The sequence below is a fragment of the Christensenella intestinihominis genome, assembly GCF_001678845.1.
GTDB classification, from domain to species: domain Bacteria; phylum Bacillota; class Clostridia; order Christensenellales; family Christensenellaceae; genus Christensenella; species Christensenella intestinihominis.
This window is the reverse complement of sequence record NZ_MAIQ01000007.1, coordinates 57,672-115,342: the sequence shown is the minus strand read 5'-3', so window position 1 is coordinate 115,342 and position 57,671 is coordinate 57,672. Positions and strand designations below refer to the sequence as shown.

Sequence of the window (57,671 nt, the reverse complement as noted above, 5' to 3'; positions counted from 1 at the left end):
TAGGCACAATTTTTTAAAGGGGTACTGTTATGAGAAATATGATTCTTCAAAATGTGAGTTTATCTACAAATTTAAAACGGCTGCGGGCTGATTCTGGTTTGTCACAAAGCAAAGTAGTAGCACAAATGAATTTATTAGGGAGTCCTCTTGATCGTCCAGCCTATGCAAAAATAGAACTTGGGAAACGCAATATAAAGGTAACGGATTTGGTTGCGCTCCAGCAAGTCTATAATGTGGATTTTGCGGAGTTCTTTAAGGGGATTAAGCCGCACGAGTAATTGCTATTTTGTTTTTTTAAACAATTTCCACAAAAAATAGAAATTTTCATTTTTGATACACTTGTCACTGTAGCTATCTTTGGCTTTGGTAATTATATCTTTAGCTGTAGAGATTCCTCCAACCATCCCCAAAATACCTATAGCATTCGGAGGCATTATACCGCTGAAAAGACCAATGGAAATACTTGCACCCCAAAACGCAAGATCAAATGCCACTGAACCAAGAAGTGCTTTCTTATTATTTTTTAGGACAAGGTTTATTTTATTTATTTCAGGCATAATAATATCACGCCTAATATCCTTTATTTCTTTTTTGTCACGATTTTGGCCTTGAAGAATTTTGTTTATACTATCTCTATATACTTTAAAAGATTCTCCTTCATCTAAACGCAATTTAACTATGTTCTCAATTTTTACTTCATTTAGAAAAGGAACTTCATGTAATAAACCTTGTGATAGATTTTGAGAGTTTTCTAGGTCTGATGGTAAATGGAGATGGTTAATCATATAAATATCAAAATCCCTATCAGTTAAGTAAGAATAATTTCGTCCTACGCAGGACACATTTTTTTCTAACAAATCTCTAAAAGAATTATTTGTAAGGCTTTCAACGATACCCAATTTTTTAATGAGCTTTTGCGGTAACACAATCGGTTCTTTGTTAGACGGGCGATAATATTTTTTTAAAGGAGAAGGCAAATAGTATTTAAACAGCCAATCCGTTGTTTCATGAAAGCCATATTTTTCCGCACCTTCTATTCTTAAAAATGGATAACCATAGTCGTTACAAAGAGAGCAAGTTATAGAAGCTAGACAATCTTTTCTAATATCCGATTGCAAAGACTCGACTTTGATTCTAAAGTTATCTTCTATATCTAAAATTTTTTCAAGACAATCTTGGCATACGCAAATATATTCTGAAGAAAAACCTACAATATCGGCAATTATCAAAGGTCTCAATTTTTCCAAAAGAAGTATATCTACGTATAAATCCTTTGCTAATTCTTCTGGGTTCATTTCCTCTATTTCCAAATATTTATCAAGAGGAGATTTAATGAGAACTTTATCTGCGTAAAGAGATGAAAAACGAGCTAATTTATCAACATTTTTCATTCTACAATTATAGTGCGAACAAGGAAACGGCTCGCCGGAGAAAGTCGAATTTACATAAAAATTAAAAAAAGAAGATTGGTTGTTTTCTTTGCTTTCTGGTTTGATTCGTTGATAAAGTCCTTTAAAGAATTCAAATAATTTATCTTCCTTCCATAACAATAATGGATTATCATTAGGGTCTAAATATTTTATATACTCATCAATATAATCAAATAATTCTAAATTCTTCAATTTATTTTCCTCGCCATTGATAATAAATGACCTTTCCATAAATTATACTACAATATAAAGTAAATTAAAACAGCTTAGACAAGTTGTTTTGTTACTATTTAGAGCACTTTTTAGCCCTTAACCATGCGGGTTTCAGAGGGCAATTTTAGGAAGGTAAGGTGTTTGTACCTAAAACGCCAAAAACAGGGTCTAAATGTCGACGCAGCAAAAAGACCAATGAGTTAGATTCTGCTCATTGGTCTTTTTATGCCAATCCTGTTTTGACAGCTATTCTTTTAATTTTCTGTCTTATGGATAACGCCCTTCCTGCCCTTTTTTATCTTATGCGTCTACTTTTCCCATATAGGAGATAGCGGCGTGATCTTCATCAGGCACATATCGTCTCCTGCCTTAATGCTTTTCAGCAAATCGACCTTGACCCCGCATCCCCAAACATCCTCGAAAAGCTTTTTGCTGTATCCCATTGTGCAATAACACCAGGTCTTCGTATCGAGCCTGGAAACGCCCGACAGCATCGGGCACGGGCAAAAGGGGAAGCTCAGGAACAATTCGCCGTCCTGCGTAAAAAGCCCGGCCTTGCGCGCTTTTTCGCTTCCCGCAAATTCTTCCATACTGTTTGCGGAGGCATACAACTCCTCTACCAGTTCCCTTTTTTCATCCATACCATAACCGCATTGGCATTTCATGCGCAGCCGTACCAGCGTTTCTTTATCATATGCCGCTTCCAGCCTTTGCATGGTTTCCTTTACCCACGCGGCGTCTTCCCTCGGTTCCGTATCGCTGCCGTACACAATTTCTTTTGCGATTTCCCGGCCGCTTATGGCGCTTACATTTTCAAAGATCACTTTTTCCTGTATTTTCCTGATATCAAACATTATTTTACCTCTCTTTTGTGTCCATCCGAACAGGCACGCTGAAAAACACGCAAATAATCCGCGTGGAAAATTCACATGCAGGCTATGCCCGCTTATATTCCATCGTTGCTCAGCAAAAGATCGGGTCCAGCATAAATAATGTCCTTTCCAATAGAATTAGTTTCCAGTTTACCACTCGGGCACGGGACCGTCAAGGAACTGTACCTCATGCCGGAAAAAAATTCCACAATGCCTGCGCGCCTTACGCGCGGCTGCGGATTCATTTTCCTTTCCCTATTGACCGGCGGAAGAGGTCGGCCCTATAATAAAAGTAACCGTTCCTGTCAGCCGTTACCGGGCCAGCTATTTGGAAATGAATGAACCTGTCCGGTAGACTGTTGATCGTTTCCCCGTATAGTTCACAGCAGGGGAATTTAGTCTTGAAACAAGGATGCGTTGAATGAAAAAAGAAATTTTACGCTTTGAGGATATAACCTATAAACGCGGGACCAGCCTGTACCTGAAAAAGGTATCCCTCAGCCTTTATGAGGGTGAACTTTTGAGCATCATGGGGCTGAGCAATTCCGGAATTGATATTTTCCCGGGGATACTTTCAGGGGAAACGGCCCCGGATGAAGGCCGGCTTTATATAGACGGCCAGCCTGCCGTGCCCGGTTCCATAACCCGGTTCCAGCAGGACCACCATATCTATTGCTTGAATTCTTCGTGCACGTTGTTTCCCAAATTTACAATTGCGGAAAATTTTGCCGCGATCAGGAAAACCACCCCTTCCTCTTTTTTCGTAAACAGGAAAAAAGCGGGTCTCCACACGCAGGGCTATTTGGACTTTGCCGGGCTTCCGCTCGACGCATCCGCACCCGCGGCCTGTCTTTCGCAGTCCCAGTCCCATCTTGTCCAAATCATGAAATTTGTTTCATGGGGGGCCCGGGTCATTATCCTCGACCGGATCGCCGCGCTTTACAGCGTTCACGATTTCGTAGCCCTCCTGCAGCTGGTCCGCAAGCTGAAACATATTTCCTTTATTTACATCGGAACCCAGCCCGACCTGATTGCAGAGCTTTCCGACCGCATCCAGGTCCTTCGCGGCGGAAGCACGGCCGGAGTCCTCCACCACGACGTTTACAGCGGGAACCTCCTGCTCTCCATGATGACCAAAAACCAGCCGCATGAAACACCCGGGCATGTGCGCCTGCAGCCGGGCGGGAAAGCCGTGCTCGAGCTCGACCGGGTTCCGGTCGGTGAAGCATTCCTGTCTGCCAAGGTGCACGACGGCGAAATTTTAGGAATCGTTGATTCAAATAATTCCTTTTCCCGGCTGGAACAAATGCTGTTCCCGGCGCGGCGGGCCAATGCCCCCCTGAAAGTGAACGGCCAGCCGGTGTCTTCACTGGAAAAGGCCGTCTCGCACGGGTTGGCGTTTGTCAACGGCGCAGCCGTTTCCTCGAGTTATATCGGCAGCTTTACGTTGCAGGAAAACCTTTCCTTCCAGCTTTTGAACAAATCCTTCCGCAGTGTGAAAAAGCGTATATCGGACCATATTTACGATTCCTGCATCCAGTCCTTTTCCAGCGCGGAGCTTGATTCCCGCGGCCAATCGTTTGACTTGAAAACATTATTGTTCCGCTGCCTGTATGCACGGCCCACGGCCATAATTATCAATCATATCACGGCGTTGCTCGACCCGGTCCAGGCCGGGGAAATCCTTTCCGTCGTACACAAAATTGCCTCCGATGGAATCGGCATTCTCCTTGTCACATCGGATATCTTTAATTGCTATAACCTGTGCAGCCGTATTTTATGCCCCACCCGGCAAATGGAGTTTGTCGAATTCGACACCTCCGTTACTTCCTACCAGGAGCTCCTGCAATTTATTTATCTTCAGGATTCTGCAGAAACGTCTGCTCCCGGGGCTTATCTTTTTTAAAAGGCAGCCTCAGCTCCACATCCGTTCCTTCCCCCAGTGTGCTGAACACGCGGATTCCGTATTCTTCCCCGTAAAGGAGCCGTATCCGGTCGTTTACATTTTTGAGGGCAATCCCCTTTCCCTTCCGGTTTTGGTCCTGGCCCGCGGAAAGGTGTATTGGCTCGTCCATGGAAGCATTGATTTTTTCCACCTGTTCGTCTTCCATCCCGATTCCATTGTCCGTAACGTTAATGAGCATCCGCTCCCCGGTAAGCGTCACGCGGAGGATAATCCGTCCCTTTCCCTCCTTCATTTCAAGGCCGTGGTAGATCGCATTTTCAATGATGGGCTGGACCGTCATCTTGGGCAAATAGCCCTGCAGGGCCTCCTCGCCGTCGGGAATAATTTTTTGGAGCGAAATTTTTTCCCCAAAGCGGAATTGCTGTATGAGCATGTAATTATCCGTATTTTTAAGTTCGTCCGTCAATTGCACAATGCTGCCCTTGCGTCCGATGCTATAGCGAAAAAACGCGGACAGCGCTTCCGTCATTTTTGCTATTTTATCCGCCCTGTCAAGGACCGCCTGTCCCCGGATCGATTCGAGCGTATTATAAAGGAAATGCGGGTTAATCTGGCTTTGCAGGCTGTCGAGCTCCGCCTGTTTTTTATAAATAAGCGCCGCATATTCGCGCTCCGACAGCTCCTTAAGAGAATCCAGCCGCAGCGCCTCGTACGCATAGGAAATATGCTTCGAGCGTTTTACCTCTTCCGTGGAAAGGCCCTTTTTTTCTATATCCCGCAGGGGTAAATAGACATAACGGAACACGAAATAAAGCGCAATTGCCACCGCCGCAAGGACTCCGCCCTTTACCAGCGGCAAGTAAGGCGCCGGCCCAAAATAGGGAATCACAAAAAAAAATGCCACAGCACATACGGTAACCGCCCCGGCAATGCTAAGGTATTTGCTGATACATTTCTTCTTTTTCACGTCTGTATTCATCCTTACCTCCCGTGGAGTTTTTTATACTCCGAGGCCGTAACGCCAACCACCTTTTTAAACAATTTGCTGAAATATTTCTGGTCCCGGTAACCGATCTTTTCGGCCAGCTCGGAAATGTTGCAATTTCTGTCCCGCAGCATCTTTTTCGCAATTTCCATGCGGTATCCAAGCAGGTAATCGACAAACCCGACGCCCTCCTGCTGTTTAAAAACCGTACTGAAATACGTCGGGCTGATGTGCAGGCACCTTGCCACGTCCTCGAGGGAAATGCTGTCGGAATAGTGCTCCTGCACATATTGCTTCGCTTCCCTGATGTACCAGTGCTCCCCCGCCTGTATCATTTCGTTGTAATCCGCCAGGTAGGAAATAACCGTCTCCCTCGTCGTATCATACATCTCCCGCTTTGTTTTCCGGCTGGCCAGCCGCCTTAAAAGGTCTTCCTTTTTGCAGGGCACGTCCTCCTCCCCATACAGGCTGACCAGGCCGGCGTGGAACTGGCCGAGCAGCGCCCTCATTGTCAGGTAAAGCTCCGCCGCCGGTTTTGCCATCGCTTTGCTTTTGATTCCATCCATATATTTTTCAACGCCTTCCACATTTGCAAGCCCCGCCAGATTCAAAAATTCCAGCAGCTGCGCGTTGTTCAGAAATACGGAATATTTCGCGCGCTCCTTCGGATAGATAACCTGGTCGACTCCCTCGTCGATCCGCCGGGCGGCCGAAATTTCCGCTTCGCGTACCATTTCCCCGTCCAGCGAAGCACGGGGGCGCGACATCCCCACCGTTACGTTGACATATACATAGAGGTCTTGCACCAGCTCCAGCCCGGTTATTTCGATCCCCTTCATAACCGCCGCCATATCCGTCCCGGCCGCCAGGCAAAAAAGCGCGCCGCCGTCCTGCTGCACAATGCATTCACAGTCTTCGCCTGCCAGCCGCTCCTTCAGCTTGCTTTCCGCCTGGTGCAGCAAATGGCCCATATGCTCGTCCGTATTCATCAGTTTCCCGTCAAGACGGACAATAAAAAAAAGGAAACGCCCATCGTCCCGCAGCCGAAGCATATATTTCTGGTTCAGCTGGGAAATGGCCATCGCTTGTATTTGTTTTGGATTGGTACGGAATGCATTCAAAAAATCGTCCTGGATTTTTCGTTTGCTCTTTTCCAGTTCCATCTGGATTTGCTTCTGCCGTTCGATCTGCCCGTATTGTTCCGCATATTTATTTTTGATATCCGCAAGTATGCCGTTTAATTCGTCTTCATTGATCGGCTTGACCAAAAAATAATTGACCCCATACTGGATCGCCGAATGCGCGTATTCAAATTCCTTATGGCCGCTGATGGCGACAAATTCACATTTCCTGTTTTCCTTTTGGCAAAGCCGGATCAGTTCAAGCCCGTCCTTCCCGGGCATCCTGATGTCCGTGAGGACAATATCCGGCTCCTGTTCGCATATCATCCGGTATGCCGAATTCCCGTCATAGGCATTACCGATCGAAACCAGGCCAATGCCTTCCCAGTCAATCATATCCTGAATCAACACACAAACGAGCTGCTCGTCATCCGCAACAAGAACCTTCAGCCTTTTGTCCACTCCAAACGCCTCACTTTCTACCGCCTATTCAATTATAACATCCGGGACAATAAACGAATAGAATTTCATGTTTCCGCCACACCCCTGTGCGTGCTGTCCTGGATTTCTTTCAGCCGCGCAAAGGGAGCCTGGGCCATATCGTGCAGATTACAGAAAACGGCATACAGGTCTTCATAGAGCCCCCTGTTTGCCGGGTTGGGCAGGTATTCCCTGTCAACCGCAAACACCTGCCCGAGCGCACGCTCCGGGCTTTCGTAAATTCCGGCGCCCACCCCGCCCATCAGGGCCACGCCTAAAACGCTGCCTTCGTCCGCTTTTAACGTATAAAGGGGCTTCCCGTAAATATCCGCTTTAATCTGGTTCCAAAGCGCTCCCCGCGCGCCGCCCGACACATGGTATATCTTCTTGACCGCGATTCCGCTGTCCTCAAAAATGTCGATCGTGCGCTTCAGGTCGAAAGCAACGCCTTCGAGGAACGCGCGGACCATTTGCCCGACGTCGGAGCCGAGGTGCAGCCCGAAAAACACGCCCCGCGAATCCGGCGTTCCGGCCGACCTCTCCCCCAGGAGGTAAGGAAGGTAGACCAGCCCGTCCGCCCCCGCCGGAACCTTTTCCGCCATGCCGGATAAATAGTCATATGGGTTGACCCCCGTTTTTCCCGCCTGCGCGGCCTCTGCCTTGGCAATTGTATCGCGTACCCAGCGAAATCCGGCCCCGGCGGCGTCCAGCACGCCATAGTGCGTCCATCCGCCGGATACGTTTTTCAGTTCCAGCAGCCGCCTGTGGAACAAAGGGCGGCCGGAGGCGCAGCAAATCGTAGAAGCCGTTGCGGTCGAATCAATCACAAGCCCGCTTTCATTAAGGCCGGATGCAAACATCGACGCCAGAAAATCCCCGCTGCCGCAGACCACCTTCGTCTTCGTGCCAAGGCCGGTTTCGCGCGCCGCCTTTGCGGAAACCGTTCCGATCACCTCGAACGACCCGGCAATTTCGGGCAGCTTGCTTTTTTCAATTCCCATCAGCGCAAGCGCCGCATCAGACCATTCGCCCGTCTGCCAGTCCATCGCATAGGTTCCCGAGGCTTCCGTCGGGTCCGTATAAAATTCCCCGGTCAGGCAGCAGTTAATGTAATCCTTGGGCGCGAGGAACCGGTATGTTTTTTCATAAAGGCCCGGATTGTTTTCCCGGACCCACTTGATCTTAAATCCCATCCATGTCGTGGAGGGAAGGTTCCCGGTAATTGCATAACACTGGTCGGCCGCCGCCGCTTCCATCGCTTCCACAATCCCGGCGGCCCTTTTATCGCAGTAAAGCTGCACGTCTCCCGACAGGAGGTTCCCGTTTTTATCTACGGGCACCGGCCCGTGCATATGGGCGCAACAGCCAACCGATACGATATCGGCTGGCTGCACGCTGCTTTCCCGGATAACGGCCCGGATGCTTTCCGTGACAATCGGCCACCACTTTCCGGCATCCTGGCTGGTCCACGACGGATGGTCGATCCGCACATATTGCTCCGTCGTTTTTGCGCAAATGTTTTTCCCCGTTTCATCAAACAAGCAGGCGCGGATCGATTGTGTCCCAATGTCAATCCCCAGCATGTATTTCATTTCAATTCCCCCCGCCGTTCCGTCCTTTTACGAGGAATGGCTTACGTTCAAAATTACCTTTTGTACGTCGTTTTTATGATCGTCAATATATTGGTACGCTTCCGCCGTTTCCAGAAGGTCGAATTGCTTTGAAATCAGCGCGTCGAGGTTGACCTTTTTCTCCCCGGCCAGGCGGAGCGCGTCGGCGTAGTCCTCATGCAGGTACATAAGCGTGCCCACAAGCGAATATTCCCGGTCCTGCACGTTGGCCATTTCCACGTTCGCTTTTCCGCCGTAAACCGCCACGATAACAATGGTAATCCCCTTGCGTGCAATATCGAGCACCTCGTTCAGCGCGTTTTCATTCGCGCTGCATTCAAACACCACGTCCGCGCCGTCCGGCCCGAATTTTTGAAGCATTTCTTCCCTGAGGTTTTTTTCGCCCACATTAACAGGATAATCGATTCCGCACTCTTTTGCCATATTAAGTTTATATTCGGAAACATCGGTAATCATTACCGCCGCCGCGCCCATCCCCTTCGCGCTTTGCGCAACAAGGTTCCCGATGGTGCCCGCGCCGATCACCAGCACTTTTTTCCCGGATACGTCGGCGCACCCGCGCTTCACGGCGTGAACGCCCACCGCCAGCGGCTCTACCAGCGTTCCCGCCGCATAGCCGAGGTTATCCGGCAGGCGGTATAAAAGGCCCGCGTCCACCGCGTAATATTCCGAACTCGCACCCGTATCCTGGCATCCCAGCACTTCAAGGTGGTTGCAAATATTGTATTTCCCCGTCCTGCACTGCAGGCATTCCCCGCAAATTTTTTGCGGCCTGTAAATCACCCTGTCGCCGACGGCAACGCCGGAAACATCCTTTCCGGTTTCAACTACCTCTCCCGTGGCTTCGTGGCCCAGCACGATGGGAAAGGACATAAACGGATGCTTCCCGTGCACCGCATGGATATCGGAGCCGCATATCCCGACCGCCTCCACCCGGATCAACGCCTCATGGGCGGCTGGCATGGGCTTTTCAACTTTCTTTTCCCGAAACTCTTTGATTCCTGTCAATTCAACTTGCTTCATTCTTTTTTCCTCCGTGGTATATCCCGGGTCTCCCGCCGCAAGGCAGGAAATCCCCCGCTGTTTATATTCTTTATTTTCCGCGTCCCGTCAAACGCCCTGTTCCTTCCTGCCTGCCGTAAACGCCTGCAGGAGGACGGAGCCTATGATAATCAGGCCTTTAATTACATCCTGCGGGTAAGAGGGAACGGCCAGCAGGTTCATAATGTTGCTGATTAAGGCGAGCACGAGAACGCCGACAACCGTCTTGATGCAGGAGCCTTCGCCGCCGGAAAGGCTCGCGCCGCCGATCACGCAGGCCGCAATCGCGTCAAGCTCCAGTCCTTCGCCAATGATCGGCGTGCCGATCGCCGTCCTCGACGCCGCAATGATTCCGCTCAGCGCCGCGCACAGCCCCGACAGCGCATAAACCGCCGTTTTGTGCTTTTTCACGGAAATTCCCGCGAGCCTTACCGCCGTTTCGTTGCTGCCGATTGCGATTACGATTCGCCCAAACGAGGTATACCGCTGCAAAAGTGCAAAAATGACGACGACGATAATTGTAAGCACAACCAGGATCGGGAAGGTCCCGCCGATTGTTCCCACGCCGAGGAGGCCGATGGAATTTTCGGGGGTTTTAACGGGCTGCCCGTTCGATATCATAAACGCAAGGCCGCGCGCAATGGTCATCATGGCGAGCGAGGCGATGAACGGGGCCATTTTTGCATATGCCGTCAAAATTCCGGTAATCGCCCCGAGCCCCAGCCCGAACAGCAGCGGGATAAGGATTGCAAGCGGCATATCCCACCCCTGCGTGGTCAGCACCCAGCCCACCATTACGCTCCCCAGCGCCTGGATAGAGCCTACCGAAAGGTCGATCCCGCCGGTCAGGATAACAAGCAGCATGCCCATGCATACGATAATCGTCCCGGAATACTGGCGGCCGATGTTAATCCAGTTGTCCACCGTGAAAAAGTCGGTTGAAATGCTCGTGCAGATGATAATCAGTACGAGCAGCATAATGTAAGTATTATATTTAATCAGGAAATTGCCAAATCCCGATTTGCCTTTTACTGGTATTGAAGTCTCTTTCATTGTTTAGCCTCCCATTGCAAAATGAATCAAATTGTTTTCCGTAATTTCTTCCTTCTCCAACTCGCCGACAATCTTTCCCTGCCTCATAACGATAACGCGGTCGCACATCCCGATAATTTCTTCCATTTCCGAGGAAATAATGATGACCGCGATTCCCTGCGCCGCAAGGTCGTTGATATTCTTATAAATTTCAACCTTTGCGCCAACGTCCACGCCGCGCGTCGGTTCGTCGAGGATAATGCATTCGCAGTCTGCCGCCAGCCATTTCGCGAGGGAGACTTTCTGCTGGTTCCCGCCGGAAAGCGAGGAAACCGGGTCTTCAAGCGAATCATATTTTGTCTGCAGCTGTTCCAGTATTTCGCCTGCCTTTTTCTTGTCCTTTGCATCGCTGATCCAGCCCGGGAACTGCTCGATCTTTTTCAGGGAAGACATCGTCGTGTTAATGCGGATCGACTGGCTTAAAATCACGCCCTGCTGCTTCCTGTCCTCGGGCAGCAGGCCAAGCTTGCTGTGAACGGCCTGCTTCGGGTTTTTAAACGTTTTCTTTTTCCCGCTTAAAACGATGCTTCCCGCCTCCATTTTTTCCGCCCCGAAAATAGCGCGCATGGTTTCGGTCCTTCCCGCCCCGACAAGTCCGCTGAAGCCGAGCACCTCGCCCTTGCGCACCGCAAACGATACGTCCTGCACCATCGGCCCCGAGGTCAGGTGGGAAACCTCCATAACGACCTCCCCTATCTTCGCGTTCCGCTTGGGGAACAACGTCGACAACTCCCGTCCGACCATTGAACTGATCAGCGCCTGTTTGTCTATCTGATCGGCGTCCACGGTCTGCACAACCGCGCCGTCCTTCATTACCGTAATTTTGTCGCACAGCTCGAACACCTCGTCCAGGCGGTGCGAAATGTAAATGATGCTGACTCCTTCGTCCTTCAGCCTGCGTACAAGCTCGAAAAGCTTTTCAATTTCACTGAACGTTAATACGGCGGTCGGCTCGTCCAGCACCAAAACCTTGGTATTATCGTTCATCAGGTTTTTACTGATTTCCACAATCTGCTGGTAGGCGACGGGCAGCTCGGAAACCCGCACGTTGGGGTCGATATTATCAAACCCAAGCCGTTTGAGGATTTCGTGCGCTTTATCCCGCAGGTTTTTCCATTTGATAAATTTTCCGCCCTGCGTTAATTTATCGATAAAAATATTTTCAGCAACCGTCAAATGCGGTGCCAGCATAAATTCCTGGTAAATTGTGGAAATCCCGCATTTCTTTCCCTCATGCGGCGAATTGATATTTTCTTCTTTTCCACTGATTTTTATAATTCCGTTATCCTTTTGGACCGCCCCCGAGAGCACCTTCATCAGGGTCGATTTTCCCGCCCCGTTTTCCCCGACAAGCGCGTGTATGGTTCCTTTTCCTACCCGGAAATCAATGTTTTTCAGCGCGTGCACGCCTCCGAAGTGTTTATCGATATTCAGCATTTCAATCTGGTATACTTCATCCATCTTCATTCTCTCCTTGCATTCTTTGCAAACAACTGCAATTATGGGGAGCGGCCGTTCCTGCAGCGACCGCTCCCACAGCTGTCCCTTAGAATAACGAATCCGGATTATAAATTTCCTTCACGTTTTCCTTAGTGACCGCCAACGCTTCTGTCGGCGTAATTACATCGTAGGAGGCTACGTCTGTCTGGCCAGATAAGAGAGAATCGATAATTTCCACTGCCTTGGTTCCAACCTTGTACGGGTTGTTTTCACCCGACGCCAAATAGCGGGAACCGTCCTTCATAATTTCTTCATAGGCTTCTTTTTGCCCGTCTGCCGCCGCCGCAAGCCAAACCTTATCCGTCAGGCCGGCATTGTCGATCGCCGTTTTTGCCCCTAAGAGCATATTGTCGTTCTCGGAAATAACAAGGTTAATATTTTTGTTCGCCACAAGCAGGTCTTCCATGGCCGGCAGGCCTTCGTCCGCCGTCCAGTTTCCCCAGCCCTGGCCGTTGATCTGGAATTTTGCGTCTTCATTCACAGCCTTGCCGTTATCCGTCAATTCCTGTTCCATTTTTTCCGCCGCCGCTTTCGCATCGTCGGCCGTGGCTCCTGTGCGGGCCGCAATGATTCCCGCCATCACGCCGGTGCGGCGCTGCTGGCCTGTCAGGTTGCCCTTCGTTCCGCTCAGCAGTACGGAAATAATTTCCTCGTCCGCCGGGAAAATTTCTTCGCTGCCGACGTATTGACCCACCATGTAGCCGTTTTCATAGTTGTTCGACATAACCGTCGTTACGGGATTGGCCTCTTCCGAAACCTGCGTATCGACGCACACAACGGGAATTCCGGCATCCATCGCGGCCTTGATCGACGGAACGCACGCCTCGGGGTCAACCGCGTTCATGATGATGGCGTCAACCTTCTGCGATACGGCCGTTTCAAGGTTTTCCTGTTCCTTGGCAATATCTTCCTTCGCGTCAAGGCTCGTATACTGCCAGCCCCTTTTCTCCACTTCTTCCTTGATCTGCGCTTCCAGCGCTACAAAAAACGGATTGTTGAGCGTCTTATTCACATAAGCAACCTTAAACGTCTTTCCCTCCGCGGGCGTGTTTTCCTGCGCCGCGCTGCTTCCCGCTTCAACGGATGCCTGGGCGTCCCCGCCTGTTTCCGCAGACGCCTCTGCCGAGGGTGTCGCCGTGCCTCCGCAGCCCGCAAAGACTGATACCGCAAGCGCGACGGCCAGAATCAATACTACGATTTTTTTCATTTTTCCTTCTCCTGTTTCATAATTTTATGTTCTTTCGCCCGTTTTAGGGCAAATCAAATACACCGGCAAAAATGCAATACCAAATGAAAGGCTATGTCCGTTTTCCCTGTGCGAACGGCCTGCCCGCTTCCTGAAAACTATTTTTGGTTTTTGGTGAAAAATTTCTTTGTTAATCTTTTCTTAGTCCGGTCAATGATCCAAATCCCTGCGGCCCGGTTTGTAAAAACAATATTTCGGCCCATATTTATTTGAATATTTTGTACGGCGGATAATTGACTGGCTTTTCGTTATGTCTAAGTATAGATGGGATAGAGGAGGATAGCAATACGACAATCTTTCACTTTGGTGCAATATTTTTTGAACAATTCCCCTTTTCCTGCGCGCGCCAAAGCATGGTTCCGCCGTCAGCGGTCCTTTTTCTCTTTTTCTTTCTTTTTTTGTTTTTTCCTGTCTTTTATCTTTTGCCTCATGCGAAAAATCAAATCCAGCAGCGCCTGGTTGGCATACATTCCCATATTGAAATCCCTCCGGTTTTATGTAAATCAAACAATAATATACCACATTTCCGCGGCCTGCGCCACCGCTCCGCCCTGTGCGGCGCACAATGGTAAAATTAATTTCCTTGACAAGCTAGCAAACGCTAGCTATACTAAAGCTAGTAATCACTAGCCACCGGGAGGACGGAATGGAAAAACGCGATACCAAGCAAAAAATATTGGGGGCGGCGCTCGACCTCTTTTCGGTGCGCGGCTACGACGGCGTTTCCGTAAAGGATATCGCCGCCGCCGTGGGCATCAAAGACAGCTCCCTCTATAAGCACTACAAAAGCAAGCGGGAAATTTTTGCGACCCTGTTGGAGGGAATGAACCGGCGCTTTGAAGAAACCGTAACTTTTTACAGGCTGCCCCAGGGCGAAATCAGCCAGGTTACCCGGCAGTATGGGGAAAACGACCTCGAGTGGCTGAAAAAAGCGGTGGATGCAATTTTCCTGTTTTTTGTAAACGACCCGTACGCCGTCAAGTTTATGCATCTTTTGATGATCGAGCAGTTCAGGAACAACGAGGCGGCGGAGCTTTTCGGCGAATGGTTCATCGGGGGCGCGCTGTCCTTCCAGACCTCGCTTTTCGGTGAAATGATGAAAGAGGGATATTTCCGGGAGGCGGACCCGCGCGCCGTGGCGACGCAGTTTTACGGCCCCATCCTGCTGCTCGTGCTGATGTATGATTCCAAGCCGGAAAAACAGGAGGAAGCGCTCCGCCTGCTGCACGCCCATATTGAAGAATTTGCGAAAAATTACCACATCTCACACGGAGAAAACAAATGAAGTTAAATGAATACATGAACCAGGGAATTTCCCTGCTGGTAAAGACGGTGGGAAGATATTACCTGAACAATCCAAAAGGAATTGCCTTCCTTGCAAGGCTTGCCCCCGAAATCAAAAAAAGCGCCAAACGCAGGCAGCGGCAGGAAGCGGGCGGGCTTCACGTGCCGCCCTTCCTCATCGCCAGCATCACCTCGCGGTGCAACCTGCACTGCGCGGGCTGTTACGCGCGCGCGGCGGGGGCCTGCACGGACGGCGGCGCGGGCGATATGACCGCCGCGGAATGGAAAAAAATACTGTCCGAAGCCTCTGGCCTCGGCGTATCGTTCGTACTGCTTGCGGGCGGCGAGCCCCTTGTGCGGAAGGACGTGCTGGAAACGGCAGTCTCTTTCCCGAATATGGTTTTTCCCGTTTTTACAAACGGGACCATGATGGACGGCGAATACCTCGAATTGTTTGACCGGAACCGCAACCTGATCCCCGTTTTCAGCATCGAAGGGGACGAAGGCGCGACTGATGCGCGGCGGGGCGCGGGCTCCTACCGGACCGCTGTGGATGCAATGGCGCACTTCCGCAAACGGAAAATACTGTTCGGCGCGTCGATTACCGTAACAAAAGCAAACATGGCAGGCGTAACACAGGATGCTTTTATCGACGGCCTGCGCGAAAAGGGCTGCGGCCTGGTTTTCTTTGTGGAATATGTCCCGGTGGAGCCCGGAACGGAGCACCTTGTCCTCGACGGCTGCGATATTAAAAAGCTGCAGGAAGCCGTGGACGGCCTCAGGGACCGCTTCCCCGACACCATCATGGTTTCTTTCCCCGGCGATGAAGAAGCGACGGGCGGGTGCCTTGCCTCGGGGCGCGGGTTTTTCCATATCAATTCAAACGGCGGGGCGGAGCCGTGCCCCTTTTCTCCCCATTCGCAAATGAACCTGCGGGAGGGCACCATAGAGGAGGCCCTGCGTTCCGGCTTCTTCCTGCGGCTGCGCGAAATTGCCGCCGGCGCTGGGCATCATGGGGGATGCACCCTGTTTGAACATAAAAAGGAGGTCGAAGCCCTTTCGGGCGGCGGCGCTCCGTGATATCTTTATTTAATTAAATTTAAAACCGCCTTGTATTTCGGGCTTTCATCCTTTTCAAGGCAATACAGGATATCGCCCATGGCTTTGATTCCTTCGTTAATATACCGGTTGATCCGCGCGGTTATGGCGGCGGTGGAAAAGCTGTCGCTCTGCCCGCATTCGGTTTCCCGGATGCGGAAATTGCAGTTCACCGTCACCTTCGCGGCGGACGGGCCCATGCGCTCGAAAACATATTCCCCGGGCTTCATAACGCCGTAACGGTCGCAACAGACGCCAATCATGTTTTTACAGCCCGTAAAATCATAGGTCCCGGGCATGGCCGCCGTCACAACGCACCCGCTTTCTCCCAGTTCCCGGACTATTTCGCCGAGCAGGGCAGGCTCGGTGAATAGGCTGGTTCCAAAGCTCACTTCCACAATGTCCGCGCCGAGCTCCCCGCAGAGGCCAAGCGCTTTTTGCAGGCAGTCGGTTTCCTCCATTTCCTTGGAAACCGCAATGCTGAAAAGTTCGTAATCGTCCGTCATTTTCTCCAGGATCAACGCGCACGCCGACGCATGCGTAAACCGCTGCGGACGCGCCTCCGCATCCGCCTGCCTGGCGCCCCGCCAGTCGATTACCATGCTGTTTTTGACACGTTCCGGGTATTTCAGGTAAGAATGGTTAATAATATCGTCTATGATTGCGATTTTGGCCATAATGACACTCCCGCTTTTCTGAATTCAGATTTCTCCTATTTTATAAGAGGAGAATGTATTCCATTTGTTACAATTTTTGACTGTGTTTTCCAAAATTTTGTTCGCAATCACCCTCCTTCGTTGGTATAATAGGTCGGGGAGTGTGTTTTAATGAATCAAATGGAGCAGAATAAATCGAAATTTTTCATCCGGCTCTGTGAACCCGTGATCGACAGCCTGTATGCCTATATCCGCAAACATTCAAACCCGCCCTTCCTGTGCAACGATATTTACCAGACGACGCTGCTGCTCGCCTATGAAAATATCGACTCCCTGCGGGACGAGGCGAAATTCAAAAGCTGGATTTTTACCATCGGGCACCGTGAAATTGTCCGTTTCAACAAAAAATACAAAAAGGAAGCCTTGATTAGCGATATATTTCCGGACCACCCGGAAAACCTGATTCCGTGTGATGCGGATATCCGGTCCCTTGAAGAACAAATTTTGCTGGAGGAAGAAAAGGAAAAGGTGTCCCGGTGGCTGTCCCAGCTTACGGATACGGAAAAGCAGTTTTTGAAATACTATTATTACGACGAAAAAACCTATTCCGAAATTTCCGAAGAGGTGCACACAAAGCAGGGGACGCTGCGTGTTTTGCACCACCGTATTCTGAAAAAGCTGGAAAAAATTGCAAAAGGTGACAAGGATGGAAAATGATTTCCGTAAAAAAATGAAAAAGATCATCGGGGACAACCTTGATGAATTCGAGGTGAAGGCCCCCGGCGGGGATGACGCGGAAACGGCGCGGAAATTATTCGAGCAGTTCCAGGAAACCCTTACCCCGGAAGAAGCGGCAAAACCCCGGCGGCGGAAAAAAGCCCCGTTGTTTATTCCGATTGCCGCGGCGGTTCTGGTGGGTATTTTTATCGGCTCGTTCCTCTTTTCGGACGTTCCGGCGGCGCGGGCCTTCAAGACAAACGTCGAGCAGTTCTTTACCTCGATTTTCAGCCCCGGCACAAAAATCGAAGAGGACGGCCAGCAGATTGACGAATACCAAAGCATCAAGGATTTACAGGCGGACCTCGATTTCACCCTGCCGCAGTTTACATGGCTGCCGGAGGGGTATGAGTTATCGAGTGTGCAGAAAATGGAATTGTTAAATACATCGACAATTATTTCTATTGATTATCTAAATACAGATAGCAATCCTTCTCGATATATCAGTACTAGTATTGTATTAACTACAAATGATTCTTATGTAAAATCTGAGCTTTGGAGTTCACGTGATTATATATCTCAGGAAATAAATAATATGCCTGTCGCAATATCGTCAAAAGAACCTTTAACAGCAATTTTTCTTTACCATGATATTTACGAAGTAACCTTATCAACCGATGAAGATCGGGATATATTACAGAAAATAATTGAAAACGTTAATTAATAGAAGAAGTTTGCAGAATCTGCAAACTTCTTTATTTTATGTAACGAATTCCTACTTTTTTTCTCTAATAAAATAACAACTAAATTGGAGGTGCAGTAATGCGCAAATTATCATTTGTCCTTTGTATTGTCTTGGTTCTCTCGATCTGCTCCGTCGGCTTTGCCGCGGAACCCGCCTATTCGGATGCGAATCCGCCGGCCCCGGTGTTCTCGCCCGACGCAGTACAGGCGTCCAGTCCTGAATATTCTATGAATATCGTTCCTTATGCAATAACAAGTGTACTTGATTGGAGTAATGGTATTGGCAAGGCTAGTTCGACAGGTGTTGCATGTACTTCATTTACTCGAGCATCAGCTATTGCCGATAAAATCGAGGTGCAATACGTTCTTTATCAATATAATGGCGGATGGAAACAATATAAATCAACAACGCACAGCAAAACAAAAAGCGCCGCATTCACAGATGGCGCATCCTTCAGCGTTGCATCCGGCTATTCCTACTATGTGACTACATATCACCGCACCTATTCCGGTTCGACGGTCGTGAGCTCAAAATCGGCGACCTCCGGCAGCATTTACGTATCATAAACGTTTTCTCTCTCCATAAAGAAAGGACGGCAGGCGCCGTCCTTTCTTTTATTGAATGCTTTACCCTTTTTCTTTGGGTTCGTATTTCCGTGCCTCCGCGCCCTCGCGCTCCTTCTCCTTATACTTTTCCACCTCTTCCCGAAGCTGTTCCCGCTCCCGGCTTTGTTCCGCTTCATGCGTATCGTGCAGCTGGCGCATCTGGTTATCGCGCTTTGCCGACCTGTGCCCGTGCATTGTCATAACCTTGTCCTCCCGTTCGGTTTGTTATTTGCTATAATACCCCTTTTTCCCGGCGCATAAACGCACTGTTTCTGGTATAATATACGCAACGGAAAGGGCTTATTATGAAGATCATCATTTCACCCGCCAAACAAATGAAGCGCGACACGGACGAGCCGGGATATACGCAAATGCCCGTTTTCCTGCGCGAGGCGGAACAGCTTATGGAATACCTGCGCGGGCTTTCCTGCGAAGCGCTGAAAAAGCTGCTGTGCACAAACGAACGGATTGCCGCGCTGAATTTCGAGCGTTACCGCACGATGGACCTTATGCGCGACCCAAGTCCCGCGCTGCTGTCGTATGACGGCATCCAATATAAATATATGGCCCCGCAGGTGTTTGACCGCTCCTGCTTTGCTTATGTGGAAAAACATTTGCGCATTTTATCGGGTTTTTACGGCATTTTGCGCCCGCTTGACGGCGTGGTTCCATACCGCCTCGAAATGCAGGCAAAGCTGAAAACCGGTTTTTGCACCAGTCTTTACGATTTCTGGGGCGGCAGGCTGTATTCCGAACTCACAAAGGAAGACAAGGTGATCCTGAACCTTGCGTCCGGCGAATACAGCCGCGCAATTGAAAAATATCTCAAGCCCGGCGTAAGCTATGTCACCTGCACATTCGGCCAGTGGGAAGACGGGAAAATAAAGGAAAAAGGCGTTTACGTAAAGATGGCGCGGGGCGAAATGGTGCGTTTCATGGCGGAAAACGCAATTGAAAAGACCGGGGACGTGAAATATTTCAACCGCCTCGGCTATTCCTATAAAGACGGGCTCTCCACCAAAACAAATTATGTGTTCCTGAAATAGGCGAAAAAACGCGGGGCCAGCGGCGTGGCCCCATCATAAGAAACATAAAGGCAAGGTATATCAAATCGATTACCTTGCCTTCATATTTTGGCCGACAGCTGATTTAGCGGCACGGCCCCGCTTTACGCCTTCTAATACAGGCTGCTTATGTATTCCGTGAGCTTTTCACGGTCATAGAAGTTTTCTATCCTTGTAATCACAAAATCGGGCTCAACCCCCTGGTCCACACTGTAATACGAGCCGTTGGACAGCGTGCTGATCCGCTCCCGGCCGGACACCTGGAGAATGGTGCCGTCCGCGGTCGTGAGGTGCTGCACCACGCACGCGCCGCCGCCGGAGGTCTCCCCGAGCAGGGTCACGGTACCCGAATTCTTGAAGGCGGACGGGACAAGGTTCCCGCAGGAAAAGCTGTTGGGCGAAATGATGCAGTAAAGGTTTTTTGAGGCGACGGTATCGTTTTCATCGAACACCCGGTCGCCGTTCGCGTCGATCCGGTACAGGGTAGACGCCTGCGCTTCCGTCAGCGTATCGTCAATGTTCAGGGTGCAGGTGCCGAGGAACCAGCCCATCACATAAACGGCGGCGTCGGCCTGTCCCCCGCCGTTGTTGGAAAGGTCGATCACGACGTTTTCAATCGGGCTGTTTTCGCGCATGATCTGCGAATGGGCGTACATGATGATCCCGATGGTGTCTTCCGCTTCGGCTGTCGCGGGGGTTTCATAATAATCCACCGTCGTGGGAATCAAAAAGGAATCGAACGTTACATAGGCGGTATTGCCGATCTCCTCATACGCGGGAGCTCCGTCGGGATAAAATTGTTTTCTTGCGGCGTCGTAACGCTGCATATTGCTGATCGAATCTATCCAGGAGATAGACATGCTCTCCGGCAAAGTCTTCGCATCCTTTCCCGCATAATAAGACGGCTTTTGGAGCCCGCTGTGCATATCCGCGAAATATCCCATGCAAAGCGTGGCAATTGCCTGGTCCGCTGTCACGGGGTCCTCGCTCTTCAATTCGTCGTCCAGTCCCGTCTGGATGAACAGCTTGTCAAACGACTCGATATTATGGGACTCTTTCAGCCCGTAATTCATTTCAAGCGCGAGGCATAGCTCGTTATAGGAAAATTCCGCCAATTCCTCGCTGCGCTTTCCTGTGGGCGCCGAATAATAGAGTTCCTCCAAATCGCCCAGGTTACCGCCTGCGATAACGGCAACCATTTTGCCGTTGTACAAAATATTGACCCCTGCCTGGGCAGCAAACAAATCTGAAAAGGTCTGCAAAGGCAGATACCCCGTACCATCCTCATAAATCATATCGATGCTATAGTCGGTAAGGTTTACACCGATCGGTAATCCCTGTCTTTGGAACGAAGCCGCAGGGCGTTCAAGGTATTCCGGTTCTCCGTTCTCATTCACTCCTTTGAGGGCGATAACATCCAGCCCCGTGGAGGCATAGGACTTTTGGAAGAATCCGTTGAAATCGTCGTAGGTAATGGAATTTTCGTTAAAGTCAAATTCAACGGCGCTTCCGTTTTCCCGTTCCAGCTGCACGGTCCCGTCGCTGTTTTCAACCGTGATATTATATTTTGTATCCTCGACCACAGTCTGGAAAACCTGCGTGAGTATTTCTACAGCGGTGTCTATGGATATATACGGGATATCCGTTTGCCCGTCGGCATAGTGCAGGAGTATTTCGTCCTGTGTTTCTTTCGCTAAATAATATAGCGGGAGTGTTTCGTTTGTCAGCCTGCTTTCTTCCCCCGCGGCCGATTGCTCCGGCTCGGAAGAAACCGCCGCAGACGGTTCCGCGGATACGGAACCCTGTGTTTCCTGCGGGGCATGGGCGCAGCCCGCGAAACTGGCGGCCAGAAGAACGATTATAAGTAAAATTGATATACTCTTTTTCATTTTTTTCATCTTCTTTCCTCTAAATCTTTTCAATGAGCGCATGATATATTCGTGATATAAATTGACTTATTTCCAGGTTATACCTGCAATATCCTGCGCAGCCGCGGATTGGAAAGCCGCATCCGGCGCCGCCGTAAAGAGGCCCGCAACGATGTCCAATGCGCCGCCGATAGGGAATATCCTGCTTCCTTCCCTGTTTATTATACGGCAGGGCGCATTTTCCATCCCCGCTTCCGCACGAATGGGACTCAGGCGTGCATGAACGGGAAAAATGGTTATATTTCCGCCACATAAATACTACGGCTTTTCCGGTCGTCCTTATTTGGATACGAGAGAGTTACGTTAAAAATTATTTGGCCTGGGAATTGTCCATATTTTTCGCCAGCATTTGTTTATGCCTGCCGCATAATGTCCATAGGCTTGCTTTTCCTTCTACTGGCTACATCAAATTATAATATGAATAGGCATGACAAATAAAGATGGGGGTTCCAATATGCACAATATTTTATTGAGATTAAGGAGATGGATTATGAAGGCAAAGCCTTAGGGCAGGATCAGGAATGAACGCGCTTCTTTGATAATTCTTATAAAAATAAAAGCCCGAGGACAAGCAGCCCTGTCGTAAGGAACGGAAACGCATAGTCCGCCGGGCGCATCACAATCGGATGATAGATGGTCCGTCCGGCTTTCTCGTCAAAGCCCTTCGATTCCATTGCCGCGGCAAGCGCCTCCGACCAGCGCACCGCCTTCACCATCAGGGGTACGAGCAGCTTTGGCGAAACCGGGACCGGATATACGCCCCGCGCCCAAAAGGCCGCCTTTGTCTTGCGGTATTCCTGCTGCATATTCGGCAGAATCTGGAAAGCGGCGAGGAGGCCGTATACAAATTTTGCCGGGAAACGGAGCTGCTGTTCCATAGACCGCACAAGCTCCATCATGTCCGTCGTCATGATAAACAGCAGGCCGAACCCGGCGAACGCAAGCACGCGGCTTCCAAGCTGCAGGCCGTTTTCAAACGCAGCGTTTGAAAGGAGCGCGTTCCCCGCGCCCACGCCGATGTTCGCCCCCGCATGGAACTTGGCCCCCGTCATATACATTCCAACCGCAAGCACCGCCACGGGAATCATCACTTTAAGCGCGGTGCTCCATTTGATCCTCGAAAACGCGAGGACCACAAGGCTCGCCCCGAAAATCACAAGGTTCAGCGTAATGTTATAAAAAAATGCGAGGATTACGATCGGCACAAGGATGCCGATCAGCTTCCACGAAGGATTGATGCTTTTCATATAAGTTCCCTCCGTTCCAGCTTCCCGTCCGCAAGCGTATAGATTACGTCCGCATAGTCCCGCGCAAGCTCCCGGTCGTGCGTGGAAAAAATCAGCGTCAGCCCTTTTTGCTCCACACGGTCCATCATCAGCTTCATCACGGATTTCAGGGAACGCGCGTTCTGCGCGTAGGTCGGCTCGTCACACACAAGCACCTTGCAGTCATAGGCCAGCAAAGCCGCCACCGCAAGCCGCCGCTGCTGTCCCTGGCTGAGCATAAACGGCGACATCCTGCGGTAGCGCCACAGGCCGATTTCCTTCAAATATTCCCTGATCTTTGTTTCCAGTTCTTCGCCTTCGTATGCCTGTTTGAGGCTGACTTCCATTTCCGCATATACGCTTTGCGCCACAAATTGGTCCTGCGGGTTCTGGAACACAAACCCAAGCCGGTGCGCCATTGCTTTTTTGCGGATACGCTTCAGCTCCTCTCCCTCGAGGCGGATGCTTCCCCCATAGGGCACAATGCGGCAGAGGATTGAAAACAGCGTGCTCTTCCCGCTGCCCGACGCGCCGGTAACCGCATGCACCTTCCCGCGGTAAAAATCCGCGTCAAGGCCGCTTAAGACTTCTTTCCCGCCATAGCCCGCGCAAAGGCCGCGCACCGCAAGCACCGTATCCTCCGGCGCGCCGTTTTTCCTGTTTTCCCGGTATGCCTGCCCGGGAAACGCAACACCCATTTCTTCAAACGTTTCCCGGAACTCCGGCAAATTTCCGGGGGTGATTCCCCGCCGGCGGACGCGCGCTCCCTCGCCGAGCAGCACCGCCTCCTCCATAATCGGCAGCCACGGGGCAAGCTGGTGGTCCACCGCCACAATGCCCACGCCCCGCTCCCGGTGCAGCCTGCCGAGTTTTTCCACAAGCACCCGCGCCGAGGCCGGGTCGATGTTCGCAAACGGCTCGTCGAGAAGCAGCCATTTGGGCCGGATCAGCACCGCGCACGCAAGCATCACCTTTTGCTTTTCGCCGCCGGAAAGCGTGTGGAACGCCCTCTCTTTCAGGTGTTCAATTTCGCAGAAAGCAAGCGCTTCATGGATGGCCTCATCCATTTTTGCCGGGTCCCCGCCCATATTCTCGAGGCAGAAAGCGAGCTCCCCGTTCACCGTATCCATGCAAAACTGCAAATCCGGGTTCTGGAACATCATGCCCGCAATCCGCGCGCGTTCGTGCGGGTAGAGGCCGCCCATCTCCCTGCCGTCTATCGTAACCCTGCCTTCGTCCACAATTCCGGCATTCTGCGGATATATTCCCGCCATCAGGTACAGGAGGGTGCTTTTTCCACAGCCGGAGGGGCCGGTCAGAACCGTAACCTTCCCCTCCCCGATCTCAAAATCCGCATGATCGACCACTTTATATTTACTTGTTTCCATATAGCGGAAGGTGAGGTTTTCGCACCGTATTCCGCCCGTATCAGCCGTGGAATTCATTCGTATAGCCGCCGTTCGCCCCGGAAATATCTTTCTTTGTCATGCCCTTTTCCTGCATGAACGCGCTGAAACGGTCCCAGCGTTCGGGCGCGATGGTTCCCCAATGCCCGCCGTCGTTCAAATACAGCTTGGACACATAGTCCTGGCTTTCGAGAAGCAGGCCGAGGTCAAAATGGGGCGTATACCCATGCAAAATTTTCGCCGCCTCTTCCGGGTCCTTTGCCGCGTCGATAAAGCCCTGGTCGCTCGCTTTTACAAAGGCGCGCACCGCATCTGCCTCATCCCGGATGAGCCTTGTTTTCGCCGCGACCGCGGGCGCGCAGAAGTCGAGCACCGGATAAAAATCCGCAAGCGCAAAATAGTTGCATTCATATCCCGCGTGCTTCATGACAAACCATTCCCAGTTTTTGTAAATCCACACCGCGTCTCCGTCGTTGCCGAGCGTTTCCGTAATGTCGCCCACATCCTTGGTCACCAGCTTCACCCTGGAATAGTCGCCGCCGTCCCCGTCCACCGCATAGCCGATTACCGCGTGAAACCATTCTGGCGTCCAGTGGGTAAGGCGTTTTCCGCCAAGCTCCCGCGGGCGCGTAATGCCTTCTTCCTTCAGGGAAATAATCCCCGAATCGTTCACCTGCGTTAGCACCGCGATGGCCTGCACCTGTTCTTCTCCGGGCGTTTCGTCCATATACACGAGCATCGCCGGTTCGGGCGCAACCACGATATCCGGCTCCCCCGCAAACTGGTGGCCGCAGCCCCCGAATTCTCCGTTGATTTTCACGTCGATGCCAAGATCGTTGTAATATCCTTTTTTGAGGGCCACGTAAAAGCCCGTATGGTTCGTATTCGCAAACCAGTCCAATTCCATATGTAATGTTTTCATGCTGCCTCCTCTTCATCATCCATGATATCCTGGCGCGCATATTTCGCGCCCGCCGGGTAGCCCTTCAAAACGCCTGTACGCGCAAGGCCCTTGCCAAGCAGGTTACTGAGCAGGCCCGCAAACAATAAAGACGTGCCGAGGCGTACCGCGAACATCGCCGCGAGCATTCCCGTCTCCAGCGCGGCATAACCATTGGTAAAATACGTCCAGATAAAGCTGAGGATGCACGCAAACGTTGCGGAAACGCACATGCTGAGCAGGTCATAGCGTTTGTAACGGAACACCGCGAAGCCAAGCTCGAGGCCCACGCCCTGCACGAGGCCGGTGGTAATAACGAGCGGGAAGTTCCCCATCAGCAGCTCGAGGAACGCGGCGAGCACCTCTGTCACAAGGGCAACGCCCGGTTTCTGCATAATAAACGCCGCAACCGTCGCCGCCATAAACCATACGCCGTACACGATTTCAAAATTAAACGGCGCAAGGCCAAACGGCGTGAGCGCCGCCTGCAGGCCCATACTGAGATAGAATGACCCCAGGTAGATGAGCGCGAACAGAACCCCCAGGATGCCGATCATAATAATGTCTTTGAGCTGCCATGCATACTTCTTTGTTTTGGTTTTCATTGCTTCCTTCTCCTATGCTTTTTGATTTGCGAGCAGGAACCCTGATAACCTGTGTCGGCCGAATGAATGAAAGTTGTTTGAATCCGCAAAAAAAAAAATTCTTTCCGCGGCCAAACGAAAAGAACTTTTCAATCAATGTGAAAAAAAGCGCTCCCTCCGCCAGTATTAACCGGATCAGGTTCAACGGGTCTAAGCTCTTGCTTACTCTCAGCCGCCCTGCGGCGACTCCCCTGCTTCAGCAAACGGCCCCAAACCATACGGTTCAACGCCCCATTTGCTTCACTATGCAGTTTTTACTTTTTTAATATAGCAGAACCTTTTCCGGCTGTCAATGCGTCATTCGCCGAAGCTGTCCACGTCCGAAAGGCGGGTCTGGATGCGGATCGACCGTTTTTGCACGGATTCCAGGTGGTTTTGCGCCGCCGCGAGGGAGTTCTGCGTTTTTTGCAGCATATCGCCGAAGGCTTCAAATTCCGCCTTGATTTCCGTAAGCATCCCTTCGATTGCCGCCGAATGCTCGCGGATGGCAAGGGTACGGAATCCCGTTTGCAGGCTGGTGAGGAATGCGCCGAGCGTGGAAGGCCCCGTCACCATAACCCGGTATTTGCTTTGCAGCCTGTCCACAAGCCCAAGGCGGATTACCTCCGCATACAGCCCCTCGGACGGGAGGAACATGATTGCGAAATCAGTGGTCTGCGGCGGCCTCAAATATTTCCCGCTGATCTTTTTCGCCTCGGTAAGCACCGCCTGCACGAACTCTTTTTGCGCCGCCGCGAGCGCCTGCGCATCTCCGCTGTCGCCAAGCGCAAGCACGCGCGCATAGCGGTCCATCGGGAATTTGGAGTCGATGGGCAGCAGCACGTCGCCGCCCCCGTCCTGCGGCATTTTCACCGCAAATTCAACTGTACTATCTCGTGTAATACGCGCATTTTCAACGAATTGCCCGGGGGCAAGGAAGTCCGAAAGAAGCTTATAAAGCTGCACTTCGCCCCAGATTCCCCTTGTTTTCACCCCGGAGAGGATATTCTTCAAATCGCCGACCCCGCTCGTGAGGGCGCGCACCTCGCCCATGCTTTTATATACCTGCTCGAGCTGTTCGCTGACGCGCGCGAAGGATGTGGAAAGCCCGCTTTTCAATGTGGTGTCAAGCTTCCGGTCTACGGAAAAGCGGATTTCATTCAGCTTCTCTTCCACGGTGCGCCGCAAAACCTCCACATTCTGCCCGTTCACCGCCGAAGCCTTGTTTACGGTGTCGAGGACCATCCCCGAAAGGATGTGGAACTGGTTCGTAAGCTCCGTCCGCAGCGCCGCAGCGTCGTCCGTTTTCCTGTTTTGCCGCGCGAGGATCACAACACATAAAACCACGAGCACGGCAAACCCCGCCGCTACCAAAATTATCTCCATGCCATAAAACCTCCATCCGGCTTTCCGCCAAATATATCATAGCACGGGCGCGTTACAAACAAGGGTTCCCGGGCGCAAAAAAAATTCCGGCAGGAAGCCCTGCACGGAATTTTTTTGTGCATATCTATATTAATTTAGGAGAATGATCCCAAAATTGAGATATCCGGCGAAGGTCAGCCAGACAAGGTAGGGTATTTGCAAATTCCCGGCAGCCGGTTTTACCAGTCTCATCGCCCGGATCATGAAAAACACCAGCAGCCACATTCCCACGAGCCATATAAATGCGAACACATAATTGCGTGCGACAAAGAAAATGAACATCCAGAAAAAGTTGAGGACCAGCTGCACGACATAGAGTGTAAGCGCGCGGCTCCTGTATGGCGATATTGTCATATACACCATATAGGACGATATTCCCATCAGCACAAACAGCGTCGTCCACACAACCGGGAATAAGAAGCCGGGCGGGGAAAGCGGCGGTTTCACGATATCGTTGATATAGATATCCATACTGCTGCTGGTAAGGATGCCGGACGCGGCGCCCACGCCTACACTGATTAAAAGGCAAATAATCAAAACCTTCCAGTCTATTTTATGAGGCATTGCCTGTGTCATTGAATAAGTATTCATAAAATCCCTTCTTTCGCATGATATTTATGCCTATAATTAAACCTCCCCGCTTTGTTCAATCAAAAAATTCCCGTCCCGGTAATATTTTAATGTAGTGCTTCGCCGCACAAAAAAAGGGCGCCGCCGCCCTTCGCGCCCCGCCCTTACCGGTCGATGATATGAAGCTGTTTCCACTTGCCCCGGTAATAAACCGCCATGGAAATAATATCCGCCGCCGCCCAGCCAATGGGAATCGACCACCAAATCGCCGAATATCCGACATTTAAAGAAGCCAGGATGTACGAGAAGGCGACGCGCAGGCCAAGGTCCACCGCGACCACGGTGAGGAACGCCTTTACATAGCCCGCGCCGCGCAGGATTCCGTTGTGGATCATAACAAGCGCAAACGGGAAATAGAAAAGGGATACCTCCCGCATGTATTCCGTGCCGATGCGCACCACGTCGCTGCCCGAGTCCTGGACGAAGATGCCCATGATGGACGGCGCAAAGAAAAAGAGCAGTATGGCGCTTGCCGCGGCGTAAATTACGGATACTTTAACCATCGCGACGCGTCCCTCGTTCACGCGCTCGATTTTCCCCGCGCCGATATTCTGCGCGGTAAAGGTGGTCATGGCGTTTCCCATACTGCTGATGACAATTTTAAAAAAGGAGTCTATTTTAATCGCGGCGGAATAGCCGCCGATTACAACAGGGCCAAAACCGTTTACAAGGGCCTGTATGGCAAGCTGCCCGATGGATACGGCGGACATGTTGAGCATATTGGGCACGCCGATGCCGGCAATCTTCCGCAGGATGGGCCAGCTGAAACGCGGATACTTTTCTTCCGCCCGCACCCTTTTAAGGCGGCCAAACAGCCATACCATCGCAAGCAGCGCGGAAATGCCCTGCGCAATAAACGTCGCCCACGCAACGCCCACAACGCCTTTTTGAAACGCCGCCACGAATATAATATCGAGCGCCACGTTAAAAAGGGATGAAAAAATCAGGAAATACAGGGGCGTTTTTGAATCCCCGAGGCCCGCGAACACACTTGTCGCCGCATTATATAAAAACAGGAAAATAAGGCCGCCAAGGTAAATGCGCAGATAAGCCGCGCTGTCGTCAAAAATCGAGGCGGGCGTATTCAAAAGGTTCATCAGCGGTTCGCAGAAAATGAAGCCGAACGCCGTGCATACCCCGGCGAGCACCGCCATGGCAATAAAGATCGTTGAAATAGACGTTTTCATCGGGCCAAAGCGTTTTGCCCCAAAATATTGGGATACCACCACCGAGCTCCCGAGCCCGGCGCCCATGGCAAGCGTAACAAACAGCATCGTAATGGGATAGGAGGCCCCTACCGCCGCAAGCGCGTCCTCGCCCGCGAAGTTCCCGACCACAACGCTGTCCGCCACATTATACAGTTGCTGGAAAACGCCGCTTAAAATAAGCGGCAGCGCGAACCGCAACAGCACAGAGGAAGGTTTCCCCACGCTGATGTCCCGCGTTACTTCCGAACCTTTCATGAATTCCGCCTTTTTCAAATTATTACAATCCCGGCCGCTTGCCAAACCGTGTTTAACTAAAGCATGCTTTTAAACCTAAACCAGTATAGTCTTTTTTGCAGGGGATTTCAAGATTTCCCGATTCCCATCTTTTCGCAAAAGAAAAAATGCGGTCCTGCCGACCGCATTTTTTCGGAGAGTACTTATAAAAAACAGAGGAAAGTATTTCCGGGCATTCCCTATTTATACAACGGGCCGTAATTCCTGCAGGCCCTGTAATCCGCACCTTCCCTGTCCTGCGTTCCAAACGCATTCCACGCCGCCGGGCGGAACAGCTTTTCTTCGCTCACATTGTGCATATTCACCGGAATCCGCAGCATGCTTGCCAGCGTAATCAGGTCCGCGCCCACGTGCCCGTATACAGACGCGCCGTGGTTTGCTCCCCAGTTTGCCATCACGCTGTACACATCCGTAAACGCTCCTTCCCCGGTCAGGAGCGGGGCAAACCATGTGCACGGCCAGCCCGGGTCCGTCCTGTCCCAAAGAACCTTGTTCATGTCATCGGGAAGCTCTACGGTGTATCCTTCTGCAATCTGCAATACCGGCCCAAGGCCCTTCACCAGGTTCATCCGGCACATCGTGACCGGCATGCCGCCGCGGGTTTTGAATGTGGAGGAAAAACCGCCGCCGCGGAAATATCCCAGGTTTCCGGGCGTCCATTTGGTCGCGTCGAGGCACTTCTGCGCCTCCGCTTCCGTAATCTCCCAGAAAGGCTTCATCGCCGGTTTTCCGTCCTTTTCCTGCTCGCCCGAAGCGTCGAGGGCCGCCGCGCCCGAATTAATCAGGTGGATAATCCCGTTCTGGGCATAGCCGGTAAGCTCTTTGCCCGTCACGCGCTTCACCGCCTCCGGACTCCAATAGGTGCGCACGTCGCTGAAAATTGCCGCCGTATTCGTCACAAGGTGCCCGAGGAGCATTGCAACGCCGTTCAGGCAATCGTTTTCCGTCGCCACGACAAGGGGCTTCCTGATCCCGTTCCAGTCAAACGACGAACACAGCATCGACTCCATAAAGTCTCCGTTCGGCATGAAATCCGTCCACTGCCGCTGTCCCTGGAAGCCGGCCGCTATCGCATTGTTTCCGTTTCCTTCCTCGTTCCAGCCGCTTTCTTTCACTTTCTCGTTTCCCTGCATCATATCGCGCACGATCATCGCCATCTTTACGCAGTATTCCCACTCCGCGTCCTTTTGCTCCCGGCTGTGGCCGTTTTCGCCGTTATACAGGTCGTCGTTTTCCTTACAGTTTTCCTTCACCCATTTGAGCGCCCGTTCAAATTCTTCCTTATCGTAAATTTCGTTCTCTACGCGCCGGATGATTTCGCTCATATCCTTGTATTCGCACCGCATACCGAGGTATTCCTCAAAGAAATCCGGGTTTACCATGCTGCCCGCAATGCCCATTGCCACATTGCCCACCGACAGGTAGGATTTTCCTTTCATCTCGCCTACGGCCACCGCCGCGCGCGCAAACCTCAGGATTTTTTCCGCCACGTCGTCGGTAATGGTATCGTCGTCCGCATCCTGTACGTCATGTCCGTAAATTGAAAACGCGGGGATGCCTTTTTGCGCATGTGCGGCAAGCACCGCGGCAAGGTATACCGCGCCCGGCCGCTCCGTCGCGTTAAGGCCCCAAATGGCCTTCGGCGTTTTCGTGTCCATATCCATGGTTTCGCTGCCGTAGCACCAGCACGGCGTTACCGTAAGGGTCGCGCACACGCCCTCCCGGTCAAACTTTTCCTGGCATTTCGCCGCTTCCGCGAATCCGCCGATTGTGGTATCCGCGATCACGCATTCCACCGGATTTCCGTTTTCATCATACACGTTTTCACGGATCAGCGCTGCCGCCGCCTTTGCCATGCGCATCGTCTGTTCTTCGAGGCTTTCCCGAATCCCTTTTTCACGTCCGTCGATTGTTGGCCTGATTCCTATTTTTACCATTTTGCTTTTCTCCTTTTTCCTATGTAGATTTACCCGCCGACCGGGGATCATTCACCGCTTTAGCCTTCCCTCCCTGCATGGGAGGAAAGGCCAAAACCATCCGGTTTTCCCCACACCTGTATTAATTATATAAAAATACCGGATATAAAGCATAAATTTTTTCGGAGGCAGCAAACGCTGCCTCCGAAATTGTTATTTCTTAGTCGTAAACGAGTTTTGCAATATCTTCATCGTCGATATTGGAGGCATTGTACCATTTTGCGCCCGTATCAACGTCGGCAACCGTCTCGCCCTTTGCAGCCTTAACCGCGAGGTCTACCGCCTGGTAGCCGATCTGGTAGGGGTCCTGCGTCACGGAGCCCAGGAACCATCCGTTGCGGACTGCCGTTTTCTGCGTTTTGCCTGCGTCAAAGCCTGCAACTGTCAGGTCTTTGTACGTGCCGTTTTCCCTGTCGAGGTCCGCGCCGTCATTGGTCGCATTCAGGAAACCTGTAACGGAACCTTCGTTCGAGCAGAACACGCCGATCAGGTTCTCTTCCTGCAGGGCCGCGGAACCGATGTTTTTCAGGTCGGCCGCGTCCGTCGTCGGAGCGATGTGCACGGAGATGATAACCGCCGGAGTCTGCGCCGAATCCTGCTTATACAGGTCGTGTCCTTCTACCGCAACCTGGTCCGGGAAAATTTCTTCCGCGGCAGCCTTGAAGGTGTCGATGAAGCCCTGCGTACGCTGTGTAACGGAGGTGGAGGTTGCATCCTGGGAAAGAACCGCAACCCTGACCGGGCTGTCCGGCGTAGCCGCCTTTACTTTTTCTGCAAACGCGGAATCTTTCATCATTTCCGTTGCGGCAAGGCCTGCGGCGGCAGCGTTATCCGTTGCGGCAGTCGCCTTTACCTGTCCTTCGGGAGCATCCGGAACGCCGGAGTCAAAGCCGATTACCGGGATTCCAGCCGCCGCTGCGTCCGTAAGCTGGGACGTAACAGAACCGGTGTCAAGAGCCGCGAGGCAGATTGCCGACGGGTTCTTGGAAAGAGCGCTGTTCAGCATGTCAACCTGTGCCTGGATGTCGCTTTCAGACGGCGGTCCCTGGAAGTTGATGGCAACGCCGAGTTCCTGTCCGGCAGCCTCTGCGCCTTCCTTAACAACCTGCCAGAACTGATGCTGGAATCCTTTTGCCACGAGTTCTACCGTGATGTCGCCGCTTGCGGCGGGCTCGGACGCTTCCGTGGATGCTTCCGTAGACGCCTCAGGGGCGGTGGATGCTTCCGTGGATGCGGACTCGGACGGAGCCTCAGCCGCCGGTGCGCATGCTGCGAACACAAACGCGCAGGCCAGGGCCACCATGAGAATACTGATTAATCTTTTTTTCATTTTAGTTCCTCCTTAAGAAATAGCTTTCTTTATTGCAATCAGGTTCAATTCCTGAAACGCACTTTGTTATGCCGCCTTCACCTTGTTTGCGGATTTCTGGCGGTAAATGTCCATCAGCACCGCGAGGATAACGACCACGCCGACGAAGAACGTCTGCCACTGCGGCTGCAGGCCGATGGAAGTAAGCCCTGTTTTCAGCACCGCCATGATGAACACGCCGATAAACGTACCCGACATGGAGCCGACGCCGCCCGCGAGCGACGTGCCGCCGATAACGACAGCCGCGATGCCCTGGAGCTCAAGGCCGTTACCGGTTCCGGGGAGGACCGTCGTATAGGTCGCGCCATACATGATTGCCGCGAACCCGACAAAGAATCCATCCACAACATAGTCGAGCGTGAGCCATTTTGCCGTATTGATACCGGAGAGGCGCGCCGCTTCTTCGTTGGAGCCGATCGCAAACGTATATTTGCCGAATTTCGTTTTATTCAGCAGGAACATCGCGAGCAGGAAGAAGCCGACCAGCCAGAAAATACCTGTCGGGAAACCGCTCTCCGTTTTAAGGAACACGGTTTTAAACCATCCGTCCGTTTCCGCCGCCGTGGGCCAGCGCTGCGTCTGTACGGAGGTAATGATCGAACCGAGGCCCTGTGCAATCATCATGGAGCCCATTGTTGCGATGAACGCGGGCAGCCGCAGCCGGGCGATCAGTATGCCGTTCAGCAGGCCGAACGCAACCGGGATCAATACCGTAAGAACCATCGCGCCGATCAGTGGCCAGCCCCATGCGTTGTAGGCATAGCCGCCCACAAGCGCGCCGCACATCATCACCGTGCCGAGTGAAAGGTCGATCCCACCGGTGATAATCGCGAACGTTACGCCGAGCGCCAGGAAGCCGACAAAATATGCGGATTCCAGGATGTTTGAAATAAATGTAGCGCCGTTTACGTTCCGGCCAAACACACCGTATATGAAGAAAAATAAAAACAATATAATCAGTGCGCCCGCCGTCAGTAGTTTCTGCAGGTCGAATTTTTTTCCGCCCTGCTGCTTCAATGCTTTCGCTTCGTTACTCATTTTCCCCTACCTCGCTTAACTTCTTTGTGTGGCATACTTCATGATGCCTTCCTGTGTTGCTTCGCTGATATCGATCTCGCCTGTCATTTTCCCTTCGCACATGACGAGGATACGGTCGCTCATCCGGAGCAGCTCGGGCATTTCAGAGGAAATCATGATAATGGACTTCCCTTCTGCCGCAAGCCTGTTCATCAGCTTGTATATTTCGCTTTTCGCCCCGACGTCGATTCCGCGCGTCGGTTCGTCAAAGATCAAAATGTCGCAGTTGCGGACAAGCCATTTCGCGATAACGACCTTTTGCTGGTTGCCGCCCGAAAGGTTCCGCACAAGCTGCCGTATGGAGGGAGTCTTAAGGTCGAGCTTTTCCACATATTCCTTTGTGACCCCGGCAATTTTCCCTTCATTTACGATGCCGCCGTGCACGAATTGATCCATCGTCGCCATCACCGTGTTATCCGCCACCGACAGCCCCACCGCGAGTCCGAACGCTTTCCGGTCCTCGGAGAGGTAACCGATTCCGTTTTCAACCGCGTCCTCGGGGCTTTCGATTACCGCTTCCTTGCCGTTCACGAATATCCTGCCCTCGGTTTTCGGGTCGGCCCCGAACACGAGCCGCGCCGTCTCCGTGCGCCCCGCGCCCATCAGGCCTGCAAAACCGAGGATTTCGCCCTTTTTAAGCTCGAACGATACGTCGCGCACCATCGGCGAGGAAAGGTGTTCCACCCGCAGAACCGTGGGAGCGTCCGCCGGAACCGCGCTATGGGTCTTGGGTTCCTCATAGATCGTGCGCCCTACCATCATGCTGATGATCTGGTCCATATCCGTGTCTTCCGTCCTTACCGTGTCCACATACTGGCCGTCCCGCATGACCGTGATGTCGTCCGTAATAATCTTCAGTTCTTCCATCCGGTGGGAAATATACACGATGCCCACGCCCTTGGTTTTCAAATCCCGGACAAACCGGAACAGCTCGTCAATTTCCGAACTGGTAAGCGCCGCGGTCGGCTCATCCATAATCAGGATGTCCGCATTGAGGGAAATCGCCTTTGCAATTTCAATCATCTGCTGCTTTGCCACCGTAAGTCGCCCAACCGTCATATCCGGGTCGATATCGAGGTTCAGGGACGCGAGAAGCTCTTTTGTCATTTGGTTCGTTTTCTTTTTATCCAGCGTAAGGCCCTTTTTCGGCTCGCGCCCGATGAAAATATTATCCGCTACCGTAAGGTGGGGCATCAGGTTGAGTTCCTGATGGATCATACTGATCCCGTCCCCCAGCGCATCGGCCGGGGTTTTATAATGCACTTCCCGCCCCTTGACTACGACCGTTCCGCTGTCCCTCTCATAAATACCGGTGAGCACTTTCATCAGAGTTGATTTCCCTGCGCCATTCTCACCGACAAGGCCGTGTACCTCGCCCTTTTTAAGTTCGATCTGCGCATCGTCAAGCGCATGTACGCCGGGGAACCGTTTCTGGATATTTTTCATGCTTACCACAACTTCAGCCATGTACTGTTCACCCCTTTACCCTATTCCATTCGTTTAAAATAATTTAGAAATAATCCTGATTTGCTTTTCTTATATCTACACTATACGGCCTGGAGCGCAAAAAGATAATAAACAAAACCACACAAAACATTAAAGATTCAACACTCTTTTTTGCTTTGTGCGGTTTTGCGCGCAGCCAAAAGCCGGCCGTGCAAGGCTGGCGGATTTTCAGTTTTCCATGATATGAAAAAGGCTTTATAGCAGGATTTTTCGCACTTTTATACGAAGGGATAAATTAATTTTTGGATTTCTTCCTCGCACATATTTTCCTTGGTGGCAAACGCAAAGCCCGTATCTATATTGGTTGTGCGCAGCGTGCCGTCGTACGCTTCCACGGCGGCCTGCACCGCCATATATCCCATATTGAACGGCATCTGGACGGCGAACCCGTCCACGATTCCGTTTTCCAGCGCTTCATTCTGTACGGTGGAGCTGTCGAAAGCATAGAAATAGATATCATCGCGGCCGGACTCCTTAATCGCCCGCGACACGCCTTCCGCCGAAATCTGGTTGGTTGCGAACAAGCCGGTGATATCCGGGTTCTCCCGGAGGATTTCGCTTGTTGTCTCATAGCTTCGGTCCGTGCTGTCCCCAATGTCGTACGTCCCCATAATTTCCATATCGGGATAGTTCTGGATGCCGCGCATAAAGCCCGCAGTCCGCTGCTGGGCCGTAGTGGCCTGCGGGGAATGGGAAATTACCGCAACCCTTCCCTTGCCGTCCATCGCTTTGCCCATTGCGTCGCCAACGCGCTTGGCCGCCTCATAATTATCCGTGCCCACGAAGCAATTTTCCACATTCTCGCTGAGCCCGGAATCCACTATAATCAGCGTAATTCCCTTTTCCCTGATCTCCTTTGCATAGGGAAGCAGCGCGTCCCGGTCGGCGGCGGCAAGGATAATCATATCGGGGGCGCTTGCGATGGCCTTCCGCACCGCTTCAACCTGGCCCTCCGTATCCTCCTCGGACATTGCCCCGTCCACCGTAAGGTTCACGCCGAATTCCTTCGCGCCTTCCTTGGCTCCCTTTTCCAGCAGCTCCCAGAACTCAAAGCCCGGCTGCCTGGATTTCACGATCAGCGTCGCATCCAACACCCGGTTCGTCGCATTTTTCTGCACGAGAAAAATCCCGAATGTAACAAATATTCCGGCAATAATCAGCGAAATAATGATGTAAAAGGTTTTCTTAGCCATCCTGGTCCGTCCTCTTCCTTGCAGGCAGCGTCACGATGACGCGCGTTCCCTTCCGGTATTCGCTTTCCACCGCAATCCCATATTCCGTGCCGTAATAAAGCTCGATCCGTTCCCTGATGTTGCGCATCGCCACGCCGCCGTGGCGGACGGCGCTTTTCCGCCCCGGCTCAAATACGCGCCGCAGTTCATGCGGCCGCATTCCCCGGCCGTCATCGTCGATTATAAAAGTAAGCGTTTCCTTATCCACAAATCCGCGCACCCAAATGGTCCCGCCGTCCGGATTGTTCTTAATGCCATGGTAAATCGCGTTTTCCACAATGGGCTGCAAAATTAATTTCGGCATGGTAAGGGCCAGCGCCTCCTCTGAAACCTCAATTTTGTAATCGAGTGTTTCATAGCGCATTTTCTGGATCACAAGGTAATTGCGCACATGCTCGATTTCGTCGCGTACGCTGATGATATCCTTGCCCGAAGAAAGGACGATGCGGAAATAGTTTGCCAGCGCAACCGTAATTTCCTTGATCTTTTCGCTCCCCGATTCCTCCGCGATCCATACGATGGTATCAAGCGTATTATATAAAAAATGCGGGTTGATCTGCGACTGGAGCGCTTTGAGCTCGCTTGTGCGGATCATTTCCTGGTCCGCCACAATTTGCTCCATCAGTTGTTTTACATTGCTTATCATGGAAGAAAGGGACGCGGCAAATTTTTCCGTTTCAAGGGTGCCCCGGATTGCGAAATTCGCATCGAGGTTTCCCTGTTCCACTTCATTCACCGCAAGCTCCAGGCGGGAAAGCGGCTTTGTAACATACCGCGCCATTTGCACGGAACCGATGAAGGCCGCGAGCGCCATCAGCAGGGTAAGAATAATATACAGGGTAATCATTTCGCGCGAAGAAGCGACGATCTCGTCCAGGAAAGTCACCCCTACCATTTTGAAATCCGTCCCCGGAATATCGCTGATATTGTAAAGCTTATTTTCGTCCCGGAGTTCCAGCGTCGTGTCGCTCGTCCCCAGCACGTCCTTTACCCGTTCGGTTTTCAGCCCGGAATAAACCAGCTGGAGCTGCGGGTGGTATACCATTTTCCCATCCGCGTCGACGATAAAAATATAGCCCTTGGAGCCGAGGTTAATGTCGTTTAAAATGTCGTCAATGGCGCTGTAGTTCAGTTCGACAAGCTGCGTCCCGATAATTTCCCCCGTCGCCGCGTTGAGGATGCGGCGGGAGAGCGAGATGACCCATGGATTATCCCCCTGGGTCATGGTCCTGACCTGCGTTCCGGTAAGGGTCGGGATATCGGTTACATAGTCCTCCACATTGCGGTACCATTCGTCCTGCGTAATATCGTAGTTTTCCTTCATCCGCAAAGTGGCGGGCACATAGACCGGATTATTCTCTTTGTCAAAGATAAAAATCGAAACGATATTTTTATCGATCTGCGGCAGGTAATTGAGGAAGTTCCTGAAATTTGCCCGCGTGACCCCCGCGTCCTCGGCCTCCGGGTCTTCAAGGTAACGCATCACGTCCTTGTTGGTGTTGATAATACCGGAAATGCTTTCAATGTTGCTGATGTAACGCCCGATGTTCTTGCCGACCTGCGAAAGGATAACCTCCGTATCCGAAATGGTCCTCCCGCGCATGCTCTCGTAGGAATAGTAATAGGAAACCACGCTCATGAGAATCAGGATCACTACCATGAACAGCGAAAAGCATAATATAATAATCGTCGATATCCTTTTCGGGGCGCGCGCTTTTTTCATTTCTATTTTTGTTCCTTGAATTGCTTGGGAGAGATACCGATCAGCTTTTTGAATACCGAGCTGAAATAGGTCTGGTGGGTAAAGCCCACCCTGGTCGCAACCTCGTACACCTTGCTTTCCGGCTCTTCAAGCAGCTCCGCCGCCCGTTCGATCCGGAATTCGTTCAGGTAATCGACGAAGGTCTTCCCCGATTCCTTTTTCAAAATCATGCTGATATAGCCGGACGAAAGGAATAAATCCTCGCTGCATTTTTTCAGGTTCAGGTCGCTGTCCCCATAATTCTTTTCGATATATTGGGTGATTTTCAGAAACAGCTGGCCGCTCCGCGATTTCATGGAAGCCACATAGGAAAGCGTTTCCTGGTAAAGCTTCTTCACCCACTCCTCGGCCTGTTCCAGCGTTTCAAACTGTTCGAGGACCTTCACCGGGTCAAACGATGCGTCCCGGTGCTCGCCCTCGGGATGCAGGCGTGAGCTCATGGATTCCATGGTGTTCGATATACTCAAAAGCAGGCGCAGCAGCATGCTTTTGCAGCGGGTGACATCCGGCGTGACCTGCCGAAGCTGGGAAAAAAACTCTTCAATCAGCGCGTTGCTTTTTTCCGCATCGCTCGAATACATCACGGTCAAAAGCTCCCGCTCGGTTTGTTCGGGATAATGGAAATCCCCGCTCCTGTGTTCTTTCAGGTCCCCGTAATGGATGATATTTTGTTTGGAAAGCACAAAGGTGCATTCCAGCGCTTCCCGCGCCTGCTCGGCAAGCGTCGGCAGGTCGGCGAGCGTCCCCTTTCCGGAAACTCCAAAATCGACAGGTATCTCAATAAAATCCAGAATGTTGTGGTAAATATCCATCAGCATTTCTTCCAGGCTGTGGCGCGCGGCGCATGAAACCACCATGGCGAGCTCGCTTTTATAGGTCTCGAAGGCGAAGCCCGTACGCGTATCGCGCAGCAGCTCCCCGGCAATATTCAAAATCGCAAATTCCGCAAGATGGTCGTCGGCGGCGTCCGCCCAGATTTCGCACCTTGAAAGATAGTCTTTCATGATAACAAAATAAATATTTTGGTCCTTAATCTGCGCGTAATCCAAAAATGCGGAAAGCTCCTGCTCCTGTCCCGCACGCTTTTCCCGGCGCAGCACCGCGTTGAGGACCGCGGCCGCCGCCTTGCCCTCGTCCGGTTTCGCGGGCACGCGCTTGCTTCGCTCCTCCGCAATTTTTTCAATCTGGGTCTTTACGACGGCTTCCACCATTTCCCGCGTAATCGGTTTCAGGATATAGTCGTCCACTCCCGCCCGAAGGGCGCTGCGGGCATACTCAAAGTCGTCAAAGCCCGTAATAATCACAATCCTGATCTGCGGATATTTCTGTTTCACAATACTCGCAAACTCAAGTCCGTCCATTTTTGGCATACAAATATCAAGCAGGATAATATCCGGTACGTTTTCAAGCACCTGCTCGAGGGCCTCCACGCCGTTTTCCGCTTCAGCCACCATCTCAATATCCAGTTCGTTCCAGTTGATGCTCCTTTTGATGCCCCGACGCACCAAGGCTTCGTCGTCGACAATTAAAATTCTGTACATGAATTTCCTTTCTCTATGGAATTACTTCGGGTTGTTCACATTCTATTCCCTTTCCGGCCCGCGGTCAAGTACCGCCCTCCCATGATACAAAAAGCCCCCTGCCGCAAACGAATTGCAGCAGGGGGCTTTCTTACATTTCCCTTTTAACATTCACAGGGCCTTTTTATACGCCCTTCTTGTCGTTCTCAATCTGCTGGAGGATCGTCTGGTTTGTCGTGCATGTGTGGCCCGGCAGGGGCATAATGCGCTCATGTACGGCATCGATAATCCATTCCGGCTGCGGGAAGAAGTATTCTTCCAGCTCGTGGGCCGGGGTAATCCAGTTCTTCGCGCCCACAACCACCGGCGGCGCGTCGAGGTAATCGAACGCCATCTCGCTGATGGACTGCGCAAAATCTTTCAGGTGCGAACCACGCTCGCAGGCGTCGCCCGTGATGATGATCCTGCCCGTTTTCTTCACGGACTCGATCACCGGCTCGTAGTTGAACGGCACGAGGGAACGCGCGTCAATAATTTCCGTAGAGATGCCGTATTTTTCCTGGAGGATATCGGCCGCCTTGGTCACCCTGTAAAGCGTCGCGCCGACGGTAAGGATTGTAAGGTCCTTTCCTTCACGTTTGATATCGGGCTCGCCGATCTTCACTTCGTAATAACCCGCCGGAACTTCCTTCTGGAACATTTCGCCGAGGTCGTACGTCCTCTGGCTTTCAAGGAAGATGACCGGGTCGGTCCCGTTGAGGGCCGCGTTAAGAAGCCCCTTGGTGTCGTAAGGCGTCGCCGGGAACACGACCTTGAGGCCCGGGATGTGCGTGCACAGCGCCGACCAGTCCTGCGAATGCTGCGCGCCGTATTTGGAACCAACGGAACAGCGGAGCACGAAGGGCATTTTGAGGACGTCGCCGCTCATTGCCTGCCATTTGGACATCTGGTTGAACACTTCGTCGCCCGCGCGGCCGATGAAGTCGAGGTACATGAGCTCGGACATTACGCGCCCGCCAGCCATTGCATAACCAACGGACGTACCCACGATCGCCGCTTCGGAGATCGGGGAATTGAAGAACCTGTGATACGGAATGGACTCCGTAAGGTTTGTATAAGCGCCGAATGCGCCGCCCCAGTCGCGGTTGTCCTCGCCATAGGCGATAAACGTCGGGTCCTGGTAAAATTTATCGATAGCCGCTTCAAAAATCGCGTCACGGTTCTGGAACGTCCTGTTCTTGGAAACCGGCTTGCCGTCCGCTTCATATGCGCTGCGGACCTTCTTGGCCAGCTTCTGTACGCGCGGATTTTCTTCCTTCGGCATCAGCACGTCGGGCTTCCTCGTCGTGTCCATGCTCGGGATTTCGAGGTTTGTAAACATCATGTCCGCAATCGCGTTCGGGTTTTTGTCAAGATCGATGCGCGGGGAAATTGTCTCGTCCTTGCCGAGTTTCACCGCCCATGTCATATCCTTGCGGATGCCGAGCTCGATTTCCTTCAGCTCTTCTTCCTTCGCTACGCCCGCTTCAACCAGCTGCTGGCCGAATACCTTGATGGAATCGATCGCTTCCCATGCGGCAATTTCTTCCTTTGTGCGGTACGAAGAAGAGTCGGACGGGCTGTGCCCGGAAACCCTGTACGTCACAACGTCGAGGAGCACCGGCCCCTGGCGGTCTTCAATTACCTTCCGTTTGCGGCGGTATGCGTCGATTACGGCAAGGGGATTCATACCATCGATGCGTTCCGCGTGCATTTCCGCAGGATTGAGGCCCGCGCCAAGGCGCGCAACCTCTTCATAGCCCATGGTCTCGCCGCAGGTCTGGCCGCCCATGCCATAGCTGTTGTTCCAGATATTGTAGATAATCGGCAGGCCGCCCTTGTGGTCTTCATCCCACAGCGTGTTGTACTGGTCCATCGTTGCAAAGTTCATGGACTCGTAAACAGGACCGCAGCCAATGGAACCGTCGCCGATGTTGCAGATAACCATGCCCGGCTTCTGGTTGACGCGTTTGAAGAGCGCCGCGCCCGTTGAAATGGGCGCGCTGCCGCCTACGATTGCGTTATTCGGGAAAATACCGAACGGAATAAAGAAGGCGTGCATCGATCCGCCGAGGCCGCGGTTAAAGCCCGTCTGGCGGCCCCACGTCTCCGCGATCATGCCATACAGCAGGAATTCGCGCGCCATATCCTTAATTTCCTTATACTGCGTATGCTCCTTGACGACCGCGAACGTCTCGCCGTCAAAGAAGTTTTCCATGATTTCCGTCAGCTGCTCGTCCGAGAGCTTCTCGATGCAGGACATCCCCTTGGCAAGGATTTCACCGTGGCTCCTGTGGGAACCAAAGGAAAAGTCGTCCATACCAAGCTCAAACGCCTGGCCGACATAAGCCGCTTCCTGGCCGATGCCAAGATGGGCCGGACCCGGATGGTTGTATTCAATGCCTTCATATTGTCCGGTCGTTTTGATGGAGTTGAGCATCGTCTCGAATTCGCGGACAACCCACATATCCCGGTAAATGTGCAAGAATTCCTCTTTCGTAAAGTTTTTCACTTCATCCTTTACCGTTTTTTGGTAGGTGTTCATCGGGATATCTTTGAATGTGATCTTGCCCGGTGCCCTCATTTTCTTCGGATCAATCGTCAAACACTTTGTCATTGTTTTTCTCCTTTGTATATAGACAATAATTATTTAACAGTTTTGTTCATAAGGCAGTATCAGAGCTGCCAGATGGCTTCACGAATAATCTCGCTGACAGTCGGATGCGGGAACACGATCTTCTTGATCGCTTCAATGTTCATTTCCTTATCCACAAGCGCATCCGCGCCCCAGATGATTTCCGACGAATAGTTCGTAATCATATGCACGCCCACAAGCTTGTTCCATTTGTTGTCCACAATGATCTTGATAAAGCCGTTTCCGCCTTCGTTTTCCGCGACATAGCGCCCCGCAAACTGCATCGGGACCTTCTTGACGGTCACGTCAAGTCCCTTTTCCTTCGCGCTCTGCTCTGTTTCGCCGACCCCCGCGACCTCCGGGTTGGTGTAAATCACGCCCGGAATCGCGTTATATTTCATCTTATCCTTTTTCCCCAGCATATTGTTCACGGCAACCTCCGCTTCGCGGTATGCCGTATGCGCGAGCATGGATTTCCCGTTTACGTCGCCCGCCGCATAAACCTCCGGAATGTTCGTTTTCATGTGCTCGTCCGTCACTACCGCGCCGCGCTCCGTGAGTACGCCGATGCTTTCGAGGCCGATGCCCTGCGTGTTTGCTTTGCGGCCGATGCACACGAGCGTCTTATCGCATTCCGCTTTCTGCTGCTTGCCCGCTTCCTCGTAAACGACGGCGCCGTTTTCGATTTTTGTGACCTTGCAGCCCATCTTGAAGGTAATCCCTTTCCCCTCATAATTCTTTTTAAGCAGCTTGGCGATATCAGCGTCGATCGGCCCGCCGATCTGCTCGAGCATTTCGATCACCGTTACTTCGCTGCCCGCAGAATTAAAATAGCTTGCCATTTCAAGGCCGATCACGCCGCCGCCGATCACGACCAGCTTTTTCGGCACAGCTTCGATATCGAGGATTTCGCGGTTGGTGAGCGCAAAGCCCTTTTCGTATTGCTCGCGCAGCCCGTCAATGGGCGGCATCGCTGCTTCGCTGCCCGTCGCAATCAGCAGGCGCTTACCGGCATATACCTTGCCGTCCGCTTCCACTTCATAGCCGTCCGGGCCCTTGCCCTTGATCGTGCCCGCAGCCTTCACCCACTCGACCTTAAGGCCCTTGAGCATAGACGCAATCCCGCCCGTGAGCGATTTTACAACTTTATTCTTCCGCGCCACAACCGCCTTGTGGTCGATTTCAATCCCTTTGCATACAACACCGTATTTGTCGCCGTGCTCCGCGCCGTCCTTAAGCTTTGCCGAATACAGGAACGTCTTTGACGGAATGCAGCCTTCGTTCAGGCATACGCCGCCCACATTCCTCTTCTCAATCAGGACGACCTTCATGCCCTCGTGCGCCGCGCGCTCGCAGGCCAGATAACCCGCCGGGCCGCCGCCCAAAACTACCAAATCATAACTCATAAGTTACCTCCCAAATTTATAAAACCGCTGAGGCCAGGCCGGATAGAAACTTCGTAAGCGCATCAGCGCGGCTGCGGAGTTTCAAAGGGCCTGACACTTATTTTGCAAGCAATGCCATGAAATTTTCCAGCGTCTTGCACAGCTCCTGCGCGAAACGCGACGCCGGTGCGCCGTCGAGCGCCCTGTGGTCGTACGTCAGGGATATTCCCATCGCCTGGTACGGAACCGCTTCCCCGTCCACCATCTTCAGCTTCGTCTGGATGTTGTTTACACCGAGGATGCCCGTCTGCGGCGGGTTTATCACCGGCGTGAAGTGCTCTACCCCGAACGTTCCCAGATTCGAGACCGTAAAGGACGCGCCCGACAGCAGGTCCGGAGAGATCGTCCCCTCCTGCGCCTGTTTCGCAAGGTCCTTCGCCGCAATCGCGATTTCGTTGAGCGACATTTTGTTCGCCCCGAAAATCGTCGGGACGAGGAGCCCCCGCGGCGTATCTACCGCCATACCGAGGTTCACGTCCGTGAAATAACGCATCTTATCCCCGAGGAAATGCGCGTTGAGGTCCTTATAGTTCAGGATTACGCGCGAAACCGCGAAGAGGATAATATCGTTGAAGGTAATATTCGCAAGGCCGAGCTTCTCCGCGTTTTCCTTGACGATTTTGCGGTACGCCATAACCTGTGTCGCGTCGAAGGAGAAGGAGTGCGTCAGCTGCGCCATTTCGGAGAGGGACGCATGCATGGACTTCGCAATCACCTTGCGGATGTTCGGCAGCGCCACGTCCTCATATGCCGCTGCGGGCGCCGCCGGAGCCGCTGCCGTCGCCGCCGCCTCAGGAGCTGCCGCCTCTGCGCCAAGCTTGGAAAGCTCTAAAATGTCCCGCTCGATAATACGCCCGTTCGGGCCCGTGGGAACGGCCTTTTTAATGTCGAGGTTCTGGTTTTCCGCAATCCCTTTTGCGCGCGGGGAAATTTTGATTCGTTCACCTTCCACTGCGCTGCCCGCTGCCGCGATTGCCGCCGGGGCGGCAGCCTGTGCTGCCGGGGCTTCCTGCGCCGCCGGAGCCGGCTCGCCACCGTCCACCGTCGCCGCTGCCGAGAACTGTGAAACGTCTTCGCCCGGCTGCCCGATCACGCATACATTTTCGAGGCACGGAACATCGTCGCCCTCTTCCGCCAAAATCGCGAGCAGCGCGCCCGCAACCTTCGCTTCCTCTTCAAAAGACGCCTTGTCCGTTTCATACGAGAAAAGAACGTCGCCTTCCGCCACGCTGTCGCCCACCTGCTTGTTCCACTTGGTGATGATACAGCTTTCTACAGACTGTCCCTGTCTTGGCATAATTACCGCTGTTGCCATCGAATTTACCTCCGTTATGGTCAATTTGTTAAAATACGCCGAAAATGTCAATTTCACATGTTAAAAATGATCGATTTATCAAATTCGGACACATTCTTGTTAAAATTTAACATTTTTATGTTCCTATTGTAACAAACGCGCATTCTCTTTGTCAATGGATTTCGCCACCTTTTATCAGCTTTTCCTACCACTTTTTTCCTCCTTCTGCTATAATGGCGTTATGAAAAAAAATGATTCGATTGAACTCACAATTGACGACCTTGGAACAGACGGGCAGGGAATCGGCCACGCGGAAGGGCTGGCCGTTTTTGTGGACGGCGCGCTTCCCGGTGAAACGGTGCGTGCGAAAGTAATCGCGCTGAAAAAAAGCTATGCCGTAGGCAAGCTTGACGAGGTGCTCGTTCCGTCCCCCATGCGCACGTGCCCGCCGTGCCGCGTATTTGGAAAATGCGGCGGCTGCACCTTGCAGCACCTCTCCTACGCGGCGCAGCTCCAATTTAAGCAAAACCATGTACAGGGCTGTATGCAGCGTATCGGCAAGCTGGATATCCCCGTCAATTTTCCGCTTCCCGCGCGGCACGAATACCGTTACCGCAACAAAGCCGCTTTTCCTGTCCGGCAGGACGGCGAACAGGTGGATATCGGGTTTTACGCGGCGCATTCGCACCGCATTGTCGACGTGGACGACTGTAAGATCGAACCTTCCGACTTCCAGATCGTTATGTCCCAGCTGCGCGTATGGATTGTCAAAAATAAAATCCCGGTTTACGATGAAAAATCCCATACCGGCCTTTTGCGCCACATTGTCCTGCGGGAAAACAAGGCGGGAGAGATTATGCTCGTCCTGTGCATTAACGGAGAGGATATTCCAAACCGCTCCCATTTGATTATGCTCTTTGAATTCGTGCTTCCCCAGGTAAAATCCATCATGCTGAACTGCAACACCAAACGGACAAACACCATCCTCGGGGACCGTTCCATTTGCATTTACGGGAAGGATCATTTGTTTGAAACGCTTGGCGGCCTCGAATTCAAGGTCGGTCCCAACACTTTCCTGCAAGTAAATCCGGCCCAGACGGAAGCGCTCTATAATACCTTATTCCGCATGCTCGCCCTTACCCCTTCAGATACCGTGCTCGACCTTTATTGCGGAGTGGGAACGATCTCGCTTGCCGCCGCGCGGCGTGCGAGAAGGGTAATTGGCATTGAAATTGTAGGGGAAGCGGTGGAAGCCGCAAAATTCAATGCGAAGCTCAACGACATCGAAACCGCAGAATTTTTTGCGGGCGATACCGCCGAGCTCCTTCCTTCCGTCCTGGAACGGGAGAATGTATCCGCCGTGATCGTCGACCCGCCGCGCAAGGGGCTTGACGAAGCTGTGGTACGTATGCTGGCTTCCTCCGGCGTTTCCAGGATTGGCTATGTATCCTGCAATCCTTCTACGCTGGCGCGCGACCTTGCGCTGTTCAAAGAGCTCGGCTACAATGCGGGCATCGTCCAGCCGGTGGATATGTTCCCGCAGACGACGCACGTTGAGTGCGTAACGGTGCTGTCAAAGGCGAACGGGTGAAACTCACTGTATCCTATAAAAATCAATTCCTTTCGGGCTGTTTTTAACCGGTTATTTTTTATTCTGTCCCGGGCTTTTTCCTGCTTTCAGTCTCGAAAACGCTTTACTTATTGAATAATTCTGTTAAAATAAGACTATGCGGGTATAGTTTGTTTGCCGGAAATAACCCGCCTTATTGCCCGTGATAATAAACGCTAAAAACCTTCGCGCACATTATCTTAAAAGGGCCCGGATTGTCATTCACAGGGTGGACGCCTGCCAGGGAGATTATAATGGATACCAAACAGTTGCTTTGCGATACAACAAAAAAATTCTGGGAATATTACCTTTTGTCGCCCAGTAAAGAGCATTTTGAAAAAATTTTTACCGCCTGCTCACAACAGCTTGTTATGATTGGCACGGGAAAGCATGAATTTTATGTTTCGTTTGACCAGATTTTAAAAGATATGACGGCAAACCTCAGCGAGGCTGAAACCATAAGGTTTGAAATCCTCGACGAATGGTACGAATACCTCGAACTCGGGGCGGATGTCGGCCTTGTTTACGGCGGCCTGTGGGCGCGTCAGCAGGCGGAGGCCGAGGAAAAAGTGCTTGTGGATATGGACACCCGTTTCAGCGTCCTATACCGCAGGGAGGCGGACGGCTGGAAAATCATCCACCTCCATCATTCCATGCCGTATTTCGACCAGCAAAGCGGCGAATATTACCCGCGTTCTCTTTCCCAGAAGGCACGCGAGGCGCTTGAGTTGGCCGAGGAATTCCAAAAAAAATCCGAACTTGACCTGATGACCGGCGTTTATAACCAGGAATCGTTCCGGAAATATTCCCGGGAAGCCATGCTGTCCGGGCAGGCGGGAGCGCTTTATGTATTTGACCTCGACCACTTTAAAGAGGTCAACGATACCTATGGGCATATTACAGGCGATATCCTGCTGAAGCGCTTTTCCGGGTTATTGAAAAAATATTTTGACGGAGATATTATCGGCCGGATCGGCGGCGATGAATTTGCCGTATATGAAAAGGCGCCGGATTCCCTCCCGGAGGACCATGTCCGCAAAATCCTCAGCATGGAAAAAGAATACCATAATGAGGCGGAAAAGATATTGGGAGAAGGGAACATCTGGAGTTGGTCCGTCGGCATCGGAATATTCCGGGATGACGAACGCTCCTTTGTCGATTTGTTCGACCGTGTAGATAAGGCGCTTTACCGCGCAAAGCATTCCGCCGGGGTTTATTGCTGGAGCGACAAAAAATGACAGCAAAAAACGCCTCTCATGCGAGGGGCGTTTTTTTATTCGCTATTCCTTTGCTTCCTTTTTTCGGCGGAGCCACAAGGTAATTCCCGGTAATATGGCCAGCAGTCCAAACAGCCATGTCCATCTATCGAATATGGTCATCTGGGACGTCATATCCTGCGTCACAAGGAACAGGACCGGAGCCACCGCGCCCGCAAGGATGCCCGTAATCAGGAGCGCCTTGTGTTTTTGGGGCTGCCGCCTCTTTTTCTTTACGCAAAGCCGGACAATGTTCAGCACAGCCAGCGCTGCTCCCGCAAGCATCAGCAGCAGGTCCGCAAGAGACCAGTTTTCCATCTCCCGCTGCCCGGAGGCTTCCGCTCCCGCCATCGGGATTTTACTGTCTTCCGAAACGATAAAGGCTTCTTCCTGCGCTTGTCCCTCCGGGGTCGGCGCGTTCACCTCCTGCCGTTTCGAAACGCCTGCCGCTTCTTCCCCGTTTTTTCTGTTATCCGTTTCACCAGAGGCTTCCGCCTGCGCGGCCGCATCCGCGGACGGCGCGGCCGTTGGGTTCCCTGTCGGCGGTGCTCCAGTCGGCGAAGCTGCCGGATTCCCTGCCGGTGGCGCTTCGGTCGGTCCAGCCGACGGGCTTTCCGTCGCCGGCGTTTCGGTCGGCCCGGCCGACGGAGTTTCCGTCGGTTCCGGAGGCGCCCCACTGGTTGCATTCAACACAATATCCTCATTGGCCAGCGCAAGGGGGCCGGACACAAACGCATCGCCGCTTCCCTTCTGTAAATCTCCCATCCGGTCAATATCGGCGGCCATTCCCTCCTTGGGCGTAACGATTACCTCATAGTCGCCTGCTTCCGGCCTGAACCACCCGCCGTTTGCCTGCGGCTGGAACAGGTAGTCGCCCGCTCCGGTCACCCGCTGCGTCATGGCTTGCTCCCCGTTCACATACAGGGCAACCGATTCCGTACGCTGTGCGGCGCCCCGGTCAAATCCAACCGTAATGGAAATCGGTTCCATCTCTAAATTATGTATCGGGTCAAGGTTTCCCGCTCCTCCTGTCCCGGATACCTTCACCTGTTCATCCTGTACGTCCTTGATGCCTGTCGGGATGGTTTCGCGTTCCAGCTCAAGCGTATAGTCTTTTTCTTCCGGCTTTTCCCTGGAAGCCTCGAGGCCAAAGCGGAACGTACCGTCCGCCGCCGTTCGCCCGGGTGCTCCATCCGTCCCGTGGGTATTGATCCGGATTCCTCCGACGCCTTCTCCATTGGCGGTAAACGTACCGCTCACCACGCCTTTGTACTTCACAAGCACGGCCACGTCCGCGGTTGCGCTGTGTCCGTATGGATTCGTATAGGTAAACGCCACGGTATACCTTCCCGGCGCGTTCGGATCAAAGCCGTTCATCGCCGCAATTGCCTGGCCGCGTTTTTCGCTGCCGGTTCCATCCGTAATACTGATACGGCTGCGAAGATACGTCTCCCAGTCCGCAAAGCCATCCGGAGCCGTGTCGCCGCGGAACAGTTCAACCTCCGCGCCTGCCGCGCTCAGGTCGTTATCGGGCCGTACAATGCTTATTTTGCGTACGGCGGTCGTTGCCTGCCCATCCGCATCCGGCTCTGATACGTATGTAATCACATATGTGCCCGCCTTTGAAGTATTTACATAATCAGAGGCCTGTTTCCCGGCAAAATTAATTTTGCTTTTCGTTCCTTTTGCATAATCGGTTCCAAGTCCGGGGACTTTCCCGTCCGGGCTGTAATCCTCCTCTTCAAAATCCGTTCCATTGAATTCCGCAATCACGGCGCTCTGTCCGCCCTCGGGTGTAAATTCGATTTTAACCGATTCTATCGCCACGTCGGTAACATCGTCGTAAGCAATCGCTTCATCCCAGCGCGGTATCTGGCTGGCGGGGCCGAGCATATCGGCTTCCGTTTCCGGCAGAATCTCTTTTTCGCCCGCTCCCTCCGGTTCCCGCACAATGGGCGGGTCGCTCCTGCGCAGCCTCACCGCCGCAGTGTTGGCATTTTCTCCTTTCATTTCATCGCTGAAATCAAACAGCGTCTGGCCGATTGCCATTGCGCCGTAATCAGGCTTTGTTCCCTGTTTTACCGCCGGCACCCCAAAATCCGCAGTCATTTTAAACTGTTCCCGGTTGCCAAGCGTTTCAAACACGAATCGAAATCCGCTTACTTTACCAATATCTTCTTCGGGAATCCTGCCTCCGGCCGCTTCCTCCCATGTTCCCAGCGCCGCAAGTTCGTCCAGCGTCCAGCCCTGCTTTCCGCTTTCCATCAACTCCTGCGTCGTATAGTAAACCTTGTACGACGTTCCTGCTTCCGCTGCAAAAACCGGCTGCCCGGTAAGCGCTGTCCTCCATTTTCCGTCCTCCTGCGTGTTGGCGGCAGGCAGGAGGAAATACGCTTCCACATTGCTCAGTTCGGTGTTGATTCCATTATATATCTGTACCAGGAACTGCTCGTTCCTGCTCCCGGCCCTTACCTGCGGCATTGAGCCCGGAATATTGCTGCTGTAGGACTGGTACTTTCCTTTTTCCGCATCCGTCCGGACAGCGGCGAACACCTGTGCGTTTTTCGAAGAGGTCAGCGTAATGGACGTCTTGCGTTCATTGTTGGAACGCACCGCATATCCCCCGGAAAGCGCCGCGCCCGCCGGAATAATCCCGGCGGTGCTGATGCTCGTCCCGCCTGCGCCGCTCATAAAGGTCCTTACGCCGCTTCCGCCCCACGTTCCAACCAGCGCATCGTTCGCGTTCATTTCCACATGGCTTATGTCCGCCTCCGGCGGTACCGTCACAGTAATGCTGACGCGCAGGCGGCTTGCGTAATATCCCTCAATCCACACGCTGTCGTCCTCATTTTTTCCATGCAGCTTGATTTCCATTACTTCGCGTCCCCCACCGTTCTTGCCAAGGCTTTTTGCCGTGAAGTTCAGGTTTTCCGGATCGTCGCCCAGCAGTTTGAAGCCGCGCCCTCCCGTTGTGTTTTTAAAAATCTGTACGCCCGTAAGGTCCGCTTCCATTCCCTCCGGCAATACAAAATATACAACCGGATTCGGCAAAAGCGTCGTATTCACCGGGTCGTCCGCGTCCACGCGCAAGGTGGAACTGTACGGGTAATGCGATGGAAAAAACTGCATCGTCAGGTAAAACGGCTCCCCTTTTTCAATTGTACTCACGGGGTTTGCCGTGCTGTTTGGCTCGGAAAACGCAATCGTCGTCGATTCCGTATATACATCGACCCAATATTGGTCCGTCACGGTGGCGCTGGCCGTCCGCGTCCCTTTGAGGGTAACGGTTCCGCCCTCCCCGGTAACAGCCGATTTCAGCTCGAATTTCGCCGTCCCTCCCGGGGAAACCGCCGTATTCGTCACACCTGCAAATTGCAGGATATTTTTCGGATATTCCACCGGCCTGCCGCTGCTGCTCTGGATCGACTGCAATCCGTTGATCCTCACTTTAAGCTCCCGGCCAAAATCGTGGCCCGGAATATCGAGCGTGGCATAGTTCCCGTCCACCGGCGCTGCCAGCGTCGCGCCGTTGACCTCGACGCTCTCATACTTGCTGTTCCCGCCCAAAGGCGGAAGCCTCAGCTTTGTCACCTTCGTGTTTTCCGGTATATCGAGCGTCAGCTCCACATCCTGCGGTTCGCCCGGTTTGGTAATTTCCAGTTTAAACAGCTCCTGCAAATAAAGGTGTTCCGTTTTCGCGCCTGATCCCGCATACTGCGCCGAATTATACTGTAAATACGGCGCCGAAGCCGTACCCACCGCCGCCCGCATGACGACCGTGGCTTCTCCGCCTGCGGCCGGTTTTATCACCATGCCGGCAGGCTGCTTAACGTTCACCAGCGGCACATTCCGGTCGTTGAAATCAGCAAAATCAGCTATGGCCCCCTTCCTTTCCTCAAAGGAGTACCTGTGCCCGTTGATTTCCATGCTGCGTGAAACGCCCATGTCCTGGAAGTCGATTTTTGTACCGCTCCCCGTGAACTCCTCCGTTGTCACAATATAAAACGGATAGTATAGCGGGTTATAATCCGCGTTCCTGTCTTTCCCGCTTTGTTCATAGAAGATTTCAGGGTTTTCCGGTGTAATCCTGTCGGTCCCGGCCGCGTCACGGTAAAACGTAACAGGCGGCTGCGTCATGCCATGACCCGCGTATACCGCCGGGTCCTGCCACTCTTTATAGGTGTGTGTATATTCCCCGGCGGTGATGCTGACATCCGAAAAATCGAGCGTTGTCCGTACATTGTCAAAATCAACATAACTCGTCGCGAAATAATTGCCCCACACGCCTCCGTTGGTTGTAATTCCAGCCGTTTTGAGGGAAGAGATAGAGAATCCCGCTTCGTACGGCGCGCCTGACGCGCCCTCTGTGATGCTGAGCGGGTCCTTCAGCCCAACCCGGTCTACAATTCCCGCCGTGAGGAAAAAAGTTTCCATGTACGCGGTTTTCCGGTCTATCTCTTCGTTATCCCGGAACAGCTGCACCAACACCTGCATTTTTTCATTGGGGTAAACCTTTTTCGGGTCCGCCTGGAACCCGATGCTTGAAGCTGCCGCAATACTGCCCGGCTCTATTTCATACACAAGGGTCTGTTTCACGCCTTCCGGGGGACCGGGAATGAATTTCCCGCTGCTTACCACCTTAAAGCCCGTTTCCTCCCCGGCCGCTTCATCGTTAAAATAGGTTACGACAAATTTATATTCCGCTGCGTCTCCCGTACCGATGCTGCCTGGGGCAACGGAAATATCGAGCGAATCATTGAGGCCTACCTCCACCAAAGAAGAAAGGGTTCCCGTTCTTGCCCATGCCGCTTCCAATATATCGGCGGATTGTGCGTCCGTAGCGCCGTATGATGCGGGCGCGTCGTGCGGCGCATCTTGTTCGCTCTCCCGCAATTCCGCCGGAGTTTCCTGCGGCTCCGCTGTTGTTTCCTGCGGCTCCACCGGGGTTTCCTGCGGTTCCGCTGTCTCTTCAGGCTGTGTTTCTTCCGGTTTTGTTTCCTGCGGTTCTTCCACAGGCGTATCTATTTGCGGCGCCGTAGCGGATACGGACATTTCATCTTCCACCGCCTGTCCAAATACAGTTACAGGCATGGAAAACACGAATACCGCGCACAGTACAAGACATATTATTGTAAAAAATGATCTATGTTTTCTTTTTCCTGCCATCCGGTTCCATTTCTCCTTTGTTTCTATTTTCTGCATACGCTTTCTTGTCACGCAATCATTTATTTAAGAGATTTCCGGTGTCTTTAATACCGGACTTCTCCCAGATTATATTTATTATTGTATCGGTTCCGATGTCTTACCGGCAGGGTAATATATATGCTTTCACACGGCGCGTGTGATGATTGTGTGATAATTATTTTTTGCATCCACGCCACAAAAAAAGCGCCCATAAGGGCGCTTTCAGCAAATACTGAAATGAGCGGCGTGCAGTGTTTCATTTCCCCGGGGTATTGCGGCTTTTAGTCCATAAGGCGTTTTCTGCCCGCAAAAAGCGTCAGCAGCAGTCCGGCCGCGGAAATCCCGGCAATAACAAGGAACCCCGCCGTATAGGAAAAGGCGTCCGCGAATATTCCGAGCATCACCGGGCCGAGCGCGGAGCCCACGCTGTACAGCGCCTGGTAAAGCCCCATTCCCGCCGCCTTTTGATCGGGGGTTAAGTGCCGTACCGCATTCGCCATAAAAATTGCGGTAAGCGAAGCATAGCCAAGCCCCCCGATGAATTGTACAACCATCAATACGGGAATACTGTGCACAAACGGAACCGCCGCGGCATACCCGCCAAGGATCAGGAAGCCGATTACCGTCATACGCGTATTACCGAGCCTTGTTCCCGCTTTTGTCGTAATAAAGAGGGAACCGAGCACCGACGCAGCAATGAACAGGGCGTTAATCACGCCCGTTTCTATTCCGCCCGCCCCGATATCCTGCGCGATTTTCGGCGTGAAGGAAAATGCGGTCGCAAACACGATTGCCTTTACCAAAATGCATAAAATCGAAGAGACCAGCAGCTCCCTGTTTTTGATGATTACAAGAAGGTCGCCCTTTTTAATCGTTACTTTTTTCGCCGGCGCTTCCTTTACAAAAAGTGAAACTATGAAACCGGCGACGCCAACAAGGAAACTCGCCAGGAACAAAATCCGTATTCCCGATTTCTGGTACAGGAATCCTCCGATCAGAAACGCGGCAAATATCCCGGCCTCGACTACGGCGCCAATCGTCCCCATGGCGCGGCTCGTTTCCGTTTTTCCGTAATACTTTGCATACAGTACGGTAAACGCCACATACATAGTGCTCGCAAATCCTGAAACCACATTTCCGACAAACAGCATAACAGGGCTGGGGAAGAAATACATAATAACGGCGGCAAGCGCGGCGAAAAGAAGGCCGAGGACAATAAACGGCTTTTGCTTTCCAAGCGCGTCCGATTTAATTCCAACCGGGAACCGAAGCACCAGCTGCGTAAAGGAATGCATACCAAAAATGATTCCCGTAACCGTTGCCGATACGCCCAGCGAAATCAGGTACGGCGTAAGGAACGGGATATATAAATAAAGAGAAAACCAGAAAATACAGGTTACGATCAGCAGGAGTATTTTTTTCAAGGAACCTACCTCCCCGGAATATAAAATACCCTGTTTTCCAATTGCGCTAACGCGGGACGCTCATTTTTAATGAAATGGTTTCGTGTTTTTAAGCGTCTCATATTCACAAAATTTGCTCTACCTGCTATAATAATTTAGTATGCTAAAAGAGTAAGTGGAGGAAAGACGTTTTGAAGCCCTATCCTTATTATGAAACGCGCCCGGTGTCTGCCTTAAAGGACGTCATTACCTGGCCGGCAGAGCGCACTCCCGAAAAGGATGCGTTTCGTGTACGCATTGACCGCAAGCACTATAGGGGAATTTCCTGGAAACAATTTGAAGACGATGTAAACGCCCTCGGAACGGCGCTTCTTGCCCGTGGGCTTCAAGGCGCCCATATCTGTGTGATCGGTGAAAACTCCTATGAATGGGTGCTCGTTTATATGACCGTATTGTGCGGGGTCGGGGTAATTGTTCCGCTCGACCGCGACCTTCCCGCCGAGCGGCTTGCGGAGCAGATGCAATTTGCGGACGCGGGGGCTGTTTTCTTTTCCAAAACATACGAAAGCACAATGGAAAACCTTGCTCCCTCCCTTCCGGGGATGGAGCTTTTCTCAAATACGAACGGCACGGAAACCTTCGGCATAACGCTGGATACACTCCTAAAGGAGGGACGCGCGCTGCTTGCCAGGGGAGACCGCACATATTTGGACGCACAGCCGGATACTGAAAAAATGGCAGCGATCCTTTTTACTTCGGGAACCTCGGGCGCAAGCAAGGCCGTCATGCTGTCACAGAAAAACCTGATTGCGAGCTTTGACTGCGCCTGCAAGCATATCAGTTACACGGGGGATGACGTAATGCTTTCCGTGCTTCCCCTGCACCATGCCTACGAAAGCAATTGCGGCATCCTCGCGATGCTCCATACGAGCACGGTCGTCTGCTTCAATGAAAACCTGAAATATTTTTTCGATAATATGAAGCTGTTCAAGCCCACCGGCATGTCGCTTGTTCCCATGTTCTCCGAAACAATGTATAAGCAGGTCATCGAGGGCGCAAAGCGGATGGGTAAATATAAAAAGCTGATGGTTGGGCGCAGGTTGAGCCATTTTATGCAGAAAATCGGCCTCGGCGTTCCCCGCAGGCTGTTCCGCGACGTATACGAGCCGTTCGGCGGGCGTTTTCGGAAAGCCTTTGTCGGCGGCGCGGCGCTCGATCCGCAGATCACGGCTTTTTTCCGCGATTTGGGGATCGTGATGCTGCAGGGATATGGAATCACGGAATGCTCCCCCCTTGTTGCGGTGAACCGCGAAAAGTATTATAATGATTCCTCGGTAGGCCCTGTCCTCCCCTGCTGCGAAGTTAAAATCCTGGATGGGGAAATCCTGGTAAAGGGCGATAACGTGATGCTCGGCTATTATAAAAACCCCGGGGCGACGCGGGACGCGTTTTCGGACGGCTGGCTGTGCACGGGCGACCTTGGATACCTTGATGAAAAAGGGTTCCTGCATATTACCGGGCGCAAGAAAAACCTCATTATCTTAAGCAACGGGGAAAACATCAGTCCCGAAGAGCTGGAAACCGACCTCGCGCGGATTCCGTTCATCATGGAAGCCGTCGTCTATGAGAGCGGCGGAATTATTACCGCGGAAGTATTCCCGGATGCAGCCGCCGCGCAGGACGAAGGCGTAACGGATACGGAGGCCTTCCTGCGTGAAAAGATCGACGAACTGAATGCGCGTCTGCCCCAGTATAAACAGATACAGGCAGTCAAATTCCGCAATACCGAATTTGAAAAAACAACCACAAAGAAAATCAAACGGTTTGTATTAAATAAGTGAGGAATCATATGTTTGAAAAAATTGTTGCAATCCTACAGGAATATTCCGGTGCAGATAAAAGCCTTATCGTTCCGGAGGCGCGGCTCACAGCCGACCTCGGGCTGAATTCCCTTGATGTAATCAATATTGTCGTGGCCTTTGAAGACGAATTCGGCGTCGAGATATCAAACGACGACCTGCGCACCTTCCAGCGTGTCGCGGATATCGAGAACTACCTCGAACAGCATGCTGCAAAACGCTGAACAAACGGACGTCCTGTCCAGAATTCCCGGGCCGCTGCTCCAGTGGTACGGGAAAAATGCACGCATCCTCCCCTGGAGGGATGCCCCTACTCCATACCGCGTATGGGTTTCCGAAATTATGCTCCAGCAAACGCGCGTTACGGCGGTTATGCCGTATTACGAGCGTTTTTTACGTGCGCTTCCCTCTCCCGCAGCGCTTGCGGCGGTGCCGGACGACAGGCTGATGAAGCTTTGGGAGGGCCTCGGGTACTATACCCGTGCGCGGAACCTGAAAAAAGCCGCCCAAATGATCGTAGAACAATTTCATGGAGACCTCCCGGCCTCCTTTGACGCCCTGCTTTCCCTGCCCGGCATCGGCAGCTATACCGCAGGCGCGGTCGCGTCGATCGCCTTCGGCATTCCCGTACCCGCCGTAGACGGAAATGTGCTGCGCGTTATTTCCCGTGTGCTCGCAAGCCGGGCCGATATAGCGGACGCGAAAACAAAACAGCATGTGGAAACGGCCCTTTCCGCGGTCATGCCGCGCGACTGCGCGGGGGATTTCAACCAGGCGCTGATGGAGCTTGGCGCAACGGTATGCCTCCCCAACGGGCAGCCCTTATGTGAAAAATGCCCCCTTGCGGGGTTGTGCAGGGCGCATAAGGAGAACCTGACCGGCGAACTCCCCGTCAAGACCTCCAAAAAGAAACGGCGCATTGAGGCGCGTACCATATTCGTCATTTTAAACGAAGGACAGGTTGCCCTCAAAAAACGGGCCGGTACAGGCCTGCTTGCAGGCCTGTGGGAATTTCCGTGCGCAGACGGCGCGCTTTCCACAGGCGAAGCAAGGGAATACCTCCGGCAAAACGGTATCACGTTGGAGGAAATCACACCGCT

The 57,671-nt window shown here is 52.4% G+C and carries 45 protein-coding genes and 1 riboswitch (1 of these 46 only partly in view); of the genes, 13 read left to right on the top strand and 32 right to left on the bottom strand.

The window, feature by feature from the left end:
* Window positions 1-29: 29 nt before the first annotated feature.
* Window positions 30-278 (top strand): helix-turn-helix domain-containing protein, encoded by a 249-nt coding sequence (locus BBD38_RS10390; RefSeq protein WP_046443908.1) that lies wholly within the window; start codon window positions 30-32, stop codon window positions 276-278.
* A gap of 3 nt (window positions 279-281) precedes the next feature.
* On the opposite strand, the gene BBD38_RS10385 is transcribed toward BBD38_RS10390, so the two are convergent.
* The gene (locus BBD38_RS10385; protein WP_172807820.1) at window positions 282-1,661 is read right to left on the bottom strand and encodes a hypothetical protein; all 1,380 of its coding nucleotides are present in this window, start codon (window positions 1,659-1,661) and stop codon (window positions 282-284) included.
* A gap of 290 nt (window positions 1,662-1,951) precedes the next feature.
* Entirely contained in the window at window positions 1,952-2,497 is a 546-nt protein-coding gene (locus BBD38_RS10380; RefSeq protein WP_066687908.1) for a DUF6144 family protein, read from the bottom strand.
* Window positions 2,498-2,936: 439 nt separating this feature from the next.
* On the opposite strand from BBD38_RS10380, the gene BBD38_RS10375 reads away from it, so the two are divergent.
* A complete protein-coding gene (locus tag BBD38_RS10375; protein WP_066687906.1) occupies window positions 2,937-4,421 on the top strand; it encodes an ATP-binding cassette domain-containing protein in 1,485 nt (494 codons plus the stop codon).
* Here the strand turns inward: BBD38_RS10375 and BBD38_RS10370 are convergent.
* The 8 genes from BBD38_RS10370 to BBD38_RS14715 form a co-directional block, all read right to left on the bottom strand.
* Window positions 4,366-5,400, bottom strand: a complete 1,035-nt coding sequence (locus BBD38_RS10370; protein WP_082989613.1) for a sensor histidine kinase — start codon at window positions 5,398-5,400, stop codon at window positions 4,366-4,368. The genes BBD38_RS10375 and BBD38_RS10370 overlap by 56 nt on opposite strands.
* A 2-nt stretch (window positions 5,401-5,402) precedes the next feature.
* Entirely contained in the window at window positions 5,403-6,989 is a 1,587-nt protein-coding gene (locus BBD38_RS10365; RefSeq protein ID WP_066687900.1) for a response regulator, read from the bottom strand.
* Between the two features lie 65 nt (window positions 6,990-7,054).
* Window positions 7,055-8,599, bottom strand: a complete 1,545-nt coding sequence (locus BBD38_RS10360) for a xylulokinase (protein ID WP_066687898.1) — start codon at window positions 8,597-8,599, stop codon at window positions 7,055-7,057.
* Window positions 8,600-8,626: 27 nt separating this feature from the next.
* The gene (locus BBD38_RS10355; RefSeq protein WP_066687896.1) at window positions 8,627-9,661 is read right to left on the bottom strand and encodes a zinc-dependent alcohol dehydrogenase; all 1,035 of its coding nucleotides are present in this window, start codon (window positions 9,659-9,661) and stop codon (window positions 8,627-8,629) included.
* An 87-nt stretch (window positions 9,662-9,748) separates the two neighbouring features.
* The gene (locus tag BBD38_RS10350; RefSeq protein ID WP_066687894.1) at window positions 9,749-10,732 is read right to left on the bottom strand and encodes an ABC transporter permease; all 984 of its coding nucleotides are present in this window, start codon (window positions 10,730-10,732) and stop codon (window positions 9,749-9,751) included.
* A gap of 3 nt (window positions 10,733-10,735) precedes the next feature.
* Window positions 10,736-12,232, bottom strand: a complete 1,497-nt coding sequence (locus BBD38_RS10345) for a sugar ABC transporter ATP-binding protein (protein WP_066687891.1) — start codon at window positions 12,230-12,232, stop codon at window positions 10,736-10,738.
* A gap of 85 nt (window positions 12,233-12,317) precedes the next feature.
* On the bottom strand, window positions 12,318-13,478 hold the full coding sequence (locus tag BBD38_RS10340; RefSeq protein ID WP_066687888.1) for a substrate-binding domain-containing protein: 1,161 nt from the start codon (window positions 13,476-13,478) through the stop codon (window positions 12,318-12,320).
* A gap of 189 nt (window positions 13,479-13,667) precedes the next feature.
* A complete protein-coding gene (locus BBD38_RS14715; protein WP_172807819.1) occupies window positions 13,668-14,024 on the bottom strand; it encodes a hypothetical protein in 357 nt (118 codons plus the stop codon).
* A 139-nt stretch (window positions 14,025-14,163) separates the two neighbouring features.
* Here BBD38_RS14715 and BBD38_RS10335 point away from each other — a divergent pair, with 139 nt between their 5' ends.
* On the top strand, window positions 14,164-14,802 hold the full coding sequence (locus BBD38_RS10335) for a TetR/AcrR family transcriptional regulator (protein ID WP_066687886.1): 639 nt from the start codon (window positions 14,164-14,166) through the stop codon (window positions 14,800-14,802).
* The gene (locus tag BBD38_RS10330; protein WP_066687885.1) at window positions 14,799-15,881 is read left to right on the top strand and encodes a radical SAM/SPASM domain-containing protein; all 1,083 of its coding nucleotides are present in this window, start codon (window positions 14,799-14,801) and stop codon (window positions 15,879-15,881) included. Before BBD38_RS10335 ends, BBD38_RS10330 begins: the two co-directional genes overlap by 4 nt.
* A 5-nt stretch (window positions 15,882-15,886) precedes the next feature.
* Here BBD38_RS10330 and BBD38_RS10325 read toward each other — a convergent pair whose 3' ends face one another.
* Entirely contained in the window at window positions 15,887-16,576 is a 690-nt protein-coding gene (locus tag BBD38_RS10325) for a hypothetical protein (protein ID WP_066687883.1), read from the bottom strand.
* A gap of 159 nt (window positions 16,577-16,735) precedes the next feature.
* On the opposite strand from BBD38_RS10325, the gene BBD38_RS10320 reads away from it, so the two are divergent.
* From BBD38_RS10320 to BBD38_RS14530, 3 genes are all read left to right on the top strand, one after another.
* Window positions 16,736-17,272 (top strand): RNA polymerase sigma factor, encoded by a 537-nt coding sequence (locus tag BBD38_RS10320; protein ID WP_207644651.1) that lies wholly within the window; start codon window positions 16,736-16,738, stop codon window positions 17,270-17,272.
* Window positions 17,262-17,996, top strand: coding sequence for a DUF4367 domain-containing protein (locus BBD38_RS10315; RefSeq protein ID WP_066687877.1), 735 nt, complete (start codon window positions 17,262-17,264; stop codon window positions 17,994-17,996). The genes BBD38_RS10320 and BBD38_RS10315 overlap by 11 nt, the downstream gene beginning before the upstream one ends.
* A gap of 98 nt (window positions 17,997-18,094) precedes the next feature.
* Entirely contained in the window at window positions 18,095-18,583 is a 489-nt protein-coding gene (locus BBD38_RS14530; protein ID WP_147568142.1) for a hypothetical protein, read from the top strand.
* 60 nt (window positions 18,584-18,643) lie between these two features.
* Here the strand turns inward: BBD38_RS14530 and BBD38_RS10310 are convergent, their stop codons facing one another.
* Complete coding sequence (locus tag BBD38_RS10310) at window positions 18,644-18,823, bottom strand: hypothetical protein (RefSeq protein WP_066687874.1); 180 nt, start codon at window positions 18,821-18,823, stop codon at window positions 18,644-18,646.
* A 104-nt stretch (window positions 18,824-18,927) separates the two neighbouring features.
* On the opposite strand from BBD38_RS10310, the gene yaaA reads away from it, so the two are divergent.
* Window positions 18,928-19,668: a peroxide stress protein YaaA gene (yaaA, locus tag BBD38_RS10305; RefSeq protein WP_066687866.1), complete on the top strand. Its 741-nt coding sequence runs from the start codon at window positions 18,928-18,930 to the stop codon at window positions 19,666-19,668.
* 131 nt (window positions 19,669-19,799) lie between these two features.
* On the opposite strand, the gene BBD38_RS10300 is transcribed toward yaaA, so the two are convergent.
* The 18 genes from BBD38_RS10300 to BBD38_RS10215 all read right to left on the bottom strand — a co-directional run bounded on the left by BBD38_RS10300 (window position 19,800) and on the right by BBD38_RS10215 (window position 45,281).
* Complete coding sequence (locus BBD38_RS10300) at window positions 19,800-21,575, bottom strand: S41 family peptidase (RefSeq protein WP_172807818.1); 1,776 nt, start codon at window positions 21,573-21,575, stop codon at window positions 19,800-19,802.
* A 584-nt stretch (window positions 21,576-22,159) separates the two neighbouring features.
* Window positions 22,160-22,861 (bottom strand): energy-coupling factor transporter transmembrane component T family protein, encoded by a 702-nt coding sequence (locus BBD38_RS10295; protein ID WP_066687852.1) that lies wholly within the window; start codon window positions 22,859-22,861, stop codon window positions 22,160-22,162.
* Window positions 22,858-24,324, bottom strand: a complete 1,467-nt coding sequence (locus BBD38_RS10290) for an ABC transporter ATP-binding protein (RefSeq protein WP_066687849.1) — start codon at window positions 24,322-24,324, stop codon at window positions 22,858-22,860. The genes BBD38_RS10295 and BBD38_RS10290 overlap by 4 nt, the downstream gene beginning before the upstream one ends.
* Window positions 24,308-25,207 carry an ABC transporter substrate-binding protein gene (locus BBD38_RS10285; protein WP_066687847.1) on the bottom strand — a complete coding sequence of 300 codons (900 nt, stop codon included), beginning with the start codon at window positions 25,205-25,207 and terminating at the stop codon, window positions 24,308-24,310. Before BBD38_RS10285 ends, BBD38_RS10290 begins: the two co-directional genes overlap by 17 nt.
* Window positions 25,204-25,830, bottom strand: coding sequence for an ECF transporter S component (locus BBD38_RS10280; RefSeq protein ID WP_066687845.1), 627 nt, complete (start codon window positions 25,828-25,830; stop codon window positions 25,204-25,206). Before BBD38_RS10280 ends, BBD38_RS10285 begins: the two co-directional genes overlap by 4 nt.
* A 132-nt stretch (window positions 25,831-25,962) precedes the next feature.
* Window positions 25,963-26,072: riboswitch (TPP riboswitch) on the bottom strand.
* A 94-nt stretch (window positions 26,073-26,166) separates the two neighbouring features.
* A complete protein-coding gene (locus tag BBD38_RS10275) occupies window positions 26,167-27,234 on the bottom strand; it encodes a DNA recombination protein RmuC (protein WP_066687837.1) in 1,068 nt (355 codons plus the stop codon).
* 129 nt (window positions 27,235-27,363) lie between these two features.
* A complete protein-coding gene (locus BBD38_RS10270) occupies window positions 27,364-27,864 on the bottom strand; it encodes a TspO/MBR family protein (RefSeq protein ID WP_235829127.1) in 501 nt (166 codons plus the stop codon).
* A 143-nt stretch (window positions 27,865-28,007) separates the two neighbouring features.
* Complete coding sequence (locus BBD38_RS10265; protein WP_066687835.1) at window positions 28,008-29,366, bottom strand: MATE family efflux transporter; 1,359 nt, start codon at window positions 29,364-29,366, stop codon at window positions 28,008-28,010.
* A 218-nt stretch (window positions 29,367-29,584) separates the two neighbouring features.
* A complete protein-coding gene (locus tag BBD38_RS10260) occupies window positions 29,585-31,393 on the bottom strand; it encodes an L-fucose isomerase (RefSeq protein WP_147568141.1) in 1,809 nt (602 codons plus the stop codon).
* A 148-nt stretch (window positions 31,394-31,541) separates the two neighbouring features.
* Window positions 31,542-32,711 (bottom strand): substrate-binding domain-containing protein, encoded by a 1,170-nt coding sequence (locus BBD38_RS10255; RefSeq protein WP_066687830.1) that lies wholly within the window; start codon window positions 32,709-32,711, stop codon window positions 31,542-31,544.
* Between the two features lie 66 nt (window positions 32,712-32,777).
* On the bottom strand, window positions 32,778-33,788 hold the full coding sequence (locus tag BBD38_RS10250; protein ID WP_066687828.1) for an ABC transporter permease: 1,011 nt from the start codon (window positions 33,786-33,788) through the stop codon (window positions 32,778-32,780).
* Between the two features lie 15 nt (window positions 33,789-33,803).
* The gene (locus tag BBD38_RS10245) at window positions 33,804-35,294 is read right to left on the bottom strand and encodes a sugar ABC transporter ATP-binding protein (protein WP_066687826.1); all 1,491 of its coding nucleotides are present in this window, start codon (window positions 35,292-35,294) and stop codon (window positions 33,804-33,806) included.
* 257 nt (window positions 35,295-35,551) lie between these two features.
* Complete coding sequence (locus BBD38_RS10240) at window positions 35,552-36,526, bottom strand: substrate-binding domain-containing protein (RefSeq protein WP_066687825.1); 975 nt, start codon at window positions 36,524-36,526, stop codon at window positions 35,552-35,554.
* Window positions 36,519-38,288: a cache domain-containing sensor histidine kinase gene (locus BBD38_RS10235; RefSeq protein ID WP_066687824.1), complete on the bottom strand. Its 1,770-nt coding sequence runs from the start codon at window positions 38,286-38,288 to the stop codon at window positions 36,519-36,521. The genes BBD38_RS10240 and BBD38_RS10235 overlap by 8 nt, the downstream gene beginning before the upstream one ends.
* Window positions 38,289-38,290: 2 nt before the next feature.
* Window positions 38,291-39,868 carry a response regulator transcription factor gene (locus tag BBD38_RS10230; protein WP_066687822.1) on the bottom strand — a complete coding sequence of 526 codons (1,578 nt, stop codon included), beginning with the start codon at window positions 39,866-39,868 and terminating at the stop codon, window positions 38,291-38,293.
* Between the two features lie 163 nt (window positions 39,869-40,031).
* Complete coding sequence (locus BBD38_RS10225) at window positions 40,032-42,503, bottom strand: alpha-ketoacid dehydrogenase subunit alpha/beta (RefSeq protein WP_066687820.1); 2,472 nt, start codon at window positions 42,501-42,503, stop codon at window positions 40,032-40,034.
* A 59-nt stretch (window positions 42,504-42,562) separates the two neighbouring features.
* Window positions 42,563-43,927 (bottom strand): dihydrolipoyl dehydrogenase, encoded by a 1,365-nt coding sequence (lpdA, locus tag BBD38_RS10220; RefSeq protein WP_066687818.1) that lies wholly within the window; start codon window positions 43,925-43,927, stop codon window positions 42,563-42,565.
* Window positions 43,928-44,024: 97 nt separating this feature from the next.
* The gene (locus tag BBD38_RS10215; RefSeq protein WP_066687816.1) at window positions 44,025-45,281 is read right to left on the bottom strand and encodes a dihydrolipoamide acetyltransferase family protein; all 1,257 of its coding nucleotides are present in this window, start codon (window positions 45,279-45,281) and stop codon (window positions 44,025-44,027) included.
* Window positions 45,282-45,501: 220 nt separating this feature from the next.
* On the opposite strand from BBD38_RS10215, the gene rlmD reads away from it, so the two are divergent.
* Both rlmD and BBD38_RS10205 read left to right on the top strand, forming a co-directional pair.
* Window positions 45,502-46,851 (top strand): 23S rRNA (uracil(1939)-C(5))-methyltransferase RlmD, encoded by a 1,350-nt coding sequence (rlmD, locus tag BBD38_RS10210; protein ID WP_066687814.1) that lies wholly within the window; start codon window positions 45,502-45,504, stop codon window positions 46,849-46,851.
* A gap of 272 nt (window positions 46,852-47,123) precedes the next feature.
* Complete coding sequence (locus tag BBD38_RS10205) at window positions 47,124-48,107, top strand: diguanylate cyclase (protein WP_066687800.1); 984 nt, start codon at window positions 47,124-47,126, stop codon at window positions 48,105-48,107.
* A gap of 42 nt (window positions 48,108-48,149) precedes the next feature.
* On the opposite strand, the gene BBD38_RS10200 is transcribed toward BBD38_RS10205, so the two are convergent.
* Window positions 48,150-53,216, bottom strand: coding sequence for a hypothetical protein (locus BBD38_RS10200; RefSeq protein ID WP_172807817.1), 5,067 nt, complete (start codon window positions 53,214-53,216; stop codon window positions 48,150-48,152).
* Window positions 53,217-53,590: 374 nt separating this feature from the next.
* On the bottom strand, window positions 53,591-54,733 hold the full coding sequence (locus BBD38_RS10195; RefSeq protein WP_066687792.1) for an MFS transporter: 1,143 nt from the start codon (window positions 54,731-54,733) through the stop codon (window positions 53,591-53,593).
* 170 nt (window positions 54,734-54,903) lie between these two features.
* Between BBD38_RS10195 and BBD38_RS10190 the strand changes: the two genes are divergently transcribed.
* The 3 genes in view from BBD38_RS10190 to mutY are tightly spaced (at most 8 nt apart) and all read left to right on the top strand, a layout consistent with a single transcriptional unit that may run on beyond the window.
* The gene (locus BBD38_RS10190; protein ID WP_066687791.1) at window positions 54,904-56,553 is read left to right on the top strand and encodes an AMP-dependent synthetase/ligase; all 1,650 of its coding nucleotides are present in this window, start codon (window positions 54,904-54,906) and stop codon (window positions 56,551-56,553) included.
* An 8-nt stretch (window positions 56,554-56,561) separates the two neighbouring features.
* On the top strand, window positions 56,562-56,795 hold the full coding sequence (locus BBD38_RS10185; RefSeq protein ID WP_066687789.1) for an acyl carrier protein: 234 nt from the start codon (window positions 56,562-56,564) through the stop codon (window positions 56,793-56,795).
* Window positions 56,779-57,671, top strand: partial view of an A/G-specific adenine glycosylase gene (gene mutY, locus BBD38_RS10180; protein ID WP_066687787.1) — the 5' portion only. It continues 190 nt past the right edge of the window; 893 of the gene's 1,083 nt are visible here — the first part of the coding sequence; its start codon is at window positions 56,779-56,781; its stop codon lies off the right edge, out of view. Before BBD38_RS10185 ends, mutY begins: the two co-directional genes overlap by 17 nt.

Coding starts and splice junctions, on each gene's coding strand:
- BBD38_RS10285 (WP_066687847.1), bottom strand. CDS start 25,207: ATGAAAACATTACATATGGAATTGGACTGGTTTGCGAATACGAACCAT.
- BBD38_RS10340 (WP_066687888.1), bottom strand. CDS start 13,478: ATGAAAAAAATCGTAGTATTGATTCTGGCCGTCGCGCTTGCGGTATCA.
- BBD38_RS10325 (WP_066687883.1), bottom strand. CDS start 16,576: ATGGCCAAAATCGCAATCATAGACGATATTATTAACCATTCTTACCTG.
- BBD38_RS10230 (WP_066687822.1), bottom strand. CDS start 39,868: ATGTACAGAATTTTAATTGTCGACGACGAAGCCTTGGTGCGTCGGGGC.
- BBD38_RS10265 (WP_066687835.1), bottom strand. CDS start 29,366: ATGAAAGGTTCGGAAGTAACGCGGGACATCAGCGTGGGGAAACCTTCC.
- BBD38_RS10260 (WP_147568141.1), bottom strand. CDS start 31,393: ATGATCCCCGGTCGGCGGGTAAATCTACATAGGAAAAAGGAGAAAAGC.
- BBD38_RS10335 (WP_066687886.1), top strand. CDS start 14,164: ATGGAAAAACGCGATACCAAGCAAAAAATATTGGGGGCGGCGCTCGAC.
- BBD38_RS10350 (WP_066687894.1), bottom strand. CDS start 10,732: ATGAAAGAGACTTCAATACCAGTAAAAGGCAAATCGGGATTTGGCAAT.
- BBD38_RS10380 (WP_066687908.1), bottom strand. CDS start 2,497: ATGTTTGATATCAGGAAAATACAGGAAAAAGTGATCTTTGAAAATGTA.
- BBD38_RS10270 (WP_235829127.1), bottom strand. CDS start 27,864: ATGAATACTTATTCAATGACACAGGCAATGCCTCATAAAATAGACTGG.
- BBD38_RS10235 (WP_066687824.1), bottom strand. CDS start 38,288: ATGAAAAAAGCGCGCGCCCCGAAAAGGATATCGACGATTATTATATTA.
- BBD38_RS10290 (WP_066687849.1), bottom strand. CDS start 24,324: ATGAATTCCACGGCTGATACGGGCGGAATACGGTGCGAAAACCTCACC.
- BBD38_RS10360 (WP_066687898.1), bottom strand. CDS start 8,599: ATGAAATACATGCTGGGGATTGACATTGGGACACAATCGATCCGCGCC.
- lpdA (WP_066687818.1), bottom strand. CDS start 43,927: ATGAGTTATGATTTGGTAGTTTTGGGCGGCGGCCCGGCGGGTTATCTG.
- BBD38_RS10280 (WP_066687845.1), bottom strand. CDS start 25,830: ATGAAAACCAAAACAAAGAAGTATGCATGGCAGCTCAAAGACATTATT.
- BBD38_RS10310 (WP_066687874.1), bottom strand. CDS start 18,823: ATGACAATGCACGGGCACAGGTCGGCAAAGCGCGATAACCAGATGCGC.
- BBD38_RS10330 (WP_066687885.1), top strand. CDS start 14,799: ATGAAGTTAAATGAATACATGAACCAGGGAATTTCCCTGCTGGTAAAG.
- BBD38_RS10205 (WP_066687800.1), top strand. CDS start 47,124: ATGGATACCAAACAGTTGCTTTGCGATACAACAAAAAAATTCTGGGAA.
- BBD38_RS10315 (WP_066687877.1), top strand. CDS start 17,262: ATGGAAAATGATTTCCGTAAAAAAATGAAAAAGATCATCGGGGACAAC.
- BBD38_RS10225 (WP_066687820.1), bottom strand. CDS start 42,503: ATGACAAAGTGTTTGACGATTGATCCGAAGAAAATGAGGGCACCGGGC.
- BBD38_RS10385 (WP_172807820.1), bottom strand. CDS start 1,661: ATGGAAAGGTCATTTATTATCAATGGCGAGGAAAATAAATTGAAGAAT.
- BBD38_RS10355 (WP_066687896.1), bottom strand. CDS start 9,661: ATGAAGCAAGTTGAATTGACAGGAATCAAAGAGTTTCGGGAAAAGAAA.
- BBD38_RS10185 (WP_066687789.1), top strand. CDS start 56,562: ATGTTTGAAAAAATTGTTGCAATCCTACAGGAATATTCCGGTGCAGAT.
- BBD38_RS10345 (WP_066687891.1), bottom strand. CDS start 12,232: ATGGATGAAGTATACCAGATTGAAATGCTGAATATCGATAAACACTTC.
- BBD38_RS10240 (WP_066687825.1), bottom strand. CDS start 36,526: ATGGCTAAGAAAACCTTTTACATCATTATTTCGCTGATTATTGCCGGA.
- rlmD (WP_066687814.1), top strand. CDS start 45,502: ATGAAAAAAAATGATTCGATTGAACTCACAATTGACGACCTTGGAACA.
- BBD38_RS10295 (WP_066687852.1), bottom strand. CDS start 22,861: ATGAAAAGCATCAATCCTTCGTGGAAGCTGATCGGCATCCTTGTGCCG.
- BBD38_RS10215 (WP_066687816.1), bottom strand. CDS start 45,281: ATGGCAACAGCGGTAATTATGCCAAGACAGGGACAGTCTGTAGAAAGC.
- BBD38_RS10320 (WP_207644651.1), top strand. CDS start 16,736: ATGGAGCAGAATAAATCGAAATTTTTCATCCGGCTCTGTGAACCCGTG.
- BBD38_RS10200 (WP_172807817.1), bottom strand. CDS start 53,216: ATGCCTGTAACTGTATTTGGACAGGCGGTGGAAGATGAAATGTCCGTA.
- BBD38_RS10390 (WP_046443908.1), top strand. CDS start 30: ATGAGAAATATGATTCTTCAAAATGTGAGTTTATCTACAAATTTAAAA.
- BBD38_RS10255 (WP_066687830.1), bottom strand. CDS start 32,711: ATGAAAAAAAGATTAATCAGTATTCTCATGGTGGCCCTGGCCTGCGCG.
- BBD38_RS14530 (WP_147568142.1), top strand. CDS start 18,095: ATGCGCAAATTATCATTTGTCCTTTGTATTGTCTTGGTTCTCTCGATC.
- BBD38_RS10250 (WP_066687828.1), bottom strand. CDS start 33,788: ATGAGTAACGAAGCGAAAGCATTGAAGCAGCAGGGCGGAAAAAAATTC.
- BBD38_RS10370 (WP_082989613.1), bottom strand. CDS start 5,400: ATGAATACAGACGTGAAAAAGAAGAAATGTATCAGCAAATACCTTAGC.
- BBD38_RS10245 (WP_066687826.1), bottom strand. CDS start 35,294: ATGGCTGAAGTTGTGGTAAGCATGAAAAATATCCAGAAACGGTTCCCC.
- yaaA (WP_066687866.1), top strand. CDS start 18,928: ATGAAGATCATCATTTCACCCGCCAAACAAATGAAGCGCGACACGGAC.
- BBD38_RS10275 (WP_066687837.1), bottom strand. CDS start 27,234: ATGGAGATAATTTTGGTAGCGGCGGGGTTTGCCGTGCTCGTGGTTTTA.
- BBD38_RS10375 (WP_066687906.1), top strand. CDS start 2,937: ATGAAAAAAGAAATTTTACGCTTTGAGGATATAACCTATAAACGCGGG.
- BBD38_RS10300 (WP_172807818.1), bottom strand. CDS start 21,575: ATGAAAAAGAGTATATCAATTTTACTTATAATCGTTCTTCTGGCCGCC.